The 57,671-nt window shown below is 38.8% G+C and carries 48 protein-coding genes and 3 tRNA genes (2 of these 51 running past the window's edge); 30 read left to right on the top strand and 21 right to left on the bottom strand.

The window, feature by feature from the left end:
* From secA to FCR2A7T_RS04555, 5 genes are all read right to left on the bottom strand, one after another.
* Positions 1-2,579 carry the 5' portion of a preprotein translocase subunit SecA gene (gene secA, locus FCR2A7T_RS04575; RefSeq protein WP_023570116.1) on the bottom strand. The gene continues 781 nt to the left of window position 1, outside the view, so only the first 2,579 of its 3,360 coding nucleotides appear in the window; it begins with the start codon at positions 2,577-2,579; the stop codon falls past the left edge of the window.
* A gap of 88 nt (positions 2,580-2,667) precedes the next feature.
* Positions 2,668-2,889, bottom strand: a complete 222-nt coding sequence (locus FCR2A7T_RS04570; protein WP_002986941.1) for a DUF2795 domain-containing protein — start codon at positions 2,887-2,889, stop codon at positions 2,668-2,670.
* A gap of 154 nt (positions 2,890-3,043) precedes the next feature.
* Positions 3,044-3,616 carry a cob(I)yrinic acid a,c-diamide adenosyltransferase gene (locus tag FCR2A7T_RS04565; protein WP_023570115.1) on the bottom strand — a complete coding sequence of 191 codons (573 nt, stop codon included), beginning with the start codon at positions 3,614-3,616 and terminating at the stop codon, positions 3,044-3,046.
* Between the two features lie 262 nt (positions 3,617-3,878).
* Entirely contained in the window at positions 3,879-4,568 is a 690-nt protein-coding gene (locus FCR2A7T_RS04560; protein ID WP_023570114.1) for an ABC transporter ATP-binding protein, read from the bottom strand.
* Positions 4,569-4,816: 248 nt separating this feature from the next.
* Complete coding sequence (locus tag FCR2A7T_RS04555) at positions 4,817-5,596, bottom strand: O-methyltransferase (RefSeq protein ID WP_023570113.1); 780 nt, start codon at positions 5,594-5,596, stop codon at positions 4,817-4,819.
* Between the two features lie 148 nt (positions 5,597-5,744).
* Between FCR2A7T_RS04555 and FCR2A7T_RS04550 the strand changes: the two genes are divergently transcribed.
* Complete coding sequence (locus FCR2A7T_RS04550; RefSeq protein WP_035117505.1) at positions 5,745-7,295, top strand: SDR family oxidoreductase; 1,551 nt, start codon at positions 5,745-5,747, stop codon at positions 7,293-7,295.
* A 148-nt stretch (positions 7,296-7,443) separates the two neighbouring features.
* Here the strand turns inward: FCR2A7T_RS04550 and FCR2A7T_RS04545 are convergent, their stop codons facing one another.
* Positions 7,444-9,306: an ABC-F family ATP-binding cassette domain-containing protein gene (locus FCR2A7T_RS04545; RefSeq protein ID WP_023570110.1), complete on the bottom strand. Its 1,863-nt coding sequence runs from the start codon at positions 9,304-9,306 to the stop codon at positions 7,444-7,446.
* A 290-nt stretch (positions 9,307-9,596) separates the two neighbouring features.
* Here FCR2A7T_RS04545 and FCR2A7T_RS04540 point away from each other — a divergent pair, with 290 nt between their 5' ends.
* The 12 genes from FCR2A7T_RS04540 (at position 9,597) to FCR2A7T_RS14960 (ending at position 18,752) form a co-directional block, all read left to right on the top strand.
* The gene (locus tag FCR2A7T_RS04540; RefSeq protein WP_023570109.1) at positions 9,597-10,115 is read left to right on the top strand and encodes a DUF4833 domain-containing protein; all 519 of its coding nucleotides are present in this window, start codon (positions 9,597-9,599) and stop codon (positions 10,113-10,115) included.
* 59 nt (positions 10,116-10,174) lie between these two features.
* Positions 10,175-11,335, top strand: coding sequence for a glycosyltransferase family 2 protein (locus FCR2A7T_RS04535; RefSeq protein WP_023570108.1), 1,161 nt, complete (start codon positions 10,175-10,177; stop codon positions 11,333-11,335).
* An 84-nt stretch (positions 11,336-11,419) separates the two neighbouring features.
* Positions 11,420-12,712: a dihydrolipoamide acetyltransferase family protein gene (locus FCR2A7T_RS04530; RefSeq protein ID WP_023570107.1), complete on the top strand. Its 1,293-nt coding sequence runs from the start codon at positions 11,420-11,422 to the stop codon at positions 12,710-12,712.
* Positions 12,713-12,832: 120 nt separating this feature from the next.
* A complete protein-coding gene (locus FCR2A7T_RS04525; RefSeq protein WP_023570106.1) occupies positions 12,833-14,404 on the top strand; it encodes a T9SS type A sorting domain-containing protein in 1,572 nt (523 codons plus the stop codon).
* A gap of 96 nt (positions 14,405-14,500) precedes the next feature.
* Complete coding sequence (locus FCR2A7T_RS04520) at positions 14,501-15,274, top strand: 3'-5' exonuclease (RefSeq protein WP_023570105.1); 774 nt, start codon at positions 14,501-14,503, stop codon at positions 15,272-15,274.
* Between the two features lie 45 nt (positions 15,275-15,319).
* Entirely contained in the window at positions 15,320-15,931 is a 612-nt protein-coding gene (locus FCR2A7T_RS04515) for a fumarylacetoacetate hydrolase family protein (protein ID WP_023570104.1), read from the top strand.
* Entirely contained in the window at positions 15,932-16,276 is a 345-nt protein-coding gene (locus FCR2A7T_RS04510; protein WP_023570103.1) for an Hpt domain-containing protein, read from the top strand.
* A gap of 12 nt (positions 16,277-16,288) precedes the next feature.
* Complete coding sequence (locus tag FCR2A7T_RS04505; RefSeq protein WP_035117338.1) at positions 16,289-16,639, top strand: hypothetical protein; 351 nt, start codon at positions 16,289-16,291, stop codon at positions 16,637-16,639.
* 118 nt (positions 16,640-16,757) lie between these two features.
* Complete coding sequence (locus tag FCR2A7T_RS04500; protein WP_023570101.1) at positions 16,758-18,005, top strand: competence/damage-inducible protein A; 1,248 nt, start codon at positions 16,758-16,760, stop codon at positions 18,003-18,005.
* A 79-nt stretch (positions 18,006-18,084) separates the two neighbouring features.
* A complete protein-coding gene (rpmB, locus tag FCR2A7T_RS04495) occupies positions 18,085-18,321 on the top strand; it encodes a 50S ribosomal protein L28 (RefSeq protein ID WP_023570100.1) in 237 nt (78 codons plus the stop codon).
* A gap of 27 nt (positions 18,322-18,348) precedes the next feature.
* A complete protein-coding gene (gene rpmG, locus FCR2A7T_RS04490) occupies positions 18,349-18,531 on the top strand; it encodes a 50S ribosomal protein L33 (RefSeq protein ID WP_008253902.1) in 183 nt (60 codons plus the stop codon).
* 68 nt (positions 18,532-18,599) lie between these two features.
* Entirely contained in the window at positions 18,600-18,752 is a 153-nt protein-coding gene (locus tag FCR2A7T_RS14960; RefSeq protein WP_023570098.1) for a DUF4295 domain-containing protein, read from the top strand.
* Between the two features lie 56 nt (positions 18,753-18,808).
* Here the strand turns inward: FCR2A7T_RS14960 and FCR2A7T_RS15180 are convergent, their stop codons facing one another.
* Positions 18,809-18,970, bottom strand: coding sequence for a hypothetical protein (locus FCR2A7T_RS15180; RefSeq protein ID WP_023570097.1), 162 nt, complete (start codon positions 18,968-18,970; stop codon positions 18,809-18,811).
* Between the two features lie 28 nt (positions 18,971-18,998).
* Here FCR2A7T_RS15180 and ftsY point away from each other — a divergent pair, with 28 nt between their 5' ends.
* Entirely contained in the window at positions 18,999-19,952 is a 954-nt protein-coding gene (gene ftsY, locus FCR2A7T_RS04480; protein ID WP_023570096.1) for a signal recognition particle-docking protein FtsY, read from the top strand.
* A 200-nt stretch (positions 19,953-20,152) separates the two neighbouring features.
* On the opposite strand, the gene FCR2A7T_RS04470 is transcribed toward ftsY, so the two are convergent.
* The gene (locus FCR2A7T_RS04470; protein WP_023570094.1) at positions 20,153-21,229 is read right to left on the bottom strand and encodes a serine hydrolase domain-containing protein; all 1,077 of its coding nucleotides are present in this window, start codon (positions 21,227-21,229) and stop codon (positions 20,153-20,155) included.
* A 103-nt stretch (positions 21,230-21,332) separates the two neighbouring features.
* On the opposite strand from FCR2A7T_RS04470, the gene FCR2A7T_RS04465 reads away from it, so the two are divergent.
* From FCR2A7T_RS04465 to FCR2A7T_RS04450, 4 genes are all read left to right on the top strand, one after another.
* Positions 21,333-21,752, top strand: coding sequence for a lipocalin-like domain-containing protein (locus FCR2A7T_RS04465; protein ID WP_023570093.1), 420 nt, complete (start codon positions 21,333-21,335; stop codon positions 21,750-21,752).
* On the top strand, positions 21,752-22,048 hold the full coding sequence (locus FCR2A7T_RS04460) for a DUF721 domain-containing protein (RefSeq protein WP_035117333.1): 297 nt from the start codon (positions 21,752-21,754) through the stop codon (positions 22,046-22,048). Before FCR2A7T_RS04465 ends, FCR2A7T_RS04460 begins: the two co-directional genes overlap by 1 nt.
* A 112-nt stretch (positions 22,049-22,160) precedes the next feature.
* A complete protein-coding gene (locus tag FCR2A7T_RS04455) occupies positions 22,161-24,611 on the top strand; it encodes a TonB-dependent receptor (RefSeq protein WP_023570092.1) in 2,451 nt (816 codons plus the stop codon).
* 5 nt (positions 24,612-24,616) lie between these two features.
* Positions 24,617-25,168, top strand: a complete 552-nt coding sequence (locus FCR2A7T_RS04450; protein ID WP_023570091.1) for a PepSY-associated TM helix domain-containing protein — start codon at positions 24,617-24,619, stop codon at positions 25,166-25,168.
* A 341-nt stretch (positions 25,169-25,509) separates the two neighbouring features.
* Here the strand turns inward: FCR2A7T_RS04450 and FCR2A7T_RS04445 are convergent, their stop codons facing one another.
* From FCR2A7T_RS04445 to FCR2A7T_RS04425, 5 genes are all read right to left on the bottom strand, one after another.
* Entirely contained in the window at positions 25,510-25,929 is a 420-nt protein-coding gene (locus FCR2A7T_RS04445) for a nucleoside-diphosphate kinase (RefSeq protein ID WP_023570090.1), read from the bottom strand.
* A gap of 68 nt (positions 25,930-25,997) precedes the next feature.
* A complete protein-coding gene (locus FCR2A7T_RS04440; protein ID WP_023570089.1) occupies positions 25,998-26,828 on the bottom strand; it encodes a formylglycine-generating enzyme family protein in 831 nt (276 codons plus the stop codon).
* A 138-nt stretch (positions 26,829-26,966) separates the two neighbouring features.
* A complete protein-coding gene (bshC, locus tag FCR2A7T_RS04435) occupies positions 26,967-28,559 on the bottom strand; it encodes a bacillithiol biosynthesis cysteine-adding enzyme BshC (protein ID WP_023570087.1) in 1,593 nt (530 codons plus the stop codon).
* Between the two features lie 78 nt (positions 28,560-28,637).
* On the bottom strand, positions 28,638-32,285 hold the full coding sequence (locus FCR2A7T_RS14685) for a T9SS type B sorting domain-containing protein (RefSeq protein ID WP_023570085.1): 3,648 nt from the start codon (positions 32,283-32,285) through the stop codon (positions 28,638-28,640).
* Between the two features lie 291 nt (positions 32,286-32,576).
* Complete coding sequence (locus tag FCR2A7T_RS04425; RefSeq protein ID WP_023570084.1) at positions 32,577-34,397, bottom strand: gliding motility-associated C-terminal domain-containing protein; 1,821 nt, start codon at positions 34,395-34,397, stop codon at positions 32,577-32,579.
* On the opposite strand from FCR2A7T_RS04425, the gene FCR2A7T_RS15175 reads away from it, so the two are divergent.
* From FCR2A7T_RS15175 to FCR2A7T_RS04395, 6 genes are all read left to right on the top strand, one after another.
* Positions 34,387-34,641, top strand: coding sequence for a hypothetical protein (locus tag FCR2A7T_RS15175; protein WP_158634622.1), 255 nt, complete (start codon positions 34,387-34,389; stop codon positions 34,639-34,641). The genes FCR2A7T_RS04425 and FCR2A7T_RS15175 overlap by 11 nt on opposite strands.
* A gap of 200 nt (positions 34,642-34,841) precedes the next feature.
* On the top strand, positions 34,842-37,028 hold the full coding sequence (locus FCR2A7T_RS04415) for a B12-binding domain-containing radical SAM protein (protein ID WP_035117320.1): 2,187 nt from the start codon (positions 34,842-34,844) through the stop codon (positions 37,026-37,028).
* Between the two features lie 119 nt (positions 37,029-37,147).
* Complete coding sequence (locus tag FCR2A7T_RS14680; RefSeq protein ID WP_131473117.1) at positions 37,148-39,262, top strand: response regulator; 2,115 nt, start codon at positions 37,148-37,150, stop codon at positions 39,260-39,262.
* A 154-nt stretch (positions 39,263-39,416) separates the two neighbouring features.
* Complete coding sequence (locus FCR2A7T_RS04405; protein WP_023570080.1) at positions 39,417-39,902, top strand: acetyl-CoA carboxylase biotin carboxyl carrier protein subunit; 486 nt, start codon at positions 39,417-39,419, stop codon at positions 39,900-39,902.
* 2 nt (positions 39,903-39,904) lie between these two features.
* Positions 39,905-41,350 (top strand): acetyl-CoA carboxylase biotin carboxylase subunit, encoded by a 1,446-nt coding sequence (gene accC, locus FCR2A7T_RS04400; protein ID WP_023570079.1) that lies wholly within the window; start codon positions 39,905-39,907, stop codon positions 41,348-41,350.
* A gap of 2 nt (positions 41,351-41,352) precedes the next feature.
* Positions 41,353-42,897, top strand: coding sequence for an acyl-CoA carboxylase subunit beta (locus FCR2A7T_RS04395; protein ID WP_023570078.1), 1,545 nt, complete (start codon positions 41,353-41,355; stop codon positions 42,895-42,897).
* 60 nt (positions 42,898-42,957) lie between these two features.
* Here FCR2A7T_RS04395 and FCR2A7T_RS04390 read toward each other — a convergent pair whose 3' ends face one another.
* The 5 genes from FCR2A7T_RS04390 to FCR2A7T_RS04370 form a co-directional block, all read right to left on the bottom strand.
* The gene (locus FCR2A7T_RS04390; protein ID WP_023570077.1) at positions 42,958-43,503 is read right to left on the bottom strand and encodes a YfbU family protein; all 546 of its coding nucleotides are present in this window, start codon (positions 43,501-43,503) and stop codon (positions 42,958-42,960) included.
* A 174-nt stretch (positions 43,504-43,677) separates the two neighbouring features.
* Positions 43,678-44,154, bottom strand: coding sequence for a hypothetical protein (locus FCR2A7T_RS04385; protein ID WP_023570076.1), 477 nt, complete (start codon positions 44,152-44,154; stop codon positions 43,678-43,680).
* A gap of 37 nt (positions 44,155-44,191) precedes the next feature.
* Positions 44,192-45,508 carry a 30S ribosomal protein S12 methylthiotransferase RimO gene (gene rimO, locus FCR2A7T_RS04380; protein WP_023570075.1) on the bottom strand — a complete coding sequence of 439 codons (1,317 nt, stop codon included), beginning with the start codon at positions 45,506-45,508 and terminating at the stop codon, positions 44,192-44,194.
* A gap of 228 nt (positions 45,509-45,736) precedes the next feature.
* Positions 45,737-47,290 (bottom strand): OmpP1/FadL family transporter, encoded by a 1,554-nt coding sequence (locus tag FCR2A7T_RS04375; RefSeq protein WP_023570074.1) that lies wholly within the window; start codon positions 47,288-47,290, stop codon positions 45,737-45,739.
* A 68-nt stretch (positions 47,291-47,358) separates the two neighbouring features.
* Positions 47,359-48,432: a hypothetical protein gene (locus FCR2A7T_RS04370; RefSeq protein ID WP_035117317.1), complete on the bottom strand. Its 1,074-nt coding sequence runs from the start codon at positions 48,430-48,432 to the stop codon at positions 47,359-47,361.
* Between the two features lie 102 nt (positions 48,433-48,534).
* Here FCR2A7T_RS04370 and proS point away from each other — a divergent pair, with 102 nt between their 5' ends.
* From proS to typA, 6 genes are all read left to right on the top strand, one after another.
* Positions 48,535-50,013, top strand: a complete 1,479-nt coding sequence (gene proS, locus FCR2A7T_RS04365) for a proline--tRNA ligase (RefSeq protein WP_035117487.1) — start codon at positions 48,535-48,537, stop codon at positions 50,011-50,013.
* Positions 50,014-50,089: 76 nt separating this feature from the next.
* Positions 50,090-50,161 (top strand) — tRNA-Glu (locus FCR2A7T_RS04360).
* A gap of 18 nt (positions 50,162-50,179) precedes the next feature.
* Positions 50,180-50,251: transfer RNA gene (locus tag FCR2A7T_RS04355), tRNA-Glu, on the top strand.
* 33 nt (positions 50,252-50,284) lie between these two features.
* Positions 50,285-50,356 (top strand) — tRNA-Glu (locus FCR2A7T_RS04350).
* Positions 50,357-50,513: 157 nt separating this feature from the next.
* Positions 50,514-50,765: a 30S ribosomal protein S20 gene (rpsT, locus tag FCR2A7T_RS04345; RefSeq protein WP_023570071.1), complete on the top strand. Its 252-nt coding sequence runs from the start codon at positions 50,514-50,516 to the stop codon at positions 50,763-50,765.
* A gap of 143 nt (positions 50,766-50,908) precedes the next feature.
* Entirely contained in the window at positions 50,909-52,708 is a 1,800-nt protein-coding gene (gene typA / locus FCR2A7T_RS04340) for a translational GTPase TypA (RefSeq protein WP_023570070.1), read from the top strand.
* Between the two features lie 49 nt (positions 52,709-52,757).
* Here the strand turns inward: typA and FCR2A7T_RS04335 are convergent, their stop codons facing one another.
* The 3 genes in view from FCR2A7T_RS04335 to FCR2A7T_RS04325 are tightly spaced (at most 58 nt apart) and all read right to left on the bottom strand, a layout consistent with a single transcriptional unit that may run on beyond the window.
* Positions 52,758-53,381 carry a hypothetical protein gene (locus FCR2A7T_RS04335; RefSeq protein ID WP_023570069.1) on the bottom strand — a complete coding sequence of 208 codons (624 nt, stop codon included), beginning with the start codon at positions 53,379-53,381 and terminating at the stop codon, positions 52,758-52,760.
* 18 nt (positions 53,382-53,399) lie between these two features.
* Complete coding sequence (locus tag FCR2A7T_RS04330) at positions 53,400-56,729, bottom strand: T9SS type B sorting domain-containing protein (protein ID WP_051369502.1); 3,330 nt, start codon at positions 56,727-56,729, stop codon at positions 53,400-53,402.
* Positions 56,730-56,787: 58 nt separating this feature from the next.
* A protein-coding gene (locus FCR2A7T_RS04325; RefSeq protein ID WP_023570066.1) for a T9SS type B sorting domain-containing protein crosses the window boundary here: on the bottom strand, positions 56,788-57,671 show its end. 1,438 nt of this gene lie beyond the right edge of the window; 884 of the gene's 2,322 nt are visible here — the last part of the coding sequence; its start codon lies beyond the right edge, outside the window — the gene reads right to left on this strand; it ends in the stop codon at positions 56,788-56,790.

Raw genomic sequence — 57,671 nt, 5'->3', positions numbered from 1 at the left:
GCAAAATAACGAATCAATTCGAATTCGAAGTTTTTGAAATCTTTGGCCGCTTTGTTGTTTTCTACTAACAATTCTGCCAAATCATACATCATGTTTGCTAAATCTACTTTCAGGCGTTCTCCGTGTAAAGCGTGACGACGACGTTTGTATACCACTTCACGTTGTGCATTCATTACATCATCGTATTCCAATAAACGTTTACGGGTACCGAAATTGTTTTCTTCTACTTTTTTCTGCGCTCTTTCGATGGATTTGGTCATCATGGAGTGCTGAATTACTTCGCCTTCTTTGATGCCCATTCGGTCCATTACTTTCGCAACTCTTTCCGAACCGAACAAACGCATTAAGTTATCTTCCAAAGACACATAGAACTGTGAACTTCCCGGATCTCCCTGACGACCTGCACGACCTCTTAACTGACGGTCTACACGACGTGAATCGTGACGTTCTGTACCGATGATGGCTAAACCACCAGCCGCTTTCACTTCGTCGGTTAATTTGATGTCAGTACCACGACCTGCCATATTGGTGGCAATGGTAACTACGCCCGGTTTACCTGCTTCAGCAACGATTTGAGCTTCTTGTTTGTGCAATTTCGCATTCAATACATTATGCTGAACACCGCGCATTTTCAACATACGGCTTAATAATTCGGAAATTTCAACCGAAGTAGTTCCGATTAGTACCGGTCTTCCCGAAGCTGCAATTTGCTGAACGTCTTCCGCCACCGCGTTGAATTTCTCACGAACGGTACGATAAATTAAGTCTTCTTTATCTTTTCGGGCAATTCCTCTGTTGGTTGGAATTTCCACTACGTCTAATTTGTAGATTTCCCAGAATTCACCTGCTTCTGTAACGGCAGTACCGGTCATACCCGATAATTTGCTGTACATACGGAAGTAATTCTGTAACGTAATTGTTGCAAACGTTTGTGTTGCCGCTTCAATTTTTACGTTTTCTTTGGCTTCAATCGCTTGGTGTAATCCGTCAGAATAACGACGACCGTCCATGATACGACCGGTTTGTTCATCGACAATCATAATTTTGTTGTCCATGATAACGTATTCCGTATCTTTTTCGAATAACGTATAGGCTTTTAAAAGTTGCGTTAACGTATGGATACGCTCGCTTTTTACTCCGAAATCCTGGAACAATTGTTCTTTGGCTTCGGCTTCTTCTTCTTTGGCTAATTTTTGTTTCTCAATATTGGCAATTTCGGTACCGATATCCGGAAGGATGAAGAAATCATCGGAAGTGTCCTGTGACAGGAATTTGATTCCGTTATCCGTTAATTCTACCTGATTGTTTTTTTCTTCGATTACGAAATACAAGGCTTCATCAACAATCGGCATTTTGCGGTTGTTGTCCTGCATGTATTCGTTTTCGGTTTTCTGAAGCAATTGTTTAACGCCTTCTTCCGATAAGAATTTGATTAATGCCTTATTTTTTGGTAAAGCACGGTAAGCTCTTAACGTTTGGAAACCGGCTTCTTTGGTATTTCCTTCTTTCATCAAACGTTTAGCTTCGGTTAGGAAACCGTTAGCCAATTGACGTTGAAGGTTGTATAGGTTTTCGATTTTCGGTTTTAACTCGTTGAATTCATGACGGTCACCTTGCGGAACCGGACCTGAAATAATCAATGGTGTACGAGCATCGTCAATCAATACGGAATCCACCTCATCGACAATCGCGTAGTTGTGTTTCCTTTGTACCAATTCGCCCGGTGTATGTGCCATGTTATCTCTTAGGTAGTCGAAGCCGAATTCGTTATTGGTTCCGTAAGTGATATCTGCTTCGTATGCTTTTCTACGTGCCGGAGTATTCGGTTGGTGATTGTCGATACAATCCACTGTCAACCCGTGGAATTCGAATAAAGGTGCTTTCCAAGTGCTGTCACGTTTGGCAAGGTAATCATTCACGGTTACCAAGTGTACTCCATTTCCGGTTAAGGCATTTAAATACATTGGTAAAGTTGCTACCAAAGTTTTACCTTCACCCGTTTGCATTTCGGCAATCTTACCCTGATGCAAAACGGTACCGCCAATTAACTGAACATCATAGTGAATCATGTCCCAAGTAATGGCTTTTCCGGCAGCATCCCATGAGTTTGCCCAAACGGAGTTGTCTCCTTCAATAGTGATGTATGATTTTGATGCAGACAATTCGCGGTCTTTCGGAGTAGCCGTAACCGTAATTTGTGTGTTTTCTTTGAAACGACGTGCAGTTTCTTTCACGACAGCAAAGGCTTCTGGAAGAATGTCGTTTAATACTTTTTCGGAGATTTCATAAGCTTCTTTTTCGATTGCATCGATAGCTGCATATAAATCTTCTCTTTTGTCGATGTCTTCCGTAGCGTCAACTTCTTTTTTCAACGTTTCAATTTTGGCATCTTTTTCAGCACGTGCGGCTTTAATCTGCTCTTTGAAATAGGTTGTTTTTGCTCTCAGTTCGTCGTGTGATAATGCTGCTAAAGCACTTTCGAAAGACTTTATTTTGGCAATAATCGGTTGAATTGCCTTTACGTCTTTTTGGGATTTGTCACCCACAAAAGCTTTTAATATGCTGTTTATGAAACTCATAATCTGGTTTGGTTTATATTCTATATAATGTGTGCAAATTTACACAAAAAAAAAGCCTCCTGAGAGACTTTTTCGCTGTGTTTATTTTTTAATATTCATCCTCGTTCCAAAGATAATCTTCGTCTGTTGGATAATCAGGCCATATCTCTTCCATCGATTCGTAGATCTCACCTTCATCCTCTATCGATTGCAGGTTTTCCACTACTTCCAATGGAGCTCCTGTTCGGATAGCATAGTCGATAAGTTCATCTTTTGTGGCTGGCCACGGGGCATCACTTAAATAAGACGCCAATTCTAATGTCCAATACATCTTTGATTGATTTATAGTTTTATGCAAAAATAAATTTTATACTGAAAAAATCAAGTAAAATTTCTTTTATTTTAAAAAAAGTTAAGAACGTTGCTTTTTAGTATTTGGTTTACAGTTGTTTACATAAAACTGATTACTGCATACTGACCACTGATTACTGCTTTCTGGGAATCCATTTCACTTCGTCAGCGTGCAGGTCATGGGACAACTTTCGTGCCAAGACAAAAAGGTAGTCAGAAAGTCGGTTTAGATAGGTTAAAACCATCTCGTCGATGACTTCAATTTCATGTAATTGAGTAGCTAAACGCTCGGCACGACGGCATACACAGCGCGCAATATGACAATATGACACGGTGGTGTGGCCGCCTGGCAATACAAAATGCGTCATGGGTGGTAAAGCCTGATCCATGTTGTCAATTTCGTTTTCCAATAAAGTAATGTCTTCATCGGAAATTCTGTTAATGTTTAGGCGTTGTTGCCCGTTTTTAAGAATTTCTTTTTCGGGTGGTGTGGCTAAAATGGCACCCACGGTAAACAAGCGGTCCTGGATTTCGATTAAAACGTTTTTATACAACGGATTGATGTCCTGATCGCGGATTAAACCGATATAGGAATTCAGTTCGTCTACGGTGCCGTAGCTTTCGATGCGGATGTGGTGTTTGGGAACGCGGGTACCGCCGAATAGGGCCGTGGTTCCTTTATCACCGGTTTTGGTATATACTTTCATTTTTTTAGTTGCTGAGTTACAGAGTCGCTAAGTTACAGAGTTTTTCGAGGAGTTTCCAAGAATAAAAGACAAAAACAGTTTAGCCCCGATTGCAACGGCACGAAGTAAAGTGGAAAGCGGGAACAAGGTATCCTGATAAATCCCAAGCGATTCGCTTCAAAGTAATATATATGGAACGCCGATAAAACGGATGTGAGCACCGCGGATTTTTAAGCAGTCTTTTTCTACAATCTGTTTCCTGTTGACTGATAACTGTAATCTGCTATCTATTAGGATTGTCGCTTTCGATAATACCATCTTTCAAACGGATGATTCTATGCGCATGTTTGGCAATATCTTCTTCGTGGGTTACCAGAATTACAGTATTTCCGTTGGCATGAATTTCGTCGAAAAGGCTCATAATCTCCACGGAAGTTTTACTGTCCAGGTTTCCTGTGGGTTCATCAGCTAAAATAATGGAAGGATGATTTACCAAAGCTCTAGCTACCGCTACACGCTGACGCTGACCTCCGGAAAGCTGGTTGGGTTTGTGGTCCATACGGTCGGATAAACCAACTTGGGTGAGTACCTGAGTGGCACGTTTGTTTCGGTCGTCTTTTCCATGACCGGCATACACCATGGGTAAGGCGACATTGTCCAACGCTGTGGTTCTGGGTAAAAGGTTAAAGGTTTGGAATACGAAACCGATTTCTTTGTTGCGGATTTCAGCCAGTTCATCGTCTTCCATTTTGCTCACGTCTTTTCCGTTTAAAACATACGAACCTGAAGTGGGTGTGTCCAGACAACCTAAAATATTCATTAAAGTTGATTTTCCGGATCCCGAAGGCCCCATCAAGGCTACATATTCGCCTTTGTTGATGTGTAAATCGATGCCTTTTAAAACGTAAACGGTTTCGTTTCCTAAGGGAAAATCTCTGGTAATTCCTTTTATTTCTATAATGGTTTTTGACATGGTGTCTGGCTTTTTCAGTTTTTAAAAGTACAAAAACGGGTTTTATACGGATATAAGTAGAAATTTTTTACGTTTTGTTACAGGGAAATAAAAAAGCTCCCCGTTTATAAAGCGGGAAGCCTAAAAAAAGTATTTGCTGTTAACCATCTGCAGATGTAATCTAAAGCAATTTAAAATTATTGATTTCCAGTGAATTGTATTGGTTTTCAGATGTTATATCTTTGTTAAAAAAAAGACCATTTTTCCACTTATGTCCGAATGCTGAAATGTTCCTTTTCCTGTTCATAACGAAAGAAAACCAATCCCCATTGAAAAGTGTCAATTGTAACGGTAACTTTCGGGTGATTTTTGATGATTTCCCAAGCTTCTTCCATGCCTTCGGACCAGTGAATGTCGTCGAAAATCCAAACCGTTTCGTTGGTAATGGTGGGCAAAAGCAGTTCGAAATAATCTAAAGTAGCTTGTTTGGAATGATTGCCGTCGAAGTAAATTAGTTGATAATTGACAGTTGATAATTGATAATTTTCGAAATGTGTTGTAAACTCGGTAACAACAGTTTCGATATTGTTCAATTTGAATTTTGCAAACTGTTTTTGTGCCACGCCTGAAGTCTCCTGACAGCCTTCCAAAGTGGTGATTTTTGCTTTCGGATTTCCCAAGGCAAGGGCAGAGGTTGCCAATCCTAAAGAAGTCCCGATTTCTAAAATGGTTTCCGGTTGGAAATAACGAACGATTCGGTATAGTAATTCGGCACGCTTTGGCGTAATTCCGGCAGTTTGTGCGATTTTTGAAATTTGTCTCGTATTCGATTTAAAAACGCGCGAACCGGCTCCGAAATCGGTAACTTCAATCGTGTTTTTGTTGCTTAGTAAATCGTTTCGGTACGCTTTTAGAATTTTGTAATCAGGTTTTGTTTTTGTATCGTAAAAGCATTTGGTTACCAGAGAAAATACAAACGGCGAATGCACTCCATGTTGATTTTTGGAATTCCAAAGGAAATTGAAATAAGCTTTGATTTGAAATAACATAGTACTGCGAAAGGTTTTACAAAGAAACGACGAAGATACAAAGCCATTTCAGAAACCTTCAATCTTTTGCAGTAAAAAGTTGAAACCGGATTTTAAAACTATATTTGCAGCCTTGGTTGTTTTGCCAGGATTGATACTTGTTTTTATGATGAAGAAGGAAGAAACAGAAAATACGAAGGCAATAACTTCGGAAGAAATTGACAAATGCATTGCGCTGTTGACGCAATTAAACACCAATACAGACCAGATATTTGACATTCCGAAGGAGCAGCGAACCGCCTTGATTAAAGCGGCCGGACAATTTTCCAGACCGGATCGCGACGAACTTTCACGTAGAAAAAAAGATGGAAGATTAGTCGCCAAACGCAAAAAAGAAAATGCCGACAAAACGGCTCGTAAGGAAACGGGAATCCGTCATGCCCGTGAAGCCAGTATTTTTATAGCGCCAAAATTACTGGCGCCTTCTGATTTGGCTAATAAGGAACAATTGGAATTGGAAACACCAAGAAATTGTTATGTGTGCAAAACTTCGTTTACTAAACTGCATCATTTTTACGATACCATGTGTACCGATTGCGGCGATTTCAATTACGCCAAACGTTTTCAAACCGCCAATGTAAAAGGACAAATAGCAGTAATAACAGGTTCTCGTTTGAAAATCGGGTATCATATTACGCTAATGCTTTTGCGTGGCGGGGCAACTGTTATCGCGACGACACGTTTTCCGGTGGATTCGGCAGCTCGTTTTGCTAAAGAACCGGATTTCATGGAGTGGGGACACCGCCTGAAAATTCACGGATTGGATTTACGACACATTCCCAGTGTAGAGATTTTCTGCAATTTTATCGAACAAAAATATGGACGTTTGGATATTCTGATCAATAATGCCGCGCAAACGGTGCGACGTCCGGCCGGATTTTATACGCATTTGATGGAAAATGAAGAGCGACCGGTGTCGTCATTGCCAAAGCAAGTCCAAGATTTACTGGCGGATCATACCAATTGCTTACAGGAATTAAAAGTATTGACTATGGGCGCTTCGTCCAATGAGAATATGCCGGTAACCTGGCACGGGCCGGAACCGGGAATTGGGTTGGGGGCATCGGCTAAATTATCACAGATTCCCTATTCTTTTGATAAAGCATTAGTGGCCAATGAGGTTTTTCCTGAAGGGGAATTAGATGCCGATTTACAACAAGTCGATTTAAGAAAAACCAACAGCTGGCGTTTGAAATTAGGCGAAATCGAAACCACAGAAATGATTGAAGTGCAATTGGTAAATTCCGTTGCGCCTTTTGTGTTGTGCAATCGTTTGGCCGAAGTAATGAAAAAAGACCACACGGGACAAAAACACATCATCAACGTTTCGGCGATGGAAGGCAAATTTTACCATGGATATAAAGATGCCCGCCATCCGCACACCAATATGGCGAAAGCAGCGCTGAATATGTTAACGCATACGGCAGCTGGGGAATTGGCAAAACAAGGAATTTTCATGAATGCGGTCGATACAGGCTGGGTTACCGACGAAGATCCTGCCGAAATGGCGAAACGAAAACAGGAAGAAGAAGATTTTCAGCCGCCGTTAGATATTGTTGACGGTGCGGCAAGAGTTATGGATCCTTTATTCGATGGTATTAATACCGGAAAGCATTGGAGCGGAAAATTCTTGAAAGATTATGTGCCGATTGCTTGGTAATACTTCATTTCTAAATAAAAAAGCCACAACAGAATTAGATTTTGTTGTGGCTTTTATTTTATATCAGTTTTAGTTTTACTTTGCTAACTGCTAACTGCTAACTGCTAACTGCTAACTGCTAACTGCTAACTGCTAACTGAACACTAATTTATCCTTCAATTTTAGCAGAAAGTTCAAACCAACGTTCTTCTTTTTCTTCTATTTTCTTAATCACATTCTGTAATTCGTTGGCTTTCTTTTCAATATCGCTATCGGCAACTTTTCCATCCGAAAATAATTGCTCGATTTCTTTTTTCTTCAGTTCTAAATCTTTGATTTCACGCTCGATTTTCTGAAACTCTTTCTGCTCGTTAAACGATAAACCAGACGTGTTGTTTTGCTGTTTCCAGTCTTTCTTTTCGGCTTTGTTTTCTTCTTTCTGAATTACATCAGCGCTGTCTTCATACGCTCGGAAATCAGAATAATTCCCCGGGAAGTTTTCAATCTCACCCTGACCACGGAACACAAACAAATGATCTACAATTTTATCCATGAAATAACGGTCGTGCGAAACCACCAGCAAACAGCCCGGATAATCTAAAAGGAAACTTTCCAGAACGTTTAAGGTTACAATATCCAAATCATTTGTAGGCTCATCCAGAATCAAAAAGTTCGGATTCTGAATCAAAACCGTACACAAATACAAACGTTTTAACTCACCACCGCTCAGTTTTTCTACGTAATCGTATTGTTTTTTTGAATCGAAAAGGAAACGCTCCAACAATTGCGAAGCCGAAATAATACGTCCTTTCGCCAGCGGAATGTATTCGCCGTATTCTTTAATGATGTCAATCACACGTTGTCCCGGTTTCGGATTGATACCGCTTTGGGTGTAATAACCAATTTTTATCGTGTCGCCCACCACAACTTTTCCGCTGTCGGCAGGAATGGTTCCGGTTAACAGGTTCAGGAAAGTTGATTTTCCGGTTCCGTTTTTCCCGATGATGCCAATTCGGGCACCGCGTTGAAAATCAAAACTGAAATCGTTTAAAATAACTTTATCACCGAATTTTTTGGAGATTTTATGTAGCTCGATAATCTTGCTTCCCATGCGCTCCATGTTGATTTCCAGCTCCACCACGTTTTCTTTTCGGCGGCTCTCGGCTACTTCTTTAATTTTATAAAAGTCGTCCTGACGTGATTTCGACTTAGTAGTTCGTGCTTTCGGCTGGCGGCGCATCCAGGCCAATTCTTTTACGAAAAGATTCTGTGCTTTGTCAATCGTGGCGTTTTCCGAAGCGATACGTTCTTCTTTTTTCTCTAAATAATAAGAATAATTTCCTTTATATTGGTATAATTTTCCGTTGTCCAATTCGATGATTTCGTTGCAAACACGCTCCAGAAAGAAACGGTCGTGTGTAACCATGAACAACGTAATATTTTCTTTGGCAAAATAACTTTCCAACCATTCGATCATTTCCAAATCCAAGTGATTCGTAGGTTCGTCCAAAATCAATAAGTCCGGACGGCTGATTAGGATAATGGCCAGCGACAAACGTTTTTTCTGTCCACCGGAAAGATTTTTTACCTTCAGTTTGAAGTCTTCCAACTTCAGTTTGAACAAGATCTGTTTGAATTGCGTTTCAAAATCCCACGCATTATGGCGGTCCATATTGTCAAAAGCCTTTTGGTAGGCTTCTTCGTCTTCCGGGTTTTCTAGTGCTTTTTCATATTGCTCGATTACTTTCAGAATTTCGTTGTCCGAAGCGAAAATGCTTTCTTCAATCGTCAGTTCGTCCTGCAAGTTATGGTCCTGCGACAAAAACGCCATTTTGATGTCCTTGCGCACCACAACTTGTCCCGTATCCGGCTCGTCTTCACCGTTTATGATTTTCATGATACAGGTTTTTCCCGAACCATTTTTTGCGATGAAAGCGATTTTCTGGTCTTTGTTAATCCCGAACGAAATGTCTTTGAACAACGTTCTTTCGCCAAACGACTTAGAGATATTTTCTACTGAAAGGTAATTCACAATGCTAATTTTTGGCAAAAGTACGCTATTATATTCCGAATTAAAAATGGTACGGTTTGGAGCGAATGGTTTGGGATGTATTTGGAGGCCTTTTTCCCGCTGTCCGCTGTATCTTTTCCGGTCATTTCGAGAGCCTCAATGACCGGAAAAGGATGCCGCTCCCATCGGGGCTATTGGGGAAAGGTCTTTTGTGTTTTTTGTCGGAACAACTTTCGTTCTTGTCGGATTAAAAACACCGTCTAATCAATTATTGAGTACCTTTGTGTAGTTAAAACATTGGATCAAACGGAATGAAAAAAATAGTTTTATTACTGCTTTTCAGTCAGCTTATTGGTTTTGCCCAAAAAGGCTATCCCATTCCTCCGGATGCGGCCGAGCGATTGTTTTATATTCAACACAGTGACAATCATAATACTTTTGTGTACGACGTGAATTTTTCCGAAAACAATACGGTAAACGATGCAGAGCCCATTAAAATTTACAGAATTGCTTACACTAAAGGCGGAGTGAAGGAAGAGTTGAGCAGCGTACAGCGAAAATTTGCCTACGGTATTACGTTTAAAAAAATAAAAGAAAGTCATTACGAATTTACGCTGGTTGCCTATCCTGAAAAGAAACTGTACCTCGAATTGGATGCCAAAGGAAAACCGCAGGTAAAAACCATCGTTAACGGTAAAAAAATGATTGTCAGACGAATGTTTATCGCTAAAGCGGCTACCAAGTCGGTCAAACCTAAAATTGATTTTATCGATTTCTACGGAAACAACGAGGTTGGGAACATCGAAATAAAAGAACGCTTCTATTTCTAAAAACGATTCCTTCAGTAGCGGAATTTTAGAAATGCCAATTTTCCTATTATATTTGCTTCATGCAGTTATCCGTAATCATCCTTAACTACAATGTCCGCTATTTTCTCGAACAATGCGTTTTGAGCGTACAGAAGGCGCTCGAAAATATTGACGGCGAAATCATTGTGGTGGATAATTTATCAACAGATGACAGTTGTGCAATGATGAAAACGCGTTTCCCAAACGTAAAACTCATCGAAAACAAAGCCAATCTCGGTTTTCCGAAAGGCAATAATATAGGAGTGGCGGAAGCCAAAGGCGAATACCTCTGCATTTTAAATCCGGACACGGTTGTTGCAGAAGATACCTTTGAAAAAATACTGAATACTAAAAACTGGCAACTGAACACTGGTATAATTGGTTGTAAACTCATCGACGGCACCGGAAATTTTTTACCGGAATCCAAACGCGGTGTGCCAACGCCGTGGGTAGCATTCACCAAAATCTTCGGCCTGTATAAATTCTTTCCGAAATCATCTTTTTTTAATAAATATTACGCACAACATTTATCGGAAAATCAAACCGGTAAAGTCGATATTCTGGTGGGCGCTTTTATGGTAATGAAACGCGATGTATATCTCGAAGTGGGCGGTTTTGATGAAAACTGTTTCATGTATTCCGACGATATCGATTTGAGTTATATGGTGTTGAAATCGGGTAAATCGAATTATTATTTCCACGAAACATCTGTGATTCATTACAAAGGCGAGAGTACTGTACGCGACGGAACGTATATGAAGCGTTTTCGGGAAGCGATGCAGTTTTTCTACAAAAAGCATTTTGGTGGTTCGGTGGTGTTTGATGTTTTGATGCGAATGGGCGCTTTTGCCTTTTCGGTATTGAAAAAATCGCAGCAGAAACAGGTTGTTTATACGATAGCGGAATATGTTTTGATTTCTTCCGATGAAAACCTGAAAAATAAATTGGAAAACCAACTGCAAAAAAAGGTTACTCGTTTTAATGAGATTAACGAAAATGCGTTATTTTCGCAGGCGAATTTCTCGGGTAAAAATCTTGAAATTTTGTTGGATAACAATAGTTTTTCGTTTCAGGAAATCATCGCTTTTCTGGAGCAAAATAAAAACAGAGGATACACCTTTAAAATCATTCCGGAAGCCGCTTCCTTTATGATTGGAAGTAACAGCAGTAACGACCGGGGTGAAATAATCGAAATCGCGTAAAAAAATACAGATTGTGAAATTATAAATCGAAATAATTAGTAATTTTGCAAACCAAATACGAAAACACAACTTTAGTTTAAAGATATGGCAAAGTTTGAATTGAAATTACCCAAAATGGGAGAAAGTGTTGCAGAAGCAACGGTAACCAACTGGTTGAAGAAAGTTGGAGATAAAATTGAAATGGACGAAGCAGTACTTGAAATCGCTACCGATAAGGTTGACAGCGAAGTGCCTTCTGAAGTAGCAGGAACCCTTGTGGAAATTCTTTTCAATACGGATGATGTGGTACAAGTGGGCCAAACCATCGCTATTATTGAAACAGAAGGTGGTGCGGTAGAAGCTCCAAAAGCAGAGGCAGTAGCGGCTCCGGTTGCTGAAGTTGCTAAAACAGTTGAAGCGGCAAAAGAAACTGCAGCTCCGGCAAATTTCTCAGAATCAGATAAATTCTTCTCTCCGTTAGTGAAAAACATCGCTAAAGAAGAAGGGATTTCCTTGGCGGAATTAGAATCCATTCAAGGTTCCGGGAAAGACGGAAGAGTCAATAAAGAAGACATCTTAAATTATATCAAAAACAGAGGCAGTCAGCCTGTGGCAGCAGCAGCTCCGGTGTCGCAAGCTCCGAAAGCAGCGGTTGAAGCTCCAAAAGCGGTTCCGGTATCTGTAAACGGTGGTGACGAAATCGTGGAAATGGACAGAATGCGTAAGCTGATTTCCGGATACATGGTGGCTTCGGTGCAAACTTCGGCGCACGTTCAGTCGTTCATCGAAGTGGATGTAACCAACATCGTGAAATGGAGAGACAAAGTGAAAAACGCTTTCGAAAAGAGAGAAGGAGAGAAATTAACGTTCACGCCAATCTTCATGGAAGCGGTAGCGAAAGCCTTGAAAGATTTCCCAGGAATGAATATTTCGGTAGATGGTGAGTTTATCATTAAACGTAAAAATATCAATTTAGGTATGGCAGCAGCTTTACCAAACGGAAACTTAATCGTGCCGGTAATTAAAAATGCAGACCAGTTAAACTTGGTAGGTATGGCAAAAGCGGTAAACGATTTAGGAAACCGTGCAAAAGCTGGTAAATTAAAACCAGACGATACACAAGGCGGAACTTATACTGTTACGAATGTTGGAACTTTCGGTTCGGTTTTCGGAACTCCGATTATCAACCAACCGCAAGTGGGAATCTTAGCTTTGGGTGCTATTCGTAAAGTACCGGCAGTTATTGAAACACCGGAAGGAGATTTCATCGGAATCCGTCAGAAAATGTTCTTGTCGCATTCTTACGATCACAGAGTGGTGGACGGTGCTTTAGGAGGAAGTTTCGTGAAACGTGTTGCCGACTACTTGGAAGCATTTGACGTAAACAGAGATTTCTAAGAAAATATAGTTATTCAGATATAAAAAGACCTCATTTTTGAGGTCTTTTTTTGTTTCAAAGAAATACGAATTCTGTAATGTATTTATTTGTAAATTAGTGGTTGTCAAATATTTACAGTTATGAATAAAATTACTTTTCTCTTCGTGACTGCCCTAATCTTCATTTTTCAGATAGCCTTTTCACAAGGCGGAATGCTTTACGATACGTTTGCTTCCGGAGGAAAGTTGTATCTTGATTTTGGAACCTATGAGTCTGAAATCACTTCTGTAATTACGCAACCGGATAAAAAAATAATTGCAGCCGGTGTATTCCACAATCATGGAACCTATCAAAAATATTTTATAATCCGGTATAATGTAGACGGTTCGGTTAATTCAACATTCGGAGTGGAAGGGATGGTTGTGAATCCGTTTGATGAACGTCCCAGAATAAATTCCCTGTTGTTGCAGCCCGATGGTAAAATTTTAGCCATGGGAACCATTTATAGTGATGGAGCAGAGTATTCAAAATCATTCTTGGTACGTTATAATCCGAATGGGACACTTGATGAAAATTTTGGAAATCAGGGTTTTGTAATCAATGATGCTTCGGTTATCAATGCTTTTTCGCTACAGTCTGACGGAGGTGTAATTGTAGCAACAGACAGGATTCCATTTACATTAAATCAATGTCAATTAATGCGTTATAAAAGTGACGGTTCCATAGATTCTAATTTTGGGGTTGACGGAACCGTGGATATAACAATCGATTCCCAAGGCGTATCGGTCAAGGCTATAGTGGTTTTGCCGGATGGTAAAATACTGGTTGGAGGCGCTTTCGGTGATAGCCAAAATAGGAACGTGGCGGTTTTGCGCTATGCAAATGATGGGGCAATTGATTCGACTTTCGGAACAGCCGGAGTGAAGATAATCGATTTGGAACCTGTTGATGAAGTAACTGCGATGAAGGTACAAACGAATGGAAACATCGTGATTTCATTGTCGTCTTATTATATTGATGAAGGAATGTATGTTTTTAATCATCAGTTGGCTTGTCTGATGGCGGAAGGAGATTATGATTTGAATTTCGGAAATAATGGAATTGCTAAATTGCTGGCACCTTGCGCAGCCATGGAATTGCAGGCTAACGGCAAAATAATAGTTGCCGGAAGTTATGATTCCGGAATTTATGCTAACCCTGTTGTGATTGGTTTGAGCAGGTATCAAAGTAACGGATTGGCTGATCCTGATTTTGGAGATAATGGTTTGGTTAGCACATCGGCCGGAAATAATACAAGGGGTGCTGCGACTTCAGTGGCAATACAAATGGATGGGAAAATTGTGGTAGGGGCTACTTTTTCCGAAGCATATCTTTCCAGTCATCCTCATACTTTGGTGTTGCGATACGGTTCTGGTGAAACATTAACGGATGGCAGCAATTTGAGTTTTCAGAAAAGTAATTTTATAGTTTATCCAAATCCGGTCAAAGAGATTTTAAACTTGGATTTCTATTTGGACCAACCGGCGGTATTGTCTGCAAACCTATACAATGCTGCCGGAAAAAAAGTAGTAAATTTGCTGGAGAACAAAGCGTTCAACAACGGTTTTGGAACGCAGCAATTTCAGGTATCTGAACACTTGTCTCAAGGAGTATATTTTTTAAAAATTACTAATGGGAATCAAGTCAAGAATATTAGAATGCTCAAGCGATAATTGTCGAAATAAATTGTAAAACCCGTCGTTATCCGATGGGTTTTTATTTTGATTTGATGCTGATTCCACTATATTTGTAACATATAATAAAGAGTAATGGAATTAAAACTGAACCGCCCTATTTGTTTCTTTGACCTTGAAACTACAGGAATTGATGTAGCCAAAGACCGAATAGTGGAAATTGCAATTGTAAAAATCTACCCCAACGGAAATAAAGAGAGTAAAACCTGGCTGGTAAACCCAACCATCCCAATTCCGCCCCAATCGACAGCGGTGCACGGAATTACCAATGAAAAAGTAGCAAACGAGCCTACTTTTAAAGAATTAGCTTCTCAGGTACATAATATGATTAAGGATTCGGATTTGGCCGGCTTTAATTCGGATCGTTTTGATATTCCGCTTTTGGCTGAAGAATTATTGCGTGCTGAAGTGGATTTCGATATGAAAAACCGAGTGTCGGTCGATGTGCAGACAATTTTCCATAAAATGGAAGAGCGAACTTTAAGTGCGGCATACAAATTCTATTGTGGTGAAAGTCTTGAGAATGCTCATAGTGCCGAAGCCGATACAATGGCAACCTATGAGATACTAAAAGCGCAATTGGAACGTTATCCTGAATTGGAAAACGACATGAAATCCTTATCTGAATTTACTACTCGTAAAAAAACGGTTGATTTTGCTGGATTTATTGCCTTGAATGCTGAAGGTCAGGAAATTTTCACTTTCGGAAAACACAAAGGCGCTTTAGTGGATGAGGTTTTGGAAAAAGAGCCGGGCTATTTCGGCTGGATTCAGAACGCCGATTTTCCATTGTATACCAAAAAAGTGTTAACTGCCATTAAATTAAGAAAACTGAATACAAAACAATAAAAAAACTTAGTAACTCAGCGACTTAGTAACTTAGCCACTCAAAAAATGAAAATAATCTGCATCGGCCGTAATTATGCCGACCATATTTCAGAACTGAATAACGAACGTCCGAGCGAACCGGTCATCTTTATGAAACCGGATACTGCTGTTTTGCCTAAACAAACCCCTTTTGTGATTCCGGAGTTTAGTGATGATGTGCATCATGAAGTTGAAATTCTCGTCAAAATTAATAAGGTAGGCAAGTATATCGATCCAAAATTTGCCCATAAATATTATGATGAAATTGGTCTTGGAATTGATTTTACGGCCCGCGATGTACAAGCCGAATTGAAAAGTAAAGGGCTTCCTTGGGAAAAAGCAAAGGCGTTTGACCATTCAGCGATTATAAGTGACTTTTTATCGAAAAAAAAATTCAGTTCGCTGGAAAATATTAACTTTGAATTAACCAATAACGGAAAGACAGTTCAGCGTGGAAACACCAGTCATATGTTGTGGAAAATTGACGAACTGATTGCTTATGTGTCGCAATATTTCACATTAAAAACGGGTGATATAATTTTCACAGGAACGCCTGCCGGAGTGGCTAAAGTGCAACCGAATGACGTTTTGGAAGGTTATATAGAAGGAGAACAACTTTTTAGAATACAGGTAAAGTAAATGGCATTACATTATAACTTATCAAAAGTCTATGAAATCTCGGACAACGATACCGAGTTTGCACAGCAAATCATTAATCTTTTTGTTGAAGAGGTGCCTCAGGAATTAAAATCCATAAAAGAAGGTATTGAAGAAAAAGATTATGCAAAAACATACGCCTCTTCCCATAAAATCAAACCTACCTTGGATTTATTGGGAATGGATTTAGCCTATGAAGAAAATCTTCAGGTTATGGAATGGACCAAATCCGAAGGCAAGAAAAAAGAGATTAAAGAAGTTTTTAAAAGTTTAAAAGAACACATTGACAACGCCCTGAAAGAAGTAAAAAAAGACTACAATATTTAACTTTCAGATACCATGCCAAAGACCATTAGTGTAAAGTTTAAGAATCATTTTAAAGTAGATGTCCATGCTAAAGATGTTTTGCTTTTTGAGCAGGAATTAAACCAAAAAGGATTGGATTTTTATGTCAGTCAAACTGCTGTGTCTTCTTCGGGTTCCTTGATGCAGTACTATTTGCTGGATAAAGACAAGCCGGTGATAGATTCTTTTTTGGAAAATACTGACATTATTGTGCTTTCTGAAATATTGGAATATTCGGTATTTGGCGATCAGCGTAAGTTTATGAATCTTTATTTGAAACTAGTTGGGGTATTTATAGTGTTGATGCTGGTGCTCAAAACCATTGACGCACTTGTTAATCCTTAATGAGTATTTTGTTTGGAGATTTTGATTCGCTAAACATTTCACAATGTAATGTTAATGCTTGTTTTTTCTTGATGCTGTAGGAAAAGCTTAGTATATTTGTTTTCCACAATCAAAAAAAATGAAAGCAACCATTGTTACTATTGGCGATGAAATTCTCATCGGGCAAATTATTGATACAAATTCGGGTTTTATAGCCAAATCGTTAGATAAAATAGGAATCGGTGTTCATGAGATGATTTCTATTACCGATGACAAGCAGCACATTTTAGATACTTTTTCTAAACTTCAAAATCATTCGGATGTAGTTGTTATTACAGGTGGTTTAGGACCTACCAAGGACGATATTACTAAAAAAACCTTCTGCGATTATTTTCAGGATGAACTGGTTACCAATCAAAAGGTATTGGCTCATGTAACGGAATTAATCGAAAACTATTTCAAGCGCCCTATTACGCAACTCAATAAAGATCAGGCATTGGTGCCCTCGAAATGTACCGTTTTGTTTAATGCGGTGGGTACTGCTCCCGGAATGTGGATGGAGAAGGAAAATACCGTTTTCATTTCCCTGCCGGGTGTGCCTTTTGAAATGAAACACCTCATTGAAAACGAAGTGATTCCGAAACTTGTTGCCAAATTCGACCGACCGTACATCGTTCATAAAACCATCCGAACCTATGGTGTTGGGGAAAGTGCCTTAGCGGAAAGAATCGAATCCTGGGAAGATAATTTACCCGAGTTTATTAAACTAGCGTATTTGCCTAACGCAGGACAAGTGCGTTTGCGACTTTCCGCTCGCGGAACTAACGAAGTACTTTTACATCAAGCGATTGCCGATGAGGTGGTGAAATTGGATAAAATCATTCATGAGGCCATTATTGGTTACGACGATGGCGAAAGTATTGAAGTGGTTTTAGGGAAATTATTCCGTGAAAAAGGAAAAACCATTGCAACAGCAGAAAGCTGTACTGGAGGAAAAATTGCAGCAACATTAACTTCGGTGGCGGGTTCGTCCGCTTATTTTAAGGGCAGTGTCGTAAGCTATGCTACCGAAACTAAAGTAAATGTGTTGGGAGTTTCGCAACAAACAATCGATAAATATTCTGTGGTTAGTAAAGAAGTGGCGGAAGCTATGGCGCTCAATATCCAGAGTATAATGAAAACCGATTATGCGATAGCTACTACCGGAAATGCTGGCCCGAACAAAGGTGATGCCGATGCGGAAGTGGGTGCGGTTATTGTTTCAATTGCGACGCCTAACGGAGTAGAAACGGAAGAATTTAACTTCGGACAACCCCGTGAAAAAGTGATAGATAGGGCGGTTAACAAAGCCTTGGAGAAAATTTACAAAGAAATTTTAAAAAACTAATTGAAATAGTTTGTGTAATAGGTTTCTTTTTTGTTTCTTTGCACCCTGATTTTGAATAACGAATATAAAGATAAGTACAATGTCAAGAGTTTGTGAACTTACAGGTAAGAGAGCAATGGTTGGAAACAATGTTTCTCACGCTATGAACAAAACTAAAAGAAAATTTAGTGTAAACTTAGTAAAGAAACGTTTCTACATTCCTGAAGAAGACAGATGGGTAACTTTAAGAATATCTACATCTGCTTTAAAAACGATTAATAAAAATGGTATCGCTGCGGTTTTGAAAGAAGCTAAAGCTAACGGATTTGTTAAATAATTCCGTAACCTTAAATAATATATCAAGATGGCAAAGAAAGGTAATAGAATCCAAGTTATTTTAGAATGTACAGAGCACAAAACTTCTGGTGTGCCAGGAACGTCTCGTTACATTACGACTAAAAACAAAAAGAATACTCCAGATAGATTAGAGATTAAAAAGTTTAATCCAATCTTAAAAAGAGTAACTGTTCATAAAGAAATTAAATAATTAGAGATTTAATAAATCTCAAATGGTCACATTTGAGTTTTTTAATTCAAATAAAAACATAGTAAGTCATGGCAAAGAAAACCGTTGCAACATTACAGACAGCTTCAAAGAGATTGACTAAAGCTATCAAGATGGTAAAATCACCTAAAACGGGTGCTTATACTTTTGTTGAGTCAGTTATGTCTCCAGAAGAAGTGGATGCTTTCTTAAGTAAGAAATAATTCCGTTATACAATATATAGAAAAGCTACTTTCATACGGAAGTAGCTTTTTTATTTTTATATTTGCTGAGTTTTGGAGCCAATCGTTTGCGCTTTCTTTAATCGTATTTCCTGCTGTCCGCTGTATCTTTTTTTGATGGCTTCGAGAGCCTCAGCCACCAAAAAAAGGATGCCGCTTCCATCAGGGCTAAAGAAAGTAGTAGAGCTTCTTTTAGTCATAAACCATAACTTGTAATTCATATTTAGAATGAATTTTTTTAAAAAAATATTTTCATCTGAAAAAAAGGAAACCTTAGACAAAGGTCTTGAAAAATCAAAAGCTTCTTTTTTTTCGAAGTTAACCAAAGCGGTTGCCGGGAAATCAAAAGTAGACGATGAGGTTCTCGATAATCTGGAAGAAATTTTAGTGGCTTCCGACGTGGGGGTAAATACTACCCTAAAAATCATCGAGCGCATCGAAGAGCGTGTTTCCAAAGACAAATATTTGGGAACCGACGAACTAAATGAAATCCTTCGCGATGAAATCGCCGGTTTATTGTCGGAAACCAATTCCGGAGAAGCTACCGAATTCGAAATTCCTGCCAATAAAAAACCTTACGTGATTATGGTGGTGGGTGTAAACGGAGTAGGAAAAACAACAACCATAGGAAAATTGGCCTACCAATTCAAAAAAGCGGGACACAGTGTGGTTCTGGGCGCTGCTGATACGTTCCGTGCTGCAGCCATCGATCAGTTACAAATTTGGGCGGACAGAGTAGGTGTGCCTATCGTTCGCCAGCAAATGGGGAGTGATCCTGCTTCCGTTGCTTTTGATACTCTGCAATCTGCAGTAGCGCAAAATGCCGATGTGGTAATCATTGATACTGCAGGCCGTTTGCATAACAAAGTAGGATTAATGAACGAACTAACCAAGGTGAAACGCGTAATGCAAAAAGTGGTGGATGACGCACCGCATGACGTATTATTAGTGTTGGACGGTTCGACAGGTCAAAATGCTTTTGAACAGGCGAAACAATTCACGGCTGCAACCGAAGTTTCCTGCTTGGCGGTTACTAAATTAGACGGTACAGCAAAAGGCGGAGTAGTAATCGGAATTTCCGATCAGTTCCAGATTCCGGTAAAATACATTGGAGTAGGAGAAGGTATCGAAGATTTGCAGGTATTCAATAAATATGAGTTTGTGGATTCTTTCTTTAAATAATGACCTATGGAGAAAATTATTCAGTTTTTTAGATCGAAATCACCTTTGGCTTTTTTAGCGGCAGGGGTTTTACTGATAGTATTGTCTTATTTTCTCGAAAAGAAGTTTCCGAATATTTTTATGATTATGCGACTGTTGGCATTTGTGTTAGTTCTGTACGGATTAATAAAACTCTTCAGTAAAAAATAAAAATAAAGGCGTTATTCATATAACGCCTTTATTTTTTGCCATAATACTTCGTCAAAATCGGAGAGTGCCATACTGACATTGTCTGCAGCATCACCCATTCGTATTACGACCATTTTTTTGCTCGGAATCACATAAATCTTCTGATCATTTTTTCCCAAAGCCATGAACATATCGTTCGGACCGGAAGGAATAATACTGCCGGGTAACTGTAATTGACTCTGCGGTAAATGATAACTGCTTTTTCCATTTAACCACCACAAATAACCATACGCAAGATTTATGTTTTGTGATGTGGTCGTAGCGTCATGAAAATAAGCGGTATTTATTATCTGTGTACCATTCCAGTTGCCATTATTTAATGCTAATAAACCAAAACGTGCCATACTTCTTGAGGTGCTCCAATAAACACTTAAATCTCCGTTTGGAACCCAGGCGCCATTCATCCCAATCTTATCTCTTAGTTTAGAGTTAAAGTAAGCGCTCCAGGTTTGTCCGGCAGCCGATGAAACAACATCCTGAAGTTTTACATAAACATTGTGGTAGGCCCATCTTGTTCCGGCATCAGCAACGTATTGTAGGTTTGCTGGGCTTACATCATCGCCCAAAGCATCGTCTAAGCCTGAAGTCATACTCAGTAAATGTTTGCAGGTAATCAGGTTTTCTTTTGCCAGCGTTTCACTGGTCCATCCGGTACCGATATAGTCGGAAACCTTATTGTTGATGTTTAAAAAACCGTCCTGTTGAGCAATTCCGGTCATGGTTGAGGTAAGCGTTTTTCCGGCGCTGGCCCAATACCAGTTGTCGGTTGCGGTGTGTCCGTTGAAATAACGTTCCATGACAATTCGACCATTTACAAGAATGATAAAGCTTTTCGTGTGCTTGTCATTTAAATAAGTTTCTAAAGGAGCTACTGCCGATTGGTTCCAGCCTAAAGCAGCAATGCTTTTTGTTTCCCAAGTGTCACCGGTAAGGGGTGGGAAATACATGGTTTCAGGTGTTGGTGTAGGCGTTGCTGTTACAACTTCCGAATCAGAGCTGCAACTTAATAGGGTAGCAAGAAAAAAAAGAGGTACGATAAAGTGCTTCATTTGTTTTAGGTTTCCTGTAAGACTTTAAAAGTAGCGAATAGTTTAATCCGATTTACTTTTTTTCAATAGTATTTAAAATTAACTTTGTGAAAAATCAAACCGGATGAAAAAAGCATTTTATCTTTCTCTCTTGATCTTATTTTTTGTGAGTTGTAAACAGCAAATCGATGAAAAAGATCTTGTAAAAATGAATGGATATTGGGAAATCGAAAAGGCTGAAATGCCTGATGGCAGTAAGAAAGAGTATAAGGTGAATACCACAATAGATTTTTTTGAAATTAAAGGAAACAAGGGTTTCCGTAAAAAAGTCATGCCGCAACTTGACGGTACATACCTGATGAATGATTTATCTGAAAACATTGAGGTGGTAAATAAAGAGGGTGATTTGGTTCTGAGTTACGCTACTCCCTATGCTAAATGGAAAGAAGAAATCATCACTTTATCAGATGACAAGTTTGTGGTAAAAAACGATCAGGACATTAAGTATTATTATAAAAAAAGCAAACCTTTTTCTGTAAAATAATGGCGAAGCGATTCAATGAGGAAAGTCCGATAGGAGATGTTTTAAAACAATTTATTCAAGAGAATAAACTGCAATCCGGCATTGATAAAATAGACGTGCGCGACGCATGGAAAAACCTTATGGGTAATGGTGTAAACAATTATACCACTGAAATCCTTTTAAAAGGAACTACGCTTTATGTCGCACTTTCCTCTGCGGTTTTACGCGAAGAATTGAGCTATGGTAAAGAAAAAATCATCAAAATGATCAATGAAGAACTTCGAAAAGATGTTGTTACGGATTTGATTTTTAGGTAGTTGATAAATTGTGAAAAAAATTATTTTTATTTGTTCTAAATAAACTTGTGTAGTTGGTTTGTCTTGTTTAGTTTTGCATTAAATATAATCAATCTAAATAAGAATTATAAAAATGAAAGCCCCTGTTAAATTTTTATTCGCTGTTCTTTTTTTTACTTTTCATATAAATGCACAAACTAACGGATCTGTTAAAGGATCAGTTGTTTCTTCTCAAAATCTTCCTTTAGAAAAGGTTACCGTGACGGCACAAAATGCTCATTTCAGCACATTAACGGATGATAAAGGTAACTTCAGTATTTCCAATGTGACTCCCGGGAAATATACCCTTATTTTTTCCCACATAGGTTTTACTGTTTCATCGATTCCTGTAATTGTAAAGTCAAATAGTGTTACTGTTGTTCCAAAAATTTCGCTAACGTCTGCGACAAGTACTTTATCGGAAGTTATCGTTTCGGGAAGTGTCATCAACAGAAATCTTGCCAACGGAAAAGCCGGTATCAGAACGGTTGATTTACCACAAAGTGTTCAGGTTATCGATGCTAAAGTATTGGAGCAGCAACAAACCATTCGTTTGAGTGATGTCATTAAAAATGTAAACGGTGTTTATGTAGGTTCTGCCCGTGGGGGTGCCCAGGAATCGTTCTGGTCCAGAGGTTACGATATGACGGCAAATAATATGTTTAAAAACGGATTCCGCTTTAATGGGGGCTCTATGCCTGAAGTAGCTTCTTTAGAACAAGTAGAAGCTTTAAAAGGAAGTTCTGCTTTGTTGTTTGGAAATGTGGCTCCGGGAGGCATCGTTAATATGGTAACCAAGACGCCTTTGTTTGCAAAAGGAGGAAGTGTTTCTTTTCAGACCGGAAGCTATGCGTATTTTAAACCTATTGTCGATTTTTACGGACCTTTAAGCAAAAATATTGCTTACCGTTTTGTGGGGTCTTATGAAAACGCAGAAAGTTTCAGGGATGTGGTTACCAGAGAACGTTTCTATGTTAATCCGTCGCTTCTTTTTAAAGCAACTAAGAAAACCTCAATACTTTTACAAGGGGATTATCTAAGAGACTATTGGACTCCGGATTTTGGTACGGGCGTTATCGGTAAAAAACTGGTTGACTTGCCAAGAAATACCTATTTGGGTGCAAAATGGTCTAACGGATTGACAACTCAAGCTTCGTTTTCAGGTCAAGTTGTACATAAAATCAATTCCAACTTGAAATTCAGTTCCAATACGTCGTTACAGGACTACGCTAGAAAATCAGAGGGAACCGAGCGTATTCAACCTGATGCCAACGGAGACTTTAAAAGACCTTTAGGTAAAAATAATAATACGGAACTCATTACTGCGGAACAATTGAATCTTCAGGGGACATTTACTACAGGAAGCATAAAACATCAATTGTCTACAGGTTTGGATAGTGATTATTCCTTCGCACAAGCATTTACGTATGTGTTTGACAGAACCAATTATGATCTTACTCCCGGCGGTCTTGTAAATATCTATAATCCGACATCGTATGAAAACGAATATGAAGTCCCTGGTTCCCGAAATTCAAAAATCGTAAGAACAGAAACGTTCCGTTTTGGAGCTTATGCACAGGATTTAATCAGTCTTACAAGTAAATTTAAAGTTTTAGCCGGTATCCGCTGGTCTTGGCAGGAGGCTCAGGCTAAAAATTATAACGAAGTATTTGCAGCCGGAGCGCAAACGCAAGCACCGGAAAATGATCCAAACCCGAAAAAAGATGCCAAACGTGTCGATGCTGCTTTTTCACCAAAAGCAGGATTGGTGTACCAACCTACTAAATCGACATCCTTATTTGCCAGCTACGCCAATTCTTTCACACCCAATACCGGAACGGATATTTACGGGAAAAATTTAGCACCTTCTATTATCGATCAATTTGAAGTTGGGGCTAAAAAGGAATTCTTAAATGGAAAATTAACCACAAACGTTACTTTGTATCAGATTGTGAACGGTAATTTTGCTCAAATGGCACCCTTCTTAGCAGATGGTACTCCAAACAATACCGATACAACCAAAAAAATGCTTTCCGGTCAAACAACAAGTAAAGGAGTTGAAATTGATGTGAACGCAAAACCAATTGACGGATTAAGTATTTTGGTGGGATACAGTTACAACGACATGCGTTTTACAAAAGTTTTAGGCGAGTGGATTCCGGGCAGTTTTGTTAAGGGAGATCGTGTAGCCAGAACACCGCAGCATACTGCAAATGCAAGTTTCTTCTATACTGTTCAAAGCGGATTTTTCAAAGGGTTTTCGGTAGGAAGTATTGCGAACTACATTGGCGACAGAATCGGAGGATGGAACAATGATTATGTTTATAATACAACTACAAACGTAGTGGAATTCCGTGATCGTGAAATCCCGGTGGACGGTTACATAACGGTTGATGCATCGGTTGGCTATACTTGGAAACAAATTTCGTTACTTTGCAAAGTTTCTAATATTACCAACGAGTTGAATTATTCGGTTCACGAAAATTACAGTATAAATCCAATTGCCCCGCGTCAGGTTATGGCGACATTAAAATATAAATTTTAAAATCAATGAAAAGACAAAAACAACTTAGAGCCATTCACCGTGATTTGGGCTATTTCTACCTCGGATTGATTATTTCCTTCGCGTTTTCCGGAATTTTAATGAACCACAGAGAAAGCTGGCACCCGGAAAAATATACTGTAGAAACCAAAGCTGTCGAAGTTAAATTGCCAACAGAGGATAAAATTACCGAACAGTTTGCCGAACAATTAGGGAAGGATTTAGGAGTAGAAGATAAATTCCGTCGTCATGGTGTTAAAAAAGGTGAGTTAAGAATTGCTTTTGAAAATACCGATGTTGAAATCGACATGAAAACCGGGAAAGGGGAAATCGTTACTTTCAGGAAAACACCTTTTATCAGCCAAGCCATGAAGTTGCATAAAAACACCTCCAACTGGTGGATTTATTATTCGGATATTTTCGGATTGTCTTTAATAACCATTGCCGTAACAGGAGCTTTAATGATTTCTGTAGGGAAGCACACTTTTAAACAAAGGGGTTGGAAACTGGCCTTGGCCGGTATCTTGTTCCCGCTTATATTTTTATTTTTGTTAGCTTAATTTTATAAAAAAAGAAAAACCCTTTCAATCGAAAGGGTTTTTTTATGGACTTTTAAAGCGAGTGGTTTTCGCAAACGATGAACGTTTTTGTTTTGGGCGTGCCCCGAAAATGGGTCGGGCTATACGTTCCAATCTTTTTGGAAACAGAAAAAGTTTCCAAAAAGGATTTACACTGCTATCCCTCACGCAAACTCTGCAAATAAGACTTTGGTAAAAAGAATGTAACCTTAGTGCAATGTAGCCAAACAAAGCCACTACGGATGATGTAATGCCGGGTTTCTTGAAAAAGAAAAACCCACCTCGCAAAGCGGGTGGGTTTTGTATTTGATAATTCTAATGGATTAGAATTGCTCTCTTCCTGCAAAATGGAAAGCGCTTTCAATAGCAGCATTCTCATCACTGTCAGATCCGTGAACTGCATTTTCTCCAATTGAAGTTGCATATTTTTTACGAATTGTTCCTTCAGCAGCATCCGCCGGGTTTGTAGCACCGATTAATGTTCTGAAATCCTCAACAGCATTCTCTTTTTCTAAGATAGCCGCTACAATCGGACCTCTTGTCATGAATTCAACCAATTCTCCAAAGAATGGTCTTTCGCTGTGTACTGCATAAAATTTCTGAGCATCAGCTACAGTCAACTGAGTAAGTTTCATCGAAACGATTCTGAAACCACCTTCAGTAATCATATTTAAAATTCCACCGATGTGTCCGTTTTCAACACCATCCGGTTTGATCATTGTAAAAGTTCTGTTAGTTGCCATTTCTGTATTTTTAAATTTGGCGCAAAAGTACTGCTTTCTATTTGAAAAACAACCTACTTAACAGAAAATTATTTAACAGTTCTTACAATTCGCAATCCGAAAAATTCGTTTGTAGCAGTTGGATTCCAGCTTAGTTGGTTGGTTGGCTTCAAATAGTCTAATTTGCTGCTGTCCCATGAACCACCTCTAACTGAACGTTTGTCGCCTCTGTCCGGTCCAACAGGATTGTCTCTTCTTTCCGCTAAATGGTAAATCGGACTGTAGTAGTTCCAACACCATTCCCATACATTTCCACTCATGTCATGAATTCCCAATTCATTGGCTAATTTTGTGCCAATTTCCTGTGGTGATTTTCTACTGTTGTTGGCATACCAAGCAATCATTTCAAGATCATTGCTTCCAGAGTAAGTGAAGTTTTGAGATTTGTTACCGCCTTTAGCTGCATATTCCCATTCTGCTTCAGTTGGCAAACGGTAGCCGTCTGCTGAAAAATCACAGATGTATTTTTCGTCTTTTTTAGAATAAGCTGGTTTTAAGTTGTTTGCTTTACTCAACCAGTTGCAATATTTAATCGCATCTGTCCATGAAATGTTTGTCATCGGATAATCATCATTCCAGCCCCAGCTTGGTCGGGCAGGCATGCTTATTTTATTGGCACTGGTATAAGCTTTCCAGTCTGCCACAGTAACTTCAAATTTTGCCATTTCAAAAGAAGAAACAGTGATGTCGTATACAATTTTCTTCTTTGTTTTCGGGTCTACCGCATTTTCTTTTGGGGACATTTTAAAAGTACCGCCTTCCACCATAACCATTTTAGGTTTTAGATTGGAAATCTGATAAAAGGAGCATAAAAAAAGTGCCATAGCACTTAAACTTAACATTAGGTAATTCTTCTTCATATGATAATTTTAACTTTTCTTTTATTTAATGTTGCGAAAATAACACTTTTTAGTTACCAACCTAATTTTAAAAGAAAAATGTTAGATGAAACGCTTAAAAATATCGATGAAATACACTAATGTAGGAAAAAATATGCTTTATTGTAAATAAATTATCTTAAACTCTTCGGATATCGGATTTAGGTTTTTGAGCAGCTTTTCAATAAGATCATTTCCATTGTTAAGATAAAATTCCGAAAAATTGACTTTTCGTTCTTGAAGACTAAGGTTTGGGAACAATTCATTCTGAAGATCCGTTATGCGCTTCAATTTTTCCTGATGGTTTCTTTTTTCGGCTTTGAGCAAACGACGCTCGAGGTTTTCCAATCCTTTCAGTTGTTTGATTTCCTGTGCTTTTACGGCTCCTATAAAAGATTTATCGGTTTGCTGGGCTATTTGGGTCAGTTTCTCGAATTGATTTTTCAGAAATGTTTTCTGTTCGGTAAAATCCAAGTTGAAACTGGAGAATTCTGCAGTTTTTCGATTTATCAGATTTGTCTGTTTGGAGAATAAATCAGACCAGCTTAAGTTTAATGCGTCGGCTTTCTGTGCTTGTTTTTCCGAAACTAATAGTGCCGAATTTCGAAGCAAGAGTATCGGGAAAGGGATGTTATTCGCCTTAAAATTGGTTTTCAGTTCCAGCCAATACGCAATTTCTCCACCGCCTCCGATGTAACAGAGGTTGGGCAAAATCACTTCCTGATATAAAGGGCGTAAAATCACATTCGGACTGAATTTTTCAGGATGCTTTTCGAGTTCTTTTAAAATTTCAGCCTCTGTAAAAACGGTTTTAGAATTGTTAATTGTATAGCGGGAATCCTCAAAAATAATGCGTTCCCTTAAATCGTCTTCGATGTAAAACAAATTGATTTCACGCGGATTAACCTGAACAGTATAGTCTCCTAATTGTTCAATGGTTTCCGATACTTTTTTAAAAGAGGTTTGTTGTAGTAATTCTTGTTGTACAAAGGGGGTAAAAACGCTTTTTAACGCAACATCATCACCGTCAATAATTACCAATCCTTGTTCCTGAAACAGTTCATTTGCTAAAAAACGGGTAGCTTCAGCCAGCGTAGCGTGTTTTAAATAGGCGTTTTTGAAAAGTTCACGCAAATAATCAGCATTGTTTCCGGGGCCCAATTCTTTTGAAAAAACTTCAAAAACTTCGGCAAGCCCTTCCGTTGAAAGTCTTCCTACCGGACCTTTACTGTCCCTGTTCCAATGGATTTTCTTGTTTCTGAAATCAAAATAATTGATTTCTTCAAAATCATGGTCTTCTGTCGCCATCCAATACACCGGTACAAAATGGTAGTGTGGATAGGCGGTTTTCAGTTCGCGGGTAAGGTTAATTACCGAAACAATCTTATACAAAAAATACAGCGGACCGGTGAAAAGGTTCAATTGATGACCGGTGGTTATGGTAAAAGTATTGTTTTTGTGCAATGACTTAATGTTGTTTTTCGTTGCTTCCGAAATGTTGGTGTTCTGGTATTGTTTTTCCAAAGCGGCTACCAAAACAGCTCTGTTTTCTTCCGGAAAATTGTTTCCTTTTTCTTCCAGCTGAAGTTTAAAATGCTCCAGTTTGGGAAATCGGTGATAGAACGACTGCACTTCAGGTTCCTGATTCAAATAATCAACAATAAGTTTTGAAAAATATCCGGAATTTTGATAGCTGATACAGTCGTTAGGCATGGCGGTTTTTTTATTTCCGCTAATTTAACAAAAATTACTATAGCTGAATTCGGTTTAACAAAGACTTATAAAATCGGATTATCGTTTCAGTGTAAAATGACCCTTGTGTTCTTTTCCGTTTTTACGGGTTACCAAAAACCAATAATCGTCAGACGGTACCGGTACACCAAGATAAGTACCGTCCCAACCTTCGGAATTATGGCCTAGCTGCTTCAGTAATTTTCCATAACGGTTGAATATTTTAACAATGTAATCGGGTTCTTTTTCCGAAAATTTTACTCTCCATAAATCGTTGAAACCATCTCCGTTTGGCGTGAAAAATCTTGGATGTATCAGTAGAAAAACCTCTTCCGTTATAACACCACATCCGTTTTTATCCCTTACATATACCAAATGCTCTCCTACTTCCAGGTCATAAAAAGTATTGCTGTCCTGATAATTAATTCCGTCCAGTGAATATTCATAATTCCCTAATCCGGTTACATTAACTGTGATGATGTTGTCGTTTGTGGTCCAATCCAGTGTTTCAAAACTTGTTATGGTAGCCGGGTTGGATAAAACAACATTAAAGGTTTTGGTTGTGCTGCAAATTACCGAACCGTGAACTTCGGTAACGGTTAGACTATGAATTCCGGCTTGCGAAATTACGTTGGTTGGCGTTGTCGTGCCGTTAGACCATGTATAACTGTCGAAAACAGTATTTTCAGTTACGCTTACAGTATGGTTTTCGCACAGATAGTATAAATCTTGAATTGTGATAACGGGTGTCGGAATCAACGTAAGTTCTAAAGTGGCGATATCGGAACAGCCGTAAATGTCTTTTACCAAAACGTAAAGTGTTGTATTGGTGACATTCAGATTAAACGTACTGTAATTCGATATCACATCACTACTCAATTGGTTTTGTGCTCCATTTAGCGAGTTGTAATAGCTGAAGGTATAATTTGAAGGACCAGCAATGATATTACTGTTGTATAACGAAAGGTTAACCGGTTCGTTTCCGTTGTTGGAATTGTCGCAAACTAAAGTGGCGAAATCAATAACGGCGGGCAGCGGGCGGAAATTTGAATTAATGCGTACGTTTTGCGAGTAGGACACACAACTTAGTCCGCGACGTATTTTTAACTGTAGGTTGGCACCATTGTTTAAGTTGCCTAAAGTGTTATTGGTGGACCAAGTTGTTCCTCCGTCAAAACTGTAAAAATCAGCCGGTGTTGTTATGGTTACAGAAGCATATTTATTGCATCCCGCCTCATCAATGGTATAAGTTGGGTAGCTGTTTTCAAAACGGGTTAAATAAACATATAGATTTGGAGAGGTACAGCCTTGTGCATTTTTTATTTTTATAACATAACTTCCCGAAGAAAGGTTGTTAAATGTATCGGAAGTTTGCCATGTGGTTCCGCCGTCAATACTGTATTCGGCTGCCGGTGTAGTAATGGTGATGCTTCCCAAATTAGAACAATAAGGTGCTATAAACGTATAGGTTGGTGCCGATAAAAACTGGTTGTAAAAAACAACACTGTTGAAATTCGAAATGCAGCCAAATGCATCTTTTGTACGGATTAGATAAGTGCCTACAGGTAAATTGTTTGCTGTATTGCTTGTTCCCCATGTTGCACCATTGTCAAAACTGTATTCTGTAGCCAGCGTGGTTATGGTGATACTTCCAAAACCATTGCAACTTGTAGGATCAATACTTGTATAGTAAGGATACGATGATAGGTAAGGGATAATATTGATGGTTTTAGCATAGGAAATACAGTTGTTCACTGTTTTTATTTTGATGTTATAGGTTCCGATAGGAAGATTCGTCATTTGAGAATTGGTTGTCCAGGTAATGCCATTGTCAAAACTGTATTCTGCTGCAGGGGAAGTGATGTTAATGGTTCCGGTACTTACAAAACAAGTGGGTTGAGTAACATCAACTGTTGGTGATACCGCAACTTGACTAGGTATAATGGTAACAGAAGCATTTGAAATACAACCGTCTGCATCCGTTATGGTTACGCTGTATGTTCCTATAGCGGTAACGACCGTGCTTCGAGTCGTGTCGCCGTTTGACCATAAATAACTCACTCCCGGAGAAGCAGTAAGTGTGGTACTTCCACTGCAAACATTCAGAATTCCCGAAATGGTTCCCGAAGGGTTTTTTACGGTAACCTGAAAAGCAATAATTTTAAAGCAGGTAGCGTCTTTGGTAACTCTGGCATAAAGTGTTGTCGAATAACTTTCGTGGTTGGTAAAACTCACTATGGGATTAGTGTCGTTTGTTGCATTAGTAAGAGTTGTAAAGTAACTTATTGTTAAACCGGGTTGTGTTCCTATCAATTGCGAATCAATATTGGTAAGGTCAAAAAACTCTTTACCGTCTCCGTTTCCGTCACAAAGTTTAAGAATTCCGGTCTGAAGTGTAAAGTTGCAATCCGGAGTACAATTCATAAATGAAATATCCCATCCCGGATTAGCATCGTTGTCGCTTGCCGAACTAAAACTGGTTCCCGAACAACCGGTCGCGGTTACACCATAATTGATGATCACACCTACATTATAATTGGCAGTGGCTGTATTAGGCAAATTGGTTCCATCCAATTCAAAACAAAACGTCTTATTGATTAAATCTAATGATGTTGGGGTAGTGGAGGTGAAGATAATTGCATTATTGCTGTCGTATACATTTAAAGTAACCGATTCCACTGAAGCTGCAACACCTCCTGAATTCGGAACCGTAAATGTTCCGCAAACGGATATGGGTAGAGTAGGACAGATTTTATATAGTGGATCCAATTCGATACTTCCTTGTAAATTCTCATTGGAATGATGCAGACACAAATCATCAATATAGGCATAACCGAAATGTCCTCCTAAACCACAACGTGCCGCTGTAAATTCAATGATAAATTCCTCGTTATTAGGTATGGATGATATGTCCAAACTTCCGGATTGCCAGTTTTGGGTATACAAAACAATGCTTCCAGCTTCATATCCGGGAGCTTGGGTGAATATACAGTTTGTAGGATCTCCGATAACGCAAAATTCACTTACAACTGCACCTGCATTATTGATAATCCGGGCTTTGAAAAAAGGCTGTTCGTTGAAATGTCCTGAGGAACTGATACTTTGCAATACGGCTTTATAATTGAAAATCACATTGTTTTCATTGTTGGTTTTAAAGCGTTTGGCCTGAACAACTCCTGATGTCGTATAAGAGTTCTTGTAGTTTATTTGTAAGGCAAACTGGTCGAAAGCGTTGATATCACCGATGAATTCATCAATAAAATTGAAAGGTACGGTAGAGGCCATTAAATTACTCAGACTTGGGTCGTATTGCGCAATTTCTTGATTGGCCGTTGTGAAAGGGGTAACACATTGTGTCGGATTGATAGGGTTCGTCGTGGTATACAAAAAATTTTTCAGCACGTTCGTTCCGGAAATGGTTTCAAACTCTTCAAAATTACTGTTACTGCAAAGATGAACAGGATTCAGTGTGGCTTTTGAATGGGAATGATTTTTATGGTTTAGTTCAGTTTCCTGTTGTTTGCGTTTTAAAAAAAGAGCACGTTCAATAGAATCGCTATTTGTTTGGTTTTTGCGGTCCTCTATTGTTTTAATTTTTTTATTGAAACTGCTGTTTTCAAAGCGTATTGGTTCCTTTAATGAAATTTTGTTTTGTGAAAACAAAGTGGTTGAGTATAATAGGCTTAAAAGGTAAAGGAAATGTCTCACGTAATATTTTTTTTGCAAAAATATGAGAAATGTTACAATTATTCTTATGGAAATAATTATTTAAATAAAACTTTGCATAAAGTTTACGGATTGTTTTCTTTGTGTGAAAGATTGTGTGTTCAAGTTGTTAAAATGAGCAAATATCCTATTCGTTGATGACGAAATTTTACACTTATTGATATTAAGATTGGAGTAATAATGACAGTAAAATGCCATTATTACCCCATCTTAGCTTAGGGCTAAAGTACTTTGTATGTCAAGATATACAGTTGTTTTAACAGATTGGGTATTTTATTTGATTTCTCGGTTAATATAAATCCAGCCTGTTTTTATGTTCCGGTTGTTTTTAAATTCGATCAGATAGTAATATGTTCCTGTTGGTAACGATTCACCGCTGTTTGTCTGTCCGCGCCATTGGTCCGTGTAATTCTCTTTATCGTACACTTTAACTCCGTATCTGTTAAAGATGTTAAGGTGTTTTACCTCTAATAAACGTAAGTCAAAAAATTCGTTTAAATTGTCATTGTTGGGTGAGATTCCGTTTTGAATGTCACAGTACATATTTTCCACTGAAATTGACTTGGTTTTAACACAGTTATTGTTGTCAGTAACAATTACATCAAAAGTCAGTGGCAGTGTTTCCGTTATTAAAGTCGAGTTTACATAAGATGTGACATTGAATGAACTACTGTTATTGCCAACGGATACGGCATTGTTTTGCCATTCGTAACCTGCTGAATCGCTGTCGAAACTGTTCCCTAAAGGGGCAACCTGTAGAATAAAATCATTATTTTGACATCCGCCGATGATTTCAAAGTCAAAATCATCTAAAACGACCACTTGCATTGTTGTAGGGATTGCGCATTGTCCCGGATTTGGGGTAAAAGTGTATAGTGTGGTTGCTGCAGGGTTAAAATTTGGAGACCATGTTCCGCTAACTCCATTGTTTGATAGGTTTGGCAGAGTAACAGAACTTCCGAAACAACTAGGATTAACCGCAGTGAAAGTTGGGGTTAGAATCGGATTTACTATGATGGTCATCTGTGTTGTAGTAGCACAAAAACTGGCGTCTGGGGTAAAAGTATACGTAGTGGTTTGTAAATTGCTTAAAGCAGGCAACCAAGATCCGGTTACACCGTTATTTGAGGTGGTCGGAAGAGCTGCTAATGTGTCTCCGGAACATATTTCGGCAACTTGCGTAAACTGAGGCGTAACTCTGGGATTCACTACTATCGTCATAGTGGTTGTGGTAGCACATTCGCCGCTTATTGGAGTAAATGTGTATGTCGTGGTTTGTGTATTGTTAAGTGCAGGTGTCCACGTTCCTGTGAATCCGTTGGTGGATATTGTGGGAAGGGCTCCTAATGTATTTCCTTCACATATAGGTGCAATTTGTGTAAATAATGGTGTTGGTCGAGGTGTTACTACGACTGTCATGGATGCTGTTGTTGCACAAGGATTGCTAGTTGGGGTGAAAGTGTAAGTGGTTGTTTGTGAATTATCTACAGCAGGCGCCCACGTTCCAGTGATACCATTTGTGGATGTTGTCGGGAGTGTTAATGTATTTCCCGAACAAATAGGGTTGATTTGATTAAATACCGGTGTTTCAACAGTATAAGCTGTCACTGTTCCGGAGCTGCTTGCACTTACCGAACCGGTAGTCAGATTTGTTATTACAACGCTATAAGTTCCTGCAGTTGTAGTGGTAAAACTGGCAACATTACCCGGATTTGGTACTCCGGCAGGAACTGTCCAAGCATAACTGTATGTGCCCGGTGATCCTGGAGTTGCGGTAACTGTAGCAGTCTGACTTGGACACAAAAAAGTATTGTTTACTGTTACCGTTGCACTTGTCGGGGCCAACATTACTTCTAATGAATAAGCTAAAAAAGCATGGGTTTTACCTCCGGTATTGGCATAATTGATTGAAAACGAAGTAATAGCTGTTGTACTGTTTGTCCAAGAGGCAAATTCTGCATTATTCCCCAAATTACCCGTTGCGACAGCTCCGCCAACAGTAGCAGTACAATCTGAACCCGTGGCTCCTGTAAAAGTGACACCTGAAAATGTAAAAGTGTCATTCCATGTTCCGCCTAAATCAATGTCCCCCATATTGTATCGGGTGATTATTACCGGAGTTGAAAAAGTAAATGTCAAACTTTTAGACGGAGGTGTTGTGGAAGGACCAAATGTCGAAAAGGTTCGAGAGCCAGTTGTTACGATGTTTGCGGTAAAGGAAGAAGGCGAAGAAATTGAAACTAAATTTCCGGGTCCTGTTTCGGTTACGGTAACAGTTCCTCCTGGAAAACTTCCGGTTAAAGTATTGGCTCCGCCCGCGGAATTCCAAACAACATAAGTTTGTGCTCTTGTTTTTGGTGAAAATAACAAGAAAAAAAGAATCGAAAGGAAGCCAATTGAGAATCGGAAAGTACTGCTATAGTTTGATACCATTTTAGTTGTAAAAATTTACGTATTTTTATAATGCAGCGTAAAAGTAGAAAAAATAGTACGTAAACTTTATAAATTAACCATTATTTTTGCATAAACTATTCTGCTATCAAAACACTTTTAATCACTCCGCCCTTCACCCAACTGAATACACCGTATCCGGCAACAGCTTATTTAAAAGGTTTTCTGAATACGAAAAATATCAGTTCCTTTCAGATCGATTTGGGTATCGAAGCGATTTTACAATTGTTTTCAAAAGAAGGATTAATAGGCATTTTTAAGTATTCTGAAGCCAATAAAGATTCGTTTTCTGATAATTGTCAACGGATTTTTAGTTTACAGAACGAGTACATCAAAACCATCGATTCGGTAATTGCTTTTCTTCAGGGAAATAATCCCACTTTGGCGCGTCAGATTTGTTCGGACGGTTTCCTACCCGAAGCTTCCCGTTTCAGTCAGCTCGATGATATGGATTGGGCGTTCGGAACCATGGGAATGCAGGACAAAGCCAAGCATTTGGCGACTTTATACCTCGAAGATTTATCCGATTTCATTGTGGAAACGGTCGACGAAAACTTCGGATTCAGTCGCTATGCCGAACGTTTGGGCAGAAGTGCCAATTCGTTTGATGAATTGTACGAATATCTTCAGACTGCGCCTACTTTCATCGATGTAATTACTTTGAAAATCCTCCATGAAAAACTTAGCGAAATAGAGCCAAAACTGATTTGTTTCTCGATCCCTTTCCCTGGAAATCTCTACAGTGCCTTTCGTTGTTCACAATACATTAAGGAACATTTTCCTGAGGTTAAAGTGGCCATGGGTGGTGGTTTTCCGAATACTGAATTACGGGAATTAAAAGACAATCGCGTTTTTGAATTTTTCGATTTTATTACCTTGGACGATGGCGAACTTCCTGTCGAACTTTTGGTTGCACACATTGAAAATCCTGAACACAACGAATTTAAAAGAACATTTTTGCTGGAAAACAACCGGGTGATTTATAAAAATAATTCGCTTCGCCAAGATTACAAACAAAATGAAGTCGGCACACCGGATTATACCGATTTGTTGTTGGATAAATACATTTCCGTAATCGAAATTGCCAATCCGATGCACAGTCTTTGGAGCGACGGTCGCTGGAACAAACTCACCATGGCTCACGGATGTTATTGGGGAAAATGTACATTCTGCGACATATCCTTAGATTATATCAAAATTTACGAACCCATTGCCGCCAAAATTCTGGTCGACCGAATGGAAGAGCTGATTGCTCAAACGGGGCATAACGGTTTTCATTTTGTAGATGAAGCGGCGCCTCCGGCCTTAATGCGGGAAGTGGCGTTGGAAATTCTCCGACGAAATCTAACAGTTACGTGGTGGACGAACATTCGCTTCGAAAAAAGTTTCACCGCAGATTTGTGTGTGTTACTGAAAGCTTCCGGTTGTATCGCAGTTTCCGGCGGATTGGAAGTGGCTTCCGATAGATTGTTAGCGCTCATTAAGAAAGGTGTAACCGTTGAACAGGTGGCGCAAGTTACCCGAAACTTCACCGAAGCAGGTATTATGGTGCATGCGTATTTGATGTACGGATATCCTACACAAACCATTCAGGAAACGATTGACAGTTTGGAAATGGTACGCCAGTTGTTCGAATTGGGAGTGTTGCAATCCGGATTTTGGCACCAGTTTGCCATGACAGCGCACAGTCCGGTTGGGATGTTTCCGGAAGAATTCGGTGTGATTCCGGAAAGCAATGAAATCACTTTTGCCAATAACGACATTCAATTTAAAGACAAAACCGGAATCAATCACGATAAATTCAGCTTCGGACTCAAGAAATCGTTGTTCAATTACATGCATGGCATTTGTTTCGATTATCCGTTACAGGATTGGTTCGATTTTAAAATTCCAAGAACCACGGTAAAGCCTGATTTTATTTACAATTGTCTTGAAAAAGAAGTCTTTTTTACGGTTAAACCGAATGCGAAAATCGTATGGATAGGCGGGAAACCTTTGGTAGAATCGTTTACGAAAAGCAAAAAAAGCAATTCCTGGGAAATGATGAAAATGACGTTTCACGACAAACGAGAAGTTTTTGAAATTACAGTCGACAAAGAAAAAGGCGAGTGGTTGCTGGCTTTGTTAGCGAAAATTGAAGTTGCCAATGAAAAACGGTATACGTTCAACGAAGTGAAATCGGATTATGAAACAGCTGGTTTGGAAGATTTCGAATTGTTTTGGTATTCTAAACCGGTTAATACCCTGCGCGATTTCGGATTGTTAGTGCTGTAGAATTATGTTGGATTAATTTATTTTCAAATAAAATTAAAATAAGTTGCTTGTTTTACGGATAAGTTGTTAATTTTAGATAAAACTTACTGAATTTGGTTCAGCATCTGAAAACAAGAATAGTGAAATCCATTACCAAACGCTATAATGATTCAACTTATTCCAAGGTAATAACGTTACTTTCACTGGTAACGTTCGGGTTATTGTTACTCGTACTCTCCTTGTATTTTTATACCCGGATACAGGAAAAACAAATTTTTAAATCCAGTAGGGAATTATTCAGTAATGAAATTAATTCGTTGTTAAAACTCAATGCCGAACCTTATACTTCGGTTATTAACGATGCCACGTATTGGGACGAGTTTGTGGATTTTACCAAAACCAAAGACGTCACTTGGTTTAATACTTCAGTGGCCAATATCATCGATACCTATAAAGTGGAATATTTGTGTGCTTATTCCATTGATGGCTCTTTTATTACCAAAGTGTCCACGCTAAAAATAAAAACAAAAGATTTTATTCCGGATGCTGCCCTAAAACGAATCCGCGAAAAAAAAGTCGACAAGTTTTATCTGAAAATACCCGAAGGAATTGTAGAAGTTTACGGGGCAACCATACATCCGTCTAACGATCCATATAAAAATAAAACCCAGCCTTCCGGTTACTTTTTTATAGCCCGCTTACTGGATGCCGAATATTTTGCGAATATCGAAGAAATCTCCAGTTCAAAAATTAAATTTTACGAAGGAAACGAAAAGGCAAGGAAAACGGTTTTCACGGTCATCCCGCTAAAAGATTATGAAGGAAAAACAATATCGAGTCTGTATTTTAAAAGAGCTTATGATATCGATTTTTCCATAACCAAACGAATTCTTCTGATAACCGCTCTAGCACTTCTTTTGTCGTGGATAGTGTATTATTATTACGCCAATTTATGGTCGAGATTGCCCATCAGTTTTATCAAGAAAATTTTAGTGAATGGTGATCCGAGTGCTATTGCATCGTTAAAAAATATAAGAGGCGAGTTTCGATACATCGGAAAACTCTTTGAAGAAAATAAGGTAAAAACCGAGCAGCTGGCTATTGCAAAAAGTAAAGCGGAGGAGAGTGACAAACTCAAGTCGGCGTTTCTGATGAATTTATCGCATGAAATCAGAACACCGATGAATGCAATTTTAGGGTTTACCGACATGCTCTCGAATCCTACTTTTTCAGATGCTGAGAAAGAGGAATTTATCACGATTATCAAACAAAGCGGTAAAAACTTAATTGATATTATTGATGATTTGGTTGAAATGTCCAAAATCGATTCCAATATTGTTAAACCTAATATTTATGCTGTTGATCTGGACGAACTGGTTCAGAGTACCTTCAATTCCTGCAAAGGGATTCTTCACAATGAGGCGGTCGATTTTAAATTGATTACTCCTGAAAAACCTGCTCGTAAAAAGATCCTGACCGATGGGACAAAACTCAGAGAAGTAATTGCCAATCTGATAAACAACGCCTTTAAATTTACTGAAGAGGGTTCTGTTACGCTGGAATATGCTGTTAATGAAGTGGATAATAAAATTGTGTTCACTGTGAAGGATTCGGGAATTGGTATTCCGGAAGAATTTCAAAGCAGTGTTTTTAAGCGTTTCAGTAAAATTAACGCCAAAGGAATTTCCGCAAACGAAGGCTTGGGCTTGGGATTAGCCATTTCCAAAGCTTATGTTGCCATGTTAGGAGGCGAAATCGATTTTAAATCCCAACTCGGAATAGGAACAACATTTACTTTTTCGATTTTGTTACACTATGATGAAAGCGACGACGTTGAGGTATCGGAGGAATCAAAAATTACGGTTCCGATTGACATGGGAAGTGAAAAAATCATTTTAGTGGCAGAAGACGACAATATTAATTTTATCTTGATTGAGAAGCTTTTAAAAATGCACGGTTTCAAAATTATCAGAGCCAAAGATGGTGCCGAGGCCGTTCAGCTTTGTAAAGAAAATAATGAAATCGATTTGGTTTTCATGGATATAAAAATGCCCAACTTAAACGGTTATGAAGCGTTTCAAAAGATACGGGAATTCAATACCGAAATTCCAATCATAGCACAAACCTCCTATTCTTTTTCCGAAGAAATAGACCGGATCAAGGAAATTGGGTTTGACGATTACCTTTCGAAACCATTGGATAAAGTCAAAATTGCGGCGATACTGAAAAAATATTTTGAAAATCCGGAAAAGTAAAAAACATCTGTTATTTCAACCTCATAAATTACCTTGCCAAATTTAGGATTGCAGCTCTTGGAATGCAGCTATAGCAAATTACCAATTTCAAAGCTAAAAGTTTGCCTGAAAACGTTTTAGATTTTTTACATTTACGGCAACAAATTTTTAGCCCATGAGTACTACTTACAAAGTAACCGTAAATGCATCAACACATTTTGATGTAACAGATTCCGAAGTGTCCACTCTGGATGCTGTGAGTTTAGGAGACTCGAAATACCATATTTTAAAAGACAACACTCCTTTTCAAGCTGAAATTATCGCTTCCGACTTCAATGCCAAAAAGTACACGGTAAAAATCAATAACACGACTTATGTGGTGGATATTGCCAATCCGTTAGACCAATTGATTAAGGAAATGGGATTTGCTGTTGGTGCTGCCAAACAAATCAACTCCATTAAAGCACCGATGCCGGGACTTATTCTGGAAATCAATGTGGAAGTAGGTCAGGAAGTAAAGGAAAACGACCCAATCTTGATTTTGGGCGCCATGAAAATGGAAAACAGTTTCCTTTCGCCAAGAGACGGTGTTATCAAATCCATTGCGGTACGTAAAGATCAGGCTGTAGACAAAGGTCAGTTGTTAATCGAATTCGAATAATCATGAAGAAAATATTAGTAGCCAACCGTGGGGAAATTGCCCTTCGCGTGATGAAAACGGCTAAAAAAATGGGAATTAAAACGGTAGCTGTTTATTCGGTGGCCGACAGAAATGCACCTCACGTAAAATTTGCCGATGAAGCGGTTTGTATCGGAGAAGCACCTTCTAACCAATCCTATTTGTTAGGAGATAAAATCATCGAAGTCGCTAAATCACTTAATGTAGACGGAATCCACCCGGGTTACGGATTCTTAAGCGAAAATGCCGATTTCGCTGAATTGGCAGAGAAAAACAACATCACGTTTATCGGTCCAAAATCAAAAGCCATTCACATCATGGGGAGCAAATTAGCGGCTAAAGATGCGGTGAAAGCTTATGATATTCCAATGGTTCCTGGTGTTGATAAAGCCATTACCGATATTGAGGGAGCCAAACAGGTTGCGAAACAAATCGGTTTTCCAATCCTGATTAAAGCGTCTGCCGGTGGTGGTGGAAAAGGAATGCGCGTGGTAGAAAACGAAGCGGAATTCGAATCGCAAATGAACCGTGCCATCAGTGAAGCGGTTGCAGCTTTCGGAGACGGTTCGGTTTTTATTGAAAAATATGTAGGTTCGCCGCGCCATATCGAAATTCAGGTCATGGCGGACAGTCACGGCAATATCCTGTATTTGTTTGAAAGAGAATGTTCTATCCAGCGTCGTCATCAGAAAGTGGTGGAAGAAGCCCCATCATCAGTGCTAACGCCGGAAATTCGTAAAGCGATGGGAGAAGCAGCGGTTAAAGTGGCGCAATCTTGTGATTATTTGGGTGCCGGAACGGTGGAATTCCTTTTGGATGAAAACAAAAACTTCTACTTTTTGGAAATGAATACCCGTTTGCAGGTAGAACATCCGGTAACGGAAATGATTACGGGGATGGATTTGGTGGAAATGCAAATTCGTGTCGCACGTGGCGAAGCGTTAAGTATCAAACAAGAAGATTTGAAAATAAACGGTCATGCGATGGAATTGCGTGTGTACTGCGAAGATCCGTTAAACGATTTCCTGCCGAATGTAGGAACGTTAGACGTTTATAAAGTACCGCAAGGCGAAGGAATCCGTGTAGACGATGGTTTCGAAGAAGGCATGGAAGTGCCGATTTATTACGACCCGATGCTTTCCAAACTGATTACTTATGGGAAAACCCGTGAAGAATCCATCCAGAAAATGATTGAAGCGATTCAGGCGTATAAGATTGAAGGGGTTCACACAACCTTACCATTTGGAACTTTTGTAATGGAACATGAAGCGTTCCGTAGTGGCGATTTCGATACGCATTTCGTGAAAAAATATTACGACAGTGAAGTGTTGAAAGCCCATATGCATAAAGAAGCGGAAGTGGCTGCTTATGTAGCTTTGAAACAATACATGGAGGATCAGAAAGTCTTACGTTTACCAAATCAGTTATAATCATGGAATCAAATAAATTCGACATATTAAATCATAAAATAGCCGAGTCCAAATTAGGAGGCGGTGAAAAAAGAATTGCCACGCAACATGCCAAAAAGAAATTAACGGCACGGGAGCGCATTGAATATTTCTTTGATGAAGGTTCGTTCGAGGAAATCGGTGCTTTTGTAACGCATCGTACCAAAGATTTCGGGATGGACAAAGAACATTACTTAGGTGACGGTGTAATTACAGGTTACGGAACGGTTAATGGAAGACTGGTTTATGCTTTTGCTCAGGATTTTACCGTTTTCGGAGGAGCTTTGTCGGAAACCCATGCAGAGAAAATCTGTAAAGTGATGGACATGGCCTTGAAAGTTGGCGCTCCGATGATTGGTTTGAACGATTCTGGTGGTGCGCGTATTCAGGAAGGCGTTCGTTCGTTAGGCGGATATGCTGATATTTTCTTCCGAAACGTACAGGCATCAGGAGTGATTCCGCAGATTTCAGCGATTATGGGACCATGTGCCGGTGGGGCAGTGTATTCTCCTGCTATGACGGATTTTACGATGATGGTGGAAAATACGTCGTATATGTTCGTAACCGGACCAAACGTTGTGAAAACCGTTACGAATGAAGAAGTAACTTCTGAAGAATTAGGAGGCGCAAGTACGCATTCCACAAAATCCGGAGTAGCACATACGACATCCGCCAATGACGTGGAATGTCTGGAAGATGTTAAGCGTTTGTTAAGCTATTTGCCGCAAAACAATACCGAAATCCCCGAAGATTTGCCGTATGCGTTAGGAGAGGAATTCAGAGAACAGTTGAACAACATCGTTCCTGATAACCCGAACAAACCTTACGATATGCACGATGTGGTAAATGCCATTATTGATGAGGAAAGTTTCTTCGAGATTCATAAAAATTACGCTGAAAATATCATCGTAGGTTTTGCAAGAATCGGTGGAAAAAGTGTCGGAGTAGTAGCCAACAACCCAATGTTCTTAGCCGGATGTTTGGATGTAAACAGTTCGATTAAAGCAGCTCGTTTTACCCGTTTTTGTGATGCATTCAACATTTCGTTATTAGTATTGGTGGACGTACCGGGCTTCTTACCGGGAACTGATCAGGAATGGAACGGAATTATCGTTCATGGTGCAAAATTATTATACGCCTTAAGCGAAGCAACGGTTCCGAAAGTAACAGTAATTACAAGAAAAGCTTATGGTGGTGCGTACGATGTAATGAATTCCAAACATATCGGAGCGGATATGAACTTTGCTTGGCCGGGAGCAGAAATCGCGGTAATGGGAGCAAAAGGAGCGTCGGAAATCATTTTCAAAAAAGAAATCGCCGAAGCCGCCGATCCTGTTGCAAAACTATTGGAAAAAGAAACGGAATATGCAGAGAAATTCGCCAATCCGTATCGTGCCGCACAGCGTGGGTTTATCGATGAGGTTATTTTCCCGCAAGATACCCGAAGAAAGTTAATAAAAGCGTTCAAAATGCTTGAAAATAAAGTTGTGGACACTCCGAAACGAAAACATGGAAACATACCTTTATAAGATCAAAAAAACCGCCCTTAAGGCGGTTTTTTATTAACTACAACAAAAACTAAAACAAAATTATACCGCAACAGATATAATTTTTTTGGAACTGTTCAATAACTCAATCATACATTTTAAATCTTCTTTGTTTAAATCGTACTGATCGTTATCCAACAGGTAATTTTGATATTCCAGCATTTTTCGGTATTTTAATAACGAAAAAGGGCTGTGGGAATTTAGGTATTCTGATTTGTATTCGCGCCACAGATTCATTCTCTTAACCATGAAATTCATGTAATAATAATGCGAATCAACATGGGCATCAAAGCCTTCAAATTTTATCGTCTCTAAATCAAGTATTTCTTTTTCTTCTTCGGAAAACGATTCCAGAGCGTTGTTGATACGACGGTACATGTTTAAAATCTGGCTGGTTTCTTCGCAAATTTCAATAGGGATTTCTTCGGTATCCACTTCGAAAATTTCATAGTATTGCTCGGTATAGCCGTTTTCCAGTATTTCGATTTTCACTTCATACTCGTCGGACTGATCCGTTATTTTTGATAAAATTTTATACTGATTGACCAATAGTTGTCTTTCAACGATAGATAGGGTTTCCGGAATCATAATTTTAGTTGTTTAATTGTTTATGCAATAGTAAAACGATATCCGGAGTTGGTGTTGTGGTTTTTCCGCAATTAATGTTAAAATGAAAAGTAAAATTACATTTGCTATTTACTATTGCAAAAAAAAAATCCCCATAAACCGGAGTTTACGGGGAGTATATTTAACGGAAATCTATTATCTAAAATCTTTTAAGGTGTTGAGTTTTCGTTTACGTTCTTCAATTAAAACGTTGAATTTCTCTTTTTGATCCTTATTCAGAAAGCTGATAATCTCACGATCGGTGTTGGTCAATAACGCTTCCATTTCGCTGATTTTAGCCGTTTCGGAACCGTCGCCGGAAGCAATAGCCGTTTGCTTTTTCTGGTTTTCGGTAATCACTTTGGTAATCACAATCACCTGAAGTTCGTCCAAAAGCAATTCTTTTTTTAATTTATCTATCGTTTTGGTAACCGTTTCTTCGCGAATAGCATCCTGCTCTTTTTTAGGGAGTTTGGAGATGTCCCGCATCGGCATGTTTCTTCTTCTTCCGTATCCGGTAACGCCGCTTCTGTTGTTGGCACCATAAGGGTCTTCATATCCATCCTGCCCATAAACGGTCGTAAAACCCGCCAGCAGTAATACAATAAGCATTGTTTTTTGAATGGATTTCATTTGCTTTAGAGTTTAAGGTCCGGTAAAAATAAGCTTTTTAGGCAACCGGCTCGCCGTAAAGGTCAAATTCAGTCGCTTCCGTGATTTTTATGTTTACGAATTCACCTGTTTTCACATAGTGTTTCGTGGCATCAATCAATACTTCGTTATCTACATCGGGGCTGTCGAATTCGGTTCTTCCCACAAAATGCCCGCCTTCTTTTCGGTCGATGATGCATTTGAAAATTTGTCCGACTTTCTCCTGATTCAAATCCCATGAAATTTGCGACTGTAATTCCATGATTTCATTTGCACGCGCTTGTTTTACTTCGTCCGGAACATCGTCTTCCAATAAATAAGCATGCGTGTTTTCTTCGTGAGAATACGCGAAACAGCCCATACGGTCAAATTTCATTTCCTGAACAAAGTCTTTCAAAATCTCGAAATCTTCCTGAGTTTCCCCAGGATATCCTACGATTAAAGTCGTACGAATCGCCATTCCCGGCACTGCCTCACGGAAATCTTTCAACAGTTTCGTTGTTTTTTCCTGAGTAGTTCCGCGACGCATCGATTTCAAAACATTGTCGGATATGTGTTGCAACGGAATATCAATATAATTACAGATTTTCGGCTCGCGTTTCATCAATTCCAAAACGTCCATCGGGAAACCGGTAGGGAAGGCGTAATGCAAACGAATCCACTCGATGCCTTCTACTTTTACAAGGTTTTCCAATAATTCGGCAAGATTGCGTTTTTTGTATAAATCCAAACCGTAATACGTCAAGTCCTGAGCGATTAGAATCAATTCTTTCACACCGTTTTTCGCCAAACCTTCCGCTTCTTTTACCAATTTTTCAATCGGTTGCGAAACGTGTCCGCCTCGCATCAACGGAATCGCACAAAAACTGCACGGACGGTCGCAACCTTCGGCAATTTTTAAATACGCATAGTTTTTCGGAGTTGTCGTTAAACGTTCACCTAATAACTCGTGTTTATAATCAGCACCCAACGCTTTCAGTAATTGCGGCAATTCTGTCGTACCGAAAAACTGATCCACATTCGGGATTTCTTTTTCTAAATCAGGGCGGTAGCGTTCAGATAAACAGCCGGTTACGAAAACCTTGTCTACCAATCCGCGTTCTTTTTTATCCGCATATTCCAGAATCATGTTCACTGATTCCGCTTTCGCATTGTCAATAAACCCGCAAGTGTTAATCACAATAATATTCCCCTCACTTTCTGCCGGAGCTTCGTGTTCTACCTCTTTACCGCTGGCTTTCAACTGACCCATCAGTACCTCACTGTCATACACGTTTTTCGAACACCCAAGGGTGATTACATTGATTTTGTTTTTCTTTAACGACTTGGTTCTCATATATTTACGATACTTATTTTAACAAAGTGCGCAAAATTACGCTTTTTATAATTAGGAGCACCATCGTTTGGGAATTTTTTAAGGGTTTGTCCCGCCATACGCTCTATCTTTTACTTTTTAAAGAAAAAAGCAAAAGGATGCCACTGCTGTCGGGGCTAAAGGCAAGCGGAAGTGCATAAAAAAAACCACTCCGTAAGAAGTGGTTTTGTATTTCTGATTTCAATTGTTTTAGAAATTGAACGTATACGAAAGTGTCATGTTGTTGTTTTTAACGTTAACCTTAGCAGCATCCGTAAAACTGGACAATAAACTTACAGCCATGTCTCTTTGCGAATAGGAATACGCCAAATCAATTCGGGAGTCGCCAAAACTATATCCCAAACCTGCTGAATAACCGTTCAGATCGGCAACGGTTTTTTTGTCTTTGTACGGACTTTCTTCAAATCGGTATCCGCCACGAAGACTAATCTGTTTGATTCGGTATTCGAGTCCAACTCTAAATTCGGAAGCTGCTGTAAGTGTTTCTGCCATTTTCGAATTCACTGAACTGTAATAACGATTATTCTCCGGTTTGAATTTGGTGGCACCGTAGTCTTTCAAGGAATAATCAAAGCTGATTAAGCCTTTTTTGCCGAAGATATATGCTAAACTTCCGGTGATTTTTCCTGGGGTCTGAATTTTGTAAGTAGGGTAGATGTTAATTACATCCGGATTAATGTTTGAGGATGATTCGGTATTTGCCGGATTGTCATTCGGTCCCGTTTTGAATGTTGTCGAGATGCTTTGGGATAATTCATCGGTTAGAGTATACCATGTAGGGGATTCGTAACCAGCTCCTAAGCGGAAGTCTTTCGTGATTTTTGCGATAAGACCTAGATTTAATGAAAAACCGCTGCCATAAGTGTGTAAATCGTTGTTGAAAACTACACTGTGAAGTGTTGCAATACCAGCATTGTCAGGCCCTGAATTTGTTTCATAAACAGATGAAGTCTGGGTGTAATCTGTAAAGTGTACATTCAGATTCATTCCTAAAAAAAGTTTGTCTTTATAGGAACTTGAAACATTAAACGCGAGTTTTCCGTTATATCCAGAAGATGAAATTCTGTTTTCCTGATAAAAATTTCCTCCTGCCGGAACTGTTGAGGTATAGTTTGTAATGTTTGGATCGTTTGTGTTTCCGGGATCTACCGGGCTAAACATGTACGACTGGTATCCCAGCCATGCCTGTTGATCGATAAAAGTTAAATCTCTGTAGTTGGCATCTTGTAATGTACCAAGGGTTATTCCGCCTAAATCACCGAAACCATTTGCGAATGAGGTGAAATATTCACTTATGGAACGATTCGGATTAACGCCTCTTGAAAAAATATTGTTTTCAAAGTCGTTCTTTTTTTCATAGTTAACGGCTATGGTAAATTTTTTCCAATCGCTGTTTTCTTTAGTGTTTAGGAAAACAAGCGAGGCTCCCAACTGGTTGAAATCTAAGGTAGAACTGTTGTCAGTAGAAGTACTCCCGAAATAGTTGGAATTGTTTTTTATGTTGTAATTACTGATGGTTCCTCCTGCGGTATTGCTGTTGAAAAATGCCGAACCGGCCGGATTTACATTGATGGAAGATAAATCACCTCCCACGGCACCAAAAGCACCGCTCATCCCTCTGTAGCGGGCAGTTCCCATAGTGTTGTCAATGGCATAACGCAATGCTGATGCAGGATTAGGTTCTTGGGCGTTTGCCAGGAAAGCCGACAAGAAAAAGGCTGTATAGAGTAACTGTTTTTTCATAACATTCAGATGTTTTATTAACGTTAAAAACCTAAGCCTGAAATGAAATCAGACTTAGGTGTTGAATTTTATCTTCTTCCGCCACCGCCGCCGGATCTTCCGCCACCGTAACTTCCACCGCCACCACCGTAGGAACCTCCTCCGTAAGAACTTCCGGAGCTTCTTGGAGCTGAATAGCTGTTGTTGCTTCTTGGTGAAGAATAATTGTTGTTATTTCTTGGTGCAGAATATTCTGAACTTCTTGGTTTGGGTTCGTTACCCGGATTTATTCTAGGACGCGGAGTTGGATCTTGATATTGATTGTTTCGCGGATTGGTCGTGTTGTTTCTCGGATTAACATTGTTATTGTTATTGCGAGGGTTCGTCATATTGTTATTGCGCGGATTGTTGAAATTCGGCGTTCTTGGGTTGGTGAAATTACTGCTTCTCGGACGCGGTGAATTGTTTATGGAATTACCTCTTCCTCCGGAATAGATACCTGAATTTGAATACGAACGGCCTCTGTTACCCTGATAAGAATAACCGCCTCTAGTTCCTCCTATGTAATGATGGTGACCGTAGTAGTTGCCATAATAAGGATAATAATAACCGGAATAGTAAGGGTAGTACCATGAGTTCCAGCCCCATCCGTAGTAAGGAGAATTCCAGCCCCATCCGAAACCAACATTCCAATAACTACCATAATAGGAATTCCAACCCCAACTCCATCCCGGAGTATACCATGAGTTCCATCCCCAATTGTAGTAAGGAGAGTTCCATCCCCAATAATCGTTATTGTAATAATTAATGGTTACATTTTTATTGTTGTCGCCCCATCCGGCATAATCGTTCTGTTGGTTTTTGGCGACAGTGTCGTTGGGTTGTGAATTATAGTTTTCCACATCAGTAAAAACCTCATTACCATCAGAATAGTTGTCTTTGTTTGCGGCAAAATAATCTTTGTATCTGTTGCCTTGTTCAAGGTTTTCTTCGCTGTACTTGTTTTCGTTTTGTGTACGGGGTCTTTCTGAGGTTCCGTACACACCGTCGTTATCATAATACGATGAATTTTGATAAGAACCACAGGAAGAAGCCAAAAGTCCTACTAATCCAAATACTGCGTAAATGGATAAATTTCGGCCGGATAGGTAATTAGTTTTCATATCAATGGTGTTTTTTATTGTTGGACATAACAAAAATAGTTAGTTTTGTCGAACTATTTTATCAAAGATAAGTTAAACAATATTTGTGCCAAAGTATTAAAAATGAGCAAGAACTTAACAAAACGGTCAGAAGATTATTCCAAATGGTATAATGAACTGGTTGTAAAAGCAGATTTAGCAGAGAATTCCGGAGTAAGAGGGTGTATGGTTATCAAACCGTACGGCTATGCTATTTGGGAAAAAATGCAGGGAGAATTGGACCGTATGTTCAAAGAAACAGGTCATCAAAACGCGTATTTCCCCTTGTTTGTTCCGAAAAGCATGTTTGAAGCAGAAGAAAAGAATGCTGAAGGATTTGCAAAAGAATGTGCTATTGTTACGCATTACCGATTAAAAAACGATCCAGATAACAAAGGAAAATTAATGGTAGACCCGAATGCGAAACTGGAAGAAGAATTAATTGTCCGTCCTACCAGTGAAGCGATTATTTGGTCAACATATAAAGGCTGGGTACAGTCTTACAGAGATTTACCGCTATTGATTAACCAATGGGCTAATGTGGTGCGTTGGGAAATGCGTACGCGTTTGTTTTTGCGTACAGCTGAATTTTTATGGCAGGAAGGACACACCGCTCATGCCACAAAAGCAGAAGCATTGGAAGAATCGGTGAAAATGATGAATGTGTATGCGGATTTCGCTCAGAATTTTATGGCGATTCCGGTAGTTAAAGGAGTGAAAACCGAAACTGAGCGTTTTGCAGGTGCTGATGAAACTTATTGTATTGAAGCGTTAATGCAGGATGGAAAAGCACTTCAGGCGGGAACTTCGCACTTTTTAGGGCAAAATTTTGCTAAAGCTTTTGATGTGAAGTTTGCGAACAAAGAAGGAAAACAGGAACATGTTTGGGGAACCTCTTGGGGAGTTTCCACCCGTTTGATGGGAGCGTTGGTAATGACGCATTCTGATGATAACGGCTTGGTGTTGCCTCCAAACTTAGCACCGATTCAGGTGGTAATTGTGCCGATTCACAGAACGGACGAGCAATTGGAAGCGATTTCTACCCAGGTTAATGAATTGATGAAAGACTTACGTAAAGTAGGGGTTTCGGTTAAATTTGATGACAGAGATACGCAAAAACCAGGATTTAAATTTGCAGAATGGGAATTGAAAGGAGTGCCGGTGCGCTTGGCTATTGGTCCGAATGATTTGGAAAACGGAACGTATGAGGTAGCGCGTCGTGACACGTTAACAAAAGAGACGGTTTCTAAAGAAGGAATTGTAACGTATATTCAGAGTTTATTGGAGCAGATTCAAAGCGATTTATTTAATAAAGCCTTGAGTTACAGAGATACGCATATTACGGAGGTGAATTCGTTTGAAGAATTCAAGGATGTTTTAGAGAATAAAGGCGGTTTTGTTGCTGCGCATTGGGATGGTTCCGCCGAGACGGAAGAGAAGATTAAAGAGCTTACAAAAGCAACGATTCGTTGTATTGCTTTAGATCGAAAAGAAGAGGCAGGAAGCTGTGTATTAACAGGTAAGCCTTCTGCAGGAAGAGTCTTGTTTGCCAAGGCTTATTAAAAAATTAATTTTTTTTAAAGAGAGGCTTGCGAGAATAAAAAATAGTTGTATTTTTGCAACCGCAATTAGAAAAAGAGGCCCGTTCGTCTATCGGTTAGGACGCCAGGTTTTCATCCTGGTAAGAGGGGTTCGATTCCCCTACGGGCTACAACTTTTTTTCTAATATGGCCCGTTCGTCTATCGGTTAGGACGCCAGGTTTTCATCCTGGTAAGAGGGGTTCGATTCCCCTACGGGCTACAACGTTTACTGAAAACTATAAAAACAGGCTTTGGCCCGTTCGTCTATCGGTTAGGACGCCAGGTTTTCATCCTGGTAAGAGGGGTTCGATTCCCCTACGGGCTACAAAATTAGTTGTAAATAAGTTTTATGAAATAATGATTCAGTGTCTCGAATTATTATTTTATTAGTTAAAACCAAAGTGATTGTTTTGCAATTGTGGGAGGTTTTTCTTTTTTAACTAGTAATTTAAAATAATTATTACAATTAAAAATTTAAGAAAATGGCAAATCATAAGTCAGCTTTAAAAAGAATTAGAAGCAACGAGAAAAAAAGAGTATTAAACAGATACCAACATAAAACTACACGTAATGCTATTAAAGCACTTCGTTTAGCGACGGACAAATCTGAAGCAGCTGGGAAATTATCTTCAGTTATTTCTATGATTGACAAATTAGCGAAGAAAAATATCATTCACGCTAACAAAGCTTCAAACTTAAAATCAAAATTAACAAGACACGTAGCTGCTTTATAGTAGTAAAAGTCTTAATGAAATAGGAAGCCCTCAATCTCGAGGGCTTTTTTTGTTATTAATAGGTTAATTTTTAGCTAACTACTTCATAATTAGTCTTTTTAATTCAAAAAATAGTTGTACTTTTGCACCTTCAAAATTTGTATATGACTTCAATTAGAAACATCGCGATTATTGCCCACGTTGACCACGGTAAAACAACACTGGTTGACAAAATTATGTATCACTGTCAGTTATTCCGTGAAAACGAAAACACAGGTGATTTGATCTTGGATAACAACGACTTAGAAAGAGAAAGAGGAATTACCATCACTTCTAAAAACGTTTCCGTAACTTACAAAGGCACAAAAATTAACATTATTGATACTCCCGGTCACGCCGATTTTGGTGGTGAAGTTGAGCGTGTATTGAATATGGCAGACGGTGTTTGTTTATTGGTGGATGCATTTGAAGGCCCAATGCCGCAAACGCGTTTCGTATTACAAAAAGCTATCGATTTAGGATTAAAACCTTGTGTGGTAATCAATAAGGTAGATAAAGAAAACTGTACTCCGGAAGAAGTACACGAAAAAGTTTTCGACTTAATGTTCGAATTAGGCGCAACGGAAGCACAGTTGGATTTCCCAACGGTTTACGGTTCTGCTAAAAATAACTGGATGTCTGACGATTGGAAAAACCAAACTGATAACATCGAACCATTATTAGACATGGTATTAGAGCACGTTCCTGCTCCAAAAGTTTCGGAAGGAACGCCTCAAATGTTGATTACCTCTTTGGATTTCTCAGCATTTACAGGTCGTATTGCTATTGGAAGATTAGAAAGAGGAGTGTTGAAAGAAAATATGCCAATTTCTTTAGTAAAAAGAGATGGTACTATAACAAAATCTAGAATTAAAGAGTTACATACTTTTGAAGGTTTAGGTCGTAAAAAAGTAGAAGAAGTAGTTGCTGGAGATATTTGTGCCATCATTGGGGTAGAAGGATTTGAAATTGGAGATACAATTGCAGATTTTGAAAATCCTGAAGCTTTACAAACTATTGCTATTGATGAGCCAACAATGAGTATGTTGTTTACTATTAACGACTCGCCATTTTTTGGTAAAGAGGGTAAATTTGTAACATCGCGTCATATTAGAGAGCGTCTAACAAAAGAATTAGAGAAAAACTTAGCGATGAGAATGGCTGAAACTGATTCTGCTGATAAATTTATGGTTTTTGGTCGTGGTGTATTGCACTTATCGGTTCTTATTGAAACTATGAGAAGAGAAGGGTATGAATTACAAATTGGTCAGCCACAGGTTATCATCAAAGAGGTTGATGGCGTTAAATGTGAGCCTGTTGAGGAATTAACAATTGATTTACCAGAATCACTTTCTGGTAGAGCAGTAGAATTCGTTACTTTACGTAAAGGTGAAATGTTAAGTATGGAAACAAAAGGTGATCGTATGGTTATTATATTCAATATTCCATCTCGTGGAATTATTGGATTACGTAACCAATTATTAACAGCTACTGCTGGTGAGGCTATTATGGCGCACCGTTTTATTGGATACGAACCATACAAAGGAGAAATTTCTGGACGTAACAAAGGTTCGTTAATTTCTATGGAAAAAGGAAAAGCTATTCCTTATTCATTAGATAAATTACAGGATAGAGGTAAATTCTTCGTAGAGCCAAATGCTGAAATTTATGAAGGTCAGGTTATTGGTGAAAACTCTCGTGGTGATGATATGTGTGTTAACGTAACGAAAGAGAAAAAACTAACAAACGTTCGTTCTTCTGGAAATGACGATAAAGCAAGAATTATTCCACCAATTATTTTCTCATTGGAAGAAGCATTGGAATACATTCAAAAAGATGAATACGTTGAGGTTACTCCAAAATCTATTCGTTTACGTAAAATTTATTTGACAGAAAATGACAGAAAACGTTTCAAAATTTCATAATTGAAACGCAGTTAAATAAAAAAAGCCACTCATTTGAGTGGCTTTTTGCTTATATTAATCTCAACGATTTCAGAAACAAATCTATTAATACCATGTCTTCTTTTTGATAGTCATCGTTAAGCATTAAAGTTACCACCAAAATTCCTTCATCTTCACCACCGTAACTCAATACATTGTAGACTTCTTTTTCGTCTTTGTAGGTAAGGATGACTTTTTTCCCTCTTAAGGTTTGTCCGGAAGCAATTTTAAACTCACTCGGGAATTCTTCTTTCTTATAACCGTATCGAATGCTTTCTTTGGTGAGTTCATGAATCATTAAATCAATAATGGAGGTTGGGTTCAAACTGCTATAGGTTTGAATCATATAGCCATTGCCGGTTGATTTTAAAATCGATAACTGATTGATCGATTGGTCCAGCTTGGTTGCAGATACCTTTAGGTTACTGGGATAGGAAAACGAAATAAAGTTGTCATTGTAAACGGATGTTTCTTTTTGTTTGACAACAATTTCCAACATCTCGCCGTTTTTCAATTTGTATTTATTGGTTAACTCTAAATCGGTTTGGATAGTGTCTTTATTGATTATCAGAAGGTAGTTTTTTGTTTCCTGTGCTTGAATTGTTCTTGTAAATAGAATAAAAGAAAATAATAGGATTATGTTTTTAATCGTCATGAAAATTATGTTTAATTGTTATCGTTTTAATGTAAAATGCCCTTTAATAATTCTACCGTCTTCAAGATTAATTACGTACCAATAATCTGTTGAAGGAAGCATTTGTCCATTGAAAATGCCATTCCATCCTTCTCCGTCTGGAGCCATTTGTTTCAGTAATTTACCGAAACGGTCAAAAATATAGATAGTGCTGTTGCCATAGAATCCTTTTTCCATGCCTTTAATAGTCCAAGTGTCATTGTAGCCATCACCATTTGGGGTGAAAAAACTAGGAATACCCAAGACAGAAATTTCTTTTGAAATTTTTCCGCAACCGTCTTTATCGATGATGTAAATCGTATGAATTCCAGGGGTGACATTTTCAAAATAATTACTATCCTGAAAAGGGCCTTCAGGTAAATCAAGGCTGTATAAAAATTCATCCTCATTTCCCTGAACATAAACGGTTATCGTATTGATGTCTGATAAATCAACTATGGAAACGGACTCAATTAGGGCAATATCTGAGTTTTTTACGACAATCGTTCTTTCTTTAGAACAGTTTGTACTATTTGTTACGGTTACGGTATACGTTCCGGAAGTGGTAACGCCAATACTTGGAGTTGTTTCTCCGCCCGGTGTCCATAAATAAGTAAATGAGTTGGGGCTTTGGAAACCGATTCCGGCATCTAATGTTACTGTCGAATCGGGTTTGTTCAAACAAAATACATCGGTATCATTAATGATGATATCCGGTAATGTGTCGACAGTTAAATCGATGGTGTTAACACCAATACAATCATTACCATTTTCAATTCTCACAAAAACACGTTGGTTGGTTGCTTGTGAATTGGTGAAATTGTGTGGAGTTGGAATTGCATTCTGTTCCAATAAAGCATCATTACCCGAAAGGTAATAATTGGTTGTATTTCCAGGAATCTCATAACCGGCATCGGATAAGTTAAATTCAGTATAACCGTCTTCTGTTCCATCGGCATCACATTTTCTTAAATTAAATGTGGTTGTTGGATTCACATTCACATTTAAAGTTAGAGTAGTGTAACTGTAACATTGCGTTGTATTGTCGGTTACCCTAACATTTAGTATCTGAGGGTTTTGGATATTGGTGTAAATGGTGTTTATTGGCGTAGTGCTGTTTCCCTGAATATAAAATGAGGTGCTGTAATTCGGATTGTTACCAGTTAAAACACTGTTGGCTTCTGTTAAATTAAAAGTAGTAAAGCCATCAGGGTTCACCTGAAAATCACATTGTGTTAATTGAGCCGGTATTGCATTGGGCAGTGGATTCACAATTAAATTAAATTGACGGGTACTGTAGCAAGTAGGGTTTAAATTGTTTTCTATTCTTACAACCAATGACTGTAAATTGGGTACAGTATTGTAAAATAAAAGGGATTGAGGATTACTGTCGGAATCAGCATCCGATTGATTTAAATGATAAGAAATAGTGCTGTCAGCAGCGTTTTGAGTTCCTAAAATTCCATTGTTTAATGAGGAAAGATTAAAAGTGGTTTGACCGTTGGTGGTATTTCCATCTGAATTGTCATCGCAGAGTATTATGTCTGGAAGTGAGTTAATTACAGGGCGTTTGAAAACATTTACCGTAAATTGTGTCAGATCATAGCACAATTGGTTGTTTTTGTTTGATACTCTTGCAAATACCGTGAATGTTGGTACTGTATTGGTGTAATTCGTTGGGTCAATTGTATTGGTATTGTTAATGGCATCCTGATTGTTTAAAAAGTACTTGACTTCAAAAGTAGAAGGATTTTGACTTCCCAAAATTGAACCTGTTAGCGATGCAAAGTTAAAATTGTATGTCTGATCACTGTCATCATCACATTGGTTAAGTGTTTGATTTGGGATAGGATGAGCCACTGGGGTTTCATGAATGGTAACTACCTGTTCATTTGAAACCGGACTTCCATTAACAGTAACGGTAACATTAACGGTATAATTACCAGGTGTACTGTAAGTGTGGGTTGGGGATAATTGCGACGAACTATTCCCATCACCAAAATCCCATTGAATGCTTTCCAAATTTGGATTTGCCGGAATACTGAAAGTTGTTGGATCTCCCAAACAGATGTTTGTCACCGCTATACTGGTGTTAAAAACCGAAGTTATAAAAGGCGGTAAGCCTAATGCAGAAGTTCCGTAAACCAATTCTACTCCAAGCTGTTGATAATTACAACCGAGTCCTGCTGTTTCCGGATTATTGATTACGCCTAAGTGGGTGTCGATATTACTTTGTGTTGAAAAATTAGCACGGTATATTTTTTTATTTGGCCCCAATTGAAGAGCTCCTGCTGTTGAATTAGATTGGTCAATAACTACCTGATTGATCGGGGCAGTCGTCAGATCAAATTGTAATAATTGACTGGACAGGTTGTTGTTTATTCCATTTGTGGCATAGAGTTTTTTTGAATCGGCAGAAAACTCAATGCCATAAGGATTTCCACCCGTTACTAAAGTGTTTTGATTGGAAACTATGCCTGTTGTGTTGTCAAAATCATACAGAATAATCTGCCCATTTCCTTCTGTTCCACCCGTTATACTTCCTAATTGACTGTGTGCAATTGCAATTTTTCTTCCGTTTGGAGATGATTTTAGATAACCAATAGAATTTTTGCGGTATCCGTTTATGGAAACAAAAGGATTTATAGTAGAAATAACCGGATTGGGATCTACACCACTATTGTTGACTTTAAAAGCGTAAAATTTATTTACAAAATGGGTTAGAACCCAATATCCGCTTCCGTTGTTGTTCTTTACAGCGGTTATTTTTTCAGAACATTTATAGGCTACTTCACCATTGTTTAACGGATTGTAGGTTACTAAATAAACATTTCGCTGTGTAATGTCTCCAATACTGCCGTTTGTTCCGGTAACGGATAGGTCTACAACAGAGTAGTTTAATCCGTTATTGAATCCGTCATCCTGATCTGGGGTTACATCTGTATTTTGATCGGGAAAAACTGCAGCATTTTCATGATGAGGTTCGTCTACGGTAAAAATATAATAGATGTCAGGATTTCCGGGTTTAGGAACTATAATCGCAGATTGTGTACTTGAGGGATCACCCAATAGCCCTGTACCCGCGTTGTAATTTCCATTGGGCATAATGACATGATTTCTGTCCCAGACTGTTTTTCCGTCTGAATAAAAAAGTAAATCCCCATTAGCATTTGATATTGAACTGCATCCTTCAAATGTAAAAAGTAGCCCTCCGGAAAGAGGAACAACAGAGCCGTCTGGCATGAACTTAATTCCCGCACCACTTCCAAAATACCAATTGTTTGCCTCACCTTGTGCAGAACAGGTAATCGTAAACAAAAGGTATAGCATGAAGCAATATAAAGGTTTCATATGAAAAAATTACGGCAATTATCAAATGTAAGAAATTTTATCTTTTCATACTAAAATGTCCTTTAATAATTCGTCCGTTGCTTAATGTTAAGGTGAACCAATAATCGTCTGATGGTAATGCTGTATTGTTAAATGTGCCGTTCCAACCTTCTCCTGATGCAGAAATTTCTTTGAGAAGTTTTCCGTAGCGATCAAAAATGTAAAGTTGAGAATTAGGATAATAGATGTCCAGATTTTTAATTTTCCAGGTATCGTTGTATCCGTCACCATTTGGCGTAAAAAATCTTGGGTAATCAAGGATGTAAGCAGTTTCGGTATCCATGCCGCAACCGTTTTTGTCCCTAACATACACCGTGTATTCACCCGGATAAACTCCTGTAAAAATAGCGCTGGACTGATAGTTGACATTGTTAAGCGAATATTCGTAAGAACCTGAACCGGTAACATAAACGGTAATGGAATTGGCAGCTCCCGAAAAACTCGTTGCTTCAATACTCGTAATTGTTGGTGGACCTGAAGTTGTGACAAAATAAGTTTTCGTTGCCGAACATCCTTCAGAATTTGTTACGGTAACTGAATAATTTCCTGATTGTAAAACAGTTATCGATTGGGTTGTCTCTACCGGATTAGTGTTCCAGGAATAGCTGCTGTAACCAGACCCCACATCAAGAATAATACTGTTGCCGCTACAAATGGGAACATTTTCATCTTGTAAGTTTGAAGAGAAAGAGTTGACTTTTAAAGTAATCTGCAGGATTTCATAACAGGCGGTAGTATTAATCACTCTCGCATAAATGTTTTGCTGAAAGGCAGTTGTATTGGAATACGGATTCGGTAACGGATTGGTAAGGTTTAAAGCATCGGCACTGGAAGCAAAATACTGAATCAAAGCCCCTGATGGCAATGTGTTATTATTGGTGA

Origin of the sequence: Flavobacterium cauense R2A-7, from assembly GCF_000498475.1 — a bacterium.
Lineage (GTDB): Bacteria > Bacteroidota > Bacteroidia > Flavobacteriales > Flavobacteriaceae > Flavobacterium > Flavobacterium cauense.
Note: the sequence above shows the minus strand (reverse complement) of the source record. Positions and strands in the feature narration are given on the sequence as shown.

Bases quoted from the DNA above. Each gene is read 5' to 3' on its own strand.
- FCR2A7T_RS04570 (WP_002986941.1), bottom strand. From the start codon at position 2,889: ATGTATTGGACATTAGAATTGGCGTCTTATTTAAGTGATGCCCCGTGG.
- FCR2A7T_RS04565 (WP_023570115.1), bottom strand. From the start codon at position 3,616: ATGAAAGTATATACCAAAACCGGTGATAAAGGAACCACGGCCCTATTC.
- FCR2A7T_RS04560 (WP_023570114.1), bottom strand. From the start codon at position 4,568: ATGTCAAAAACCATTATAGAAATAAAAGGAATTACCAGAGATTTTCCC.
- FCR2A7T_RS04555 (WP_023570113.1), bottom strand. From the start codon at position 5,596: ATGTTATTTCAAATCAAAGCTTATTTCAATTTCCTTTGGAATTCCAAA.
- FCR2A7T_RS04550 (WP_035117505.1), top strand. From the start codon at position 5,745: ATGAAGAAGGAAGAAACAGAAAATACGAAGGCAATAACTTCGGAAGAA.
- FCR2A7T_RS04540 (WP_023570109.1), top strand. From the start codon at position 9,597: ATGAAAAAAATAGTTTTATTACTGCTTTTCAGTCAGCTTATTGGTTTT.
- FCR2A7T_RS04535 (WP_023570108.1), top strand. From the start codon at position 10,175: ATGCAGTTATCCGTAATCATCCTTAACTACAATGTCCGCTATTTTCTC.
- FCR2A7T_RS04530 (WP_023570107.1), top strand. From the start codon at position 11,420: ATGGCAAAGTTTGAATTGAAATTACCCAAAATGGGAGAAAGTGTTGCA.
- FCR2A7T_RS04525 (WP_023570106.1), top strand. From the start codon at position 12,833: ATGAATAAAATTACTTTTCTCTTCGTGACTGCCCTAATCTTCATTTTT.
- FCR2A7T_RS04520 (WP_023570105.1), top strand. From the start codon at position 14,501: ATGGAATTAAAACTGAACCGCCCTATTTGTTTCTTTGACCTTGAAACT.
- FCR2A7T_RS04515 (WP_023570104.1), top strand. From the start codon at position 15,320: ATGAAAATAATCTGCATCGGCCGTAATTATGCCGACCATATTTCAGAA.
- FCR2A7T_RS04510 (WP_023570103.1), top strand. From the start codon at position 15,932: ATGGCATTACATTATAACTTATCAAAAGTCTATGAAATCTCGGACAAC.
- FCR2A7T_RS04505 (WP_035117338.1), top strand. From the start codon at position 16,289: ATGCCAAAGACCATTAGTGTAAAGTTTAAGAATCATTTTAAAGTAGAT.
- FCR2A7T_RS04500 (WP_023570101.1), top strand. From the start codon at position 16,758: ATGAAAGCAACCATTGTTACTATTGGCGATGAAATTCTCATCGGGCAA.
- rpmB (WP_023570100.1), top strand. From the start codon at position 18,085: ATGTCAAGAGTTTGTGAACTTACAGGTAAGAGAGCAATGGTTGGAAAC.
- rpmG (WP_008253902.1), top strand. From the start codon at position 18,349: ATGGCAAAGAAAGGTAATAGAATCCAAGTTATTTTAGAATGTACAGAG.
- FCR2A7T_RS14960 (WP_023570098.1), top strand. From the start codon at position 18,600: ATGGCAAAGAAAACCGTTGCAACATTACAGACAGCTTCAAAGAGATTG.
- FCR2A7T_RS15180 (WP_023570097.1), bottom strand. From the start codon at position 18,970: ATGACTAAAAGAAGCTCTACTACTTTCTTTAGCCCTGATGGAAGCGGC.
- ftsY (WP_023570096.1), top strand. From the start codon at position 18,999: ATGAATTTTTTTAAAAAAATATTTTCATCTGAAAAAAAGGAAACCTTA.
- FCR2A7T_RS04470 (WP_023570094.1), bottom strand. From the start codon at position 21,229: ATGAAGCACTTTATCGTACCTCTTTTTTTTCTTGCTACCCTATTAAGT.
- FCR2A7T_RS04465 (WP_023570093.1), top strand. From the start codon at position 21,333: ATGAAAAAAGCATTTTATCTTTCTCTCTTGATCTTATTTTTTGTGAGT.
- FCR2A7T_RS04460 (WP_035117333.1), top strand. From the start codon at position 21,752: ATGGCGAAGCGATTCAATGAGGAAAGTCCGATAGGAGATGTTTTAAAA.
- FCR2A7T_RS04455 (WP_023570092.1), top strand. From the start codon at position 22,161: ATGAAAGCCCCTGTTAAATTTTTATTCGCTGTTCTTTTTTTTACTTTT.
- FCR2A7T_RS04450 (WP_023570091.1), top strand. From the start codon at position 24,617: ATGAAAAGACAAAAACAACTTAGAGCCATTCACCGTGATTTGGGCTAT.
- FCR2A7T_RS04445 (WP_023570090.1), bottom strand. From the start codon at position 25,929: ATGGCAACTAACAGAACTTTTACAATGATCAAACCGGATGGTGTTGAA.
- FCR2A7T_RS04440 (WP_023570089.1), bottom strand. From the start codon at position 26,828: ATGAAGAAGAATTACCTAATGTTAAGTTTAAGTGCTATGGCACTTTTT.
- bshC (WP_023570087.1), bottom strand. From the start codon at position 28,559: ATGCCTAACGACTGTATCAGCTATCAAAATTCCGGATATTTTTCAAAA.
- FCR2A7T_RS15175 (WP_158634622.1), top strand. From the start codon at position 34,387: ATGTCCCCCATATTGTATCGGGTGATTATTACCGGAGTTGAAAAAGTA.
- FCR2A7T_RS04425 (WP_023570084.1), bottom strand. From the start codon at position 34,397: ATGGGGGACATTGATTTAGGCGGAACATGGAATGACACTTTTACATTT.
- FCR2A7T_RS04405 (WP_023570080.1), top strand. From the start codon at position 39,417: ATGAGTACTACTTACAAAGTAACCGTAAATGCATCAACACATTTTGAT.
- accC (WP_023570079.1), top strand. From the start codon at position 39,905: ATGAAGAAAATATTAGTAGCCAACCGTGGGGAAATTGCCCTTCGCGTG.
- FCR2A7T_RS04395 (WP_023570078.1), top strand. From the start codon at position 41,353: ATGGAATCAAATAAATTCGACATATTAAATCATAAAATAGCCGAGTCC.
- FCR2A7T_RS04390 (WP_023570077.1), bottom strand. From the start codon at position 43,503: ATGATTCCGGAAACCCTATCTATCGTTGAAAGACAACTATTGGTCAAT.
- FCR2A7T_RS04385 (WP_023570076.1), bottom strand. From the start codon at position 44,154: ATGAAATCCATTCAAAAAACAATGCTTATTGTATTACTGCTGGCGGGT.
- rimO (WP_023570075.1), bottom strand. From the start codon at position 45,508: ATGAGAACCAAGTCGTTAAAGAAAAACAAAATCAATGTAATCACCCTT.
- FCR2A7T_RS04375 (WP_023570074.1), bottom strand. From the start codon at position 47,290: ATGAAAAAACAGTTACTCTATACAGCCTTTTTCTTGTCGGCTTTCCTG.
- FCR2A7T_RS04370 (WP_035117317.1), bottom strand. From the start codon at position 48,432: ATGAAAACTAATTACCTATCCGGCCGAAATTTATCCATTTACGCAGTA.
- proS (WP_035117487.1), top strand. From the start codon at position 48,535: ATGAGCAAGAACTTAACAAAACGGTCAGAAGATTATTCCAAATGGTAT.
- rpsT (WP_023570071.1), top strand. From the start codon at position 50,514: ATGGCAAATCATAAGTCAGCTTTAAAAAGAATTAGAAGCAACGAGAAA.
- typA (WP_023570070.1), top strand. From the start codon at position 50,909: ATGACTTCAATTAGAAACATCGCGATTATTGCCCACGTTGACCACGGT.
- FCR2A7T_RS04335 (WP_023570069.1), bottom strand. From the start codon at position 53,381: ATGACGATTAAAAACATAATCCTATTATTTTCTTTTATTCTATTTACA.
- FCR2A7T_RS04330 (WP_051369502.1), bottom strand. From the start codon at position 56,729: ATGCTATACCTTTTGTTTACGATTACCTGTTCTGCACAAGGTGAGGCA.